The following is a 57671-nucleotide window of genomic DNA, read 5'->3' on the forward strand; positions in this document are numbered from 1 at the left end:
GCTCGTGTTCGGCGGCGCCCTGGCCGTCGTGGCGCTGACCGCGCTGGCCGCCGCCGCTCGGGCCGGCCGGTTGCGCAGCGTCGACGCGCTGGCCGTCGGGCGCACCCCGCGCCCGGGCCGCGGTCGCTGGGCGACCCGGTTGACCAGCCGGCTGCCGCTCCCGCGGCCGGTGACGCTCGGCCTGGCCCACCCCTTCGCCCGTCCGGTCCGCGCGGTCAGCATCATCGCCGCCATCGCGTTCGGCGCCGCCGCGGTCACGTTCGCGATCGGGCTCGGCACGTCGCTGAACCGGGTGCAGGAGGTCGAGGACATCGCCGACGTCCAGGTCAACGCGCTGCACGAGAGGGGACCGGGCGAGGCGGGACCGGGCGGACCGGGACCGAACGGACCGGGGCCGGGCGGCCCGCGCGAGCCGGAGCCGTTCAACGACCCGGCCGCGATCGAGAAGGTGATCGCCGCCCAGGCCGGCACGGCCGGGTACATGGGCGTGGCCCGCGGCGAGATCACGGCGGCCGGGATCACCGGCGAGCTCGAGTCGGTCGCCGTCACCGGGCCCGATTCGGCGCGGTACTACCGGATGGTGTCGGGCCAGTGGCTGACCGGCCCGGGGCAGATCATCGTGTCGACCCCCTTCCTGACCGCGGCCGGCAAGCAGGTCGGCGACAGCATCGCGCTGACGAGCAACGGCGTCAGGCTCACGGCCACGATCGTCGGCGAGGTGTTCAACACCGACAACGACGGCCTGCAGGTGGTCACCGACATGGCGACGCTGCGCGCGGCCGAGCCCGAGCTGGCGCCGTCGATGTACTACGTCTCCGTCCGATCCGGCACCGACGTCGAGGGATACACCCAGGCCCTGAAGACGGCCCTGGAACCGGCCGGCGCGGCAGCCGACAGCCTCAGCCGAGAACCCGACGAGATGGTCGTCGTCGTCAACGTGCTGACCGGTCTGCTCAGCCTCATGCTGATCGTCGTCGCCGGCCTGGGCGTGATGAACACGGTCGTGCTCGAGACCCGCGAACGCGTCCACGACCTGGGCGTGCACAAGGCGCTCGGGATGACCCCGCGGCAGACCACGGCCATGGTGATCGCCTCGGTCGTGGTCACCGGCCTGATCGGCGGCGCGGCCGGCACGGCGTTCGGGGTACTGCTGCAACGCACGGTCATCACGGAGATGGCGGGCAGCGTGGGCTTCCGCCTGCCGAGTTCGGTCCTCGACGCGTACGGCTCGGGGGAACTGCTGTTGCTCGGCCTGGCCGGCCTGGTCATCGCGGTGGCGGGTGCGCTGCTGCCGGCCGGTTGGGCAGCCAAGACCCGGGTGGCGGTGGCGCTGCGCACCGAGTGACGGCGGCCGGGACCCGGGTGCCGGTGGCGCTGTCGCACGGAGTGACGGCGGCCGGGACCCGGGTGCCGGTGGCGCTGTCGGATCGAGTGACGGCGGCTGTGACCCGGGTCGCGGTGAGGGGCTGTGGGCCGTGCGGTGGCACTAGAGTCGCGTTCGACCGTGTGCCGGCGCCTTCGGGGGAGCGGATGATTGACTGGGCCGGATTCCTCGCCGCGGCCGTGCTCGTGTCTCTCATACCGGGCGCCAACCAGTTGCTCGGGTTGAGCAACGCGGTCCGGTACGGCCCGGCGCGGGCGCTGGCCGGCGTGGCGGGGCGGCTGGCCGCGTTCGTCGTGCTGATCGCACTGGTGGTGGCCGGTCTGGGCGCGGTGCTGGCCGCCTCCGCCACCGCCCTCGAGGTGATCAAATGGGTCGGCGTGCTGTATCTCGTCTGGCTGGGAGTCACCAGCCTGCGCAGCGCCGCCCGCGGTCCCGGCCCGTCCCACGTCGAAGGGGCGGGCGGCGGCGTCCGCTCGATCGTCGTCCGCGAGTTCGTGGTCGCGATCAGCAACCCCAAGGCCCTGCTGCTGTTCGCCGCGCTGCTTCCGCAGTTCGCCACCGAGGGCGCCCAGATCGCCGCGCTCGGCCTCGCGTACCTGGTGGTGGAGCTGCTGATCGGCCTGCTCTACATCGCCGCGGGCGCTCGGCTCGGCGCCACCGGCATCCCGGGCCGCACCCAGCGCCGGGTCGACCTCGGCGCCGGCATCGTCTTCCTCGGTCTGGCCGGGCTGCTCGCCGCCGACGACCTGAGGTAGTTCATTCGCGAGCCTGTTCGACGTTGCGGGTGTCGCTGCCCTCAGCGTCGAAGACGGAGGAGGACGGCCAGCAGGGCCAGTGCGGCTGCGGCGGCGTACATGGGGGCGGTCAGGCCGTAGGCGCTGGCCAGCACTCCACCGGCCAGAGCGGCCAGTGCGGTTACGCCGGTGCCGGCTATGCGGAAGACGCTGGTGACCCGGCCCATCAGTTCGTCGGGGGTGGCTTCCTGGCGGGCCGACATGAGCGCGACGGCGCCGATGCCGCTGGCTGCTCCGAAGAGGGCGAGCATGGCTGCGGTGATCCACACGTTGCCGGCGAGGGCGATGCCGGCCCAGGCGGCGGCCTGGCCCGCGCAGGACAGGGCGAGCGCGTGCCAGTGGGTGAGGCGCCGGGTGAGTGGTTCCACCCACCACTCGGCGGCCAGGGCGCCGGCCGCGCTGGCTGCGATGAGGATGCCGTACCAGGCCGCGGGCACGGCGAGGACGTCGGTCGCGTAGAGGACGAAGGTGGCGAACGCGCAGACGAAGGCGCTGTTGTTGATGCAGGCGGCGACGATCAGCAGCCGTACGTCGCGGTGGCCGGTGACGAAGTGGAGGCCCTCGCGGATGTCGGCCGCGATGCTGGTGCGGGGACGCTGCACGTGGAGTTCGGGGAGCTTGCGTACGAAAAACGCGGAAGCCAGGAAGGTGATCGCGTCGGCCGCGAAGGGCAGGCTGCGGCCGAGGGCGAAACCGACGGAGCCGAGGGCGGGGCCGGCGAAGCTGCGGCCGATGGTGTCGTAGGCGGCGAACCGGCCGTTGACATGGGTCAGGACGGACTTGTCGCGGCCCACCAGAGCGGGGATGGCGCCCTGCGCGGCCGCGTCGAACAGGCAGGTGCCGATGCCGATGGCCAGCACGGCGACGACCAGCGTTCCGATGGTGGCGTGGCCGGTGAGCAGAAGCACGACCAGGGCGAACAGGATCGCGGCGCGGGCCACGTCGGCGACGATCATGGTGCGGCGGCGGGACCAACGGTCGGCCAGCGCACCGGCCGGCAGGCCGAACAGCAGCCACGGCAGCAGCACCGTCGCCGACACGACCGAGAGGGTGAACGGGTCATTGGTCAGGGACGCGGCCAGCAGCGGCACGGCGACGATGAGAGCGCCGTCGCCCGTGACCGAGACGGCCTTGGCGGCCAGCAGGGGAGCGGCACGCCGGAGGCCGGCGTGCCGCTCGGACACCTGATCGGTGCTCACGCGTACAAACGCTGTCAGGCGACGGGGCGCTGGATCTCGCCGTCCTTCACGCCGGCGGCGAAAGCGTCCCACTCGGCCTCGGTGAACGACAGGATCGGGCCGTCCGCGTTCTTGGAGTCGCGGACACCGACACCGCCGGGCACGAACGCGACCTCGACGCAGTTCTCGTCCCAGCTGCGTACGCTCTTGATCCAGGTGGCGTCGGTGAAGTCGAGACCCTTGTCCATGGAGTTCCTCCCGTGATCGATGCGCCTCCCGGTGGAGGGCACTGAAAGGCAACCTAGGGCGGATTCCGTCGGGCATCTACGACGCAGGCGCGTGCGAGTTCGGGTCAGGCGCGCGGTTGGACCAGGCCGTTGTCGTACGCGAAAATCACTGCCTGGATCCGGTCGCGGGCGCCGATTTTGGCCAGCACCCGGCCGACGTGTTTCTTGACGGTTGACTCGGTGAGGGTGAAGCGTTCGGCGATCTCGGTGTTGGTGGCGCCCTGGCCGATCGCCTCGAGGACCTCGCGCTCGCGTTCGCTCAGCGTGGCCAGCAGGGGGTCCACGTGTGCGGCCGGGGCGGAATCCTGCAGGTAGGCGTTCATCAGCTTGCGGGTCAGGCTGGGCGCCACCACCGAGTCCCCGCTGGCGACGGCCCGGATGCCGGCGATCAGCTCCTCCGGGCGGGCGTCCTTGAGCAGGAAGCCGCTGGCCCCGGCGCGCAGGCCGGTGTACACGTACTCGTCCAGGTCGAACGTGGTCAGGATCAGCACGTGGGTGCGGGAGCCGGCCGCGGTGATCCGGCGGGTGGCCTCGATGCCGTCCATGCCGGGCATGCGTACGTCCATCAGCACCACGTCGGGGCGGGCCTGCTCGACCATCCGGACCGCCTCGGCGCCGGCCGAGGCCTCGCCGACCACGGTCATGCCGGGCGTGCCGTCGAGCAGCATCTTGAAACCCAGGCGCTGCAACGGCTGGTCGTCGGCGATCAGCACGGTTGTCATGAGGGCTCCTTGAGGACGACGTCGACCAGCCAGCCTCGCTCGGCCGGCCCGGCCGTGACCACACCGCCGTACATGGCGGCTCTTTCCCGCATGCCGACCAGGCCGTGGCTGGGGGCGGCGGGGGCGCCGCGGCCGTTGTCGCGGACGCGGACCCGTACCTCTCCGTCGGAGGCGGCGAGGGTGACCTGCGCGGTCGCGCCGGGCCCCGCGTGTTTGAGGGTGTTGGTCAGCGCTTCCTGGACTATGCGATAGACCGCGAGTTGCACGCCGCGGCCGAGGGTCTGCAGCTCGCCCGAGGTCGAGTAGCTGACCGGCAACCCGGCCGCCCGCACGCTCGGCAGCAGCCGGTCGAGGTCGTCGATGCCGGGCTGCGGGCTCAGCTGCGGATCGGAGTCCTGGTCGCGCAGCACGCCCAGCACCCGCCGCAGCTCGGCCAGCGCCTGCCGGCCGGTGGTCCCGATCAGCTGCAGCGGTTCGGCGGTCTTCTCGGCCCGCGAGGTCGCCAGCGCGGCGGCGCCGTCGGCCAGGCCCACGATCACCGACACGTGGTGGCCGACGATGTCGTGCATCTCGCGGGCCACCCGGGCCCTCTCCTCGGCCACGGCCAGGCGGGCCCGCGTGTCCCGTTCGACTTCCAGGCGGTCGGCGCGGTCCTCCAGAGCGATGAGGTACGCCCGCCGGGTGCGCACCGCGACGCCGGACGCGACCGCGCCCATCGTCGTGCCGAGCAGCAGGAACAGCGTGACGGTGCGGTTCTGGGGGACCGGATTCAGCCAGTAGATCTCGCTGATCGACAGCACCACCGTGATTCCGGAGGCCCAGGCCATGGCCCGCCACGAACCGCGGGAGGCCACCCCGAACAGCATCACGAGCAGGATCACCCCGGCCCCGACGGCGACGTCCAGCGAGGCCTGGGCCAGCTCGATGGCCGCGGTGACCAGGAACGCCGGGAACGGGTGCCGCCGCCGCCAGTACAGCGGCGGCAGCAGCACCAGGGTCGCGATGGTGGCCGACAGCGGCTTCTCGATCAGGTTGGGAATGCTGAAGAGCACGATCGGGACGGCCACCAGCGTGTCCATGACCCACGGGTGGCGCCGGTCGAAGGCGCGCAGCCGCGCCTGCCGGTCCACCAGCCATCCCTGCGCGCTCATCAGCCGATTCTCCTCGTACGAGCCGTCAGGCGTCGGTCTTCTTGAGCCGGTACGCCGCCGCGACCAGGGTCACGATGACATAGCCGGCGAAGACCGCGAGACCGGTCCACGGGGCCAGGGCGCCCTCGGACTGGGTCAGGGCCATCACGGCGCTGCCCGCGTTGCTCGGCAGGTAGGGGGTGATCGCCTCGGAGACAGCGTTCGGCAGCAGCGCGGCCAGGCCGGGCACGATCAGCAGCAGGCCGGCCAGGATAGCGATGGCCCCGGCGCTGGAGCGTACGAGCATGCCCAGGGCGACGCCGAGCACCGCGACCAGGCCCAGGTAGATCCCGGCCCCGAACAGGGCCCGCAGCACGCCGTCGTCGCCCAGAGCCAGGCTGCCGACCTTGTCGTTGAGCACCGCCGAGCCCACCGCGAAGGCGGCGAAGGCGCCCGCGGTCATCACGACGACGGCGACGAGACCGGCCACGAGGCTCTTCGACCACAGCACCGGCAGCCGGCGCGGCACCGCGGCCAGGGTGGCCCGGATCATCCCGGTGGTGTACTCGCTCGCCCCCAGCAGGGCCCCGAGCACACCGACCGCGAGGGCGGCCAGGGTGCTGCCGGACAGGGCCAGGTCGACGGCCGACAGGTTGTCGCCCGCGAAGGAGGCCGAGGCGATCGCGCCGAACGCGATCAGCAGGACGACCGAGATGCCGGTGGTGACCCAGGTCGAGCGCAGGGAGGAGAACTTGGTCCATTCGGCGGCGACGACGCCACCAGCGGTGATCTTCATCGGGCGGCCTCGTATTCGACAGCGTCGTGGGTCAGGTTCATGAACGCCTCTTCCAGCGAGGTGTTCTGCGGGGTCAGTTCGAACAGCGGGATTCCCCGGGTGGCGGCGGCCAGCCCGATCTCGCGGGCGGTGATGCCGGTGACGAACAGCTCTTCGGCGCCGGTCGAGGTGACCGTGACGCCGGCGGCGGCGATCACCGCACGCAACGCGTCGGGGGCGGCGGTGACGACCCGTACGCCCTCCGAGGTCACGAAGTCGGCCACGGACGTGTCGGCCAGCAGCTTGCCCCGGCCGACGATGACCAGGTGGTCGGCGATGAGCGCGACCTCGGTCATCAGGTGCGACGACAGCATCACGGTGCGGCCCTCGGCGGCCAGGCCGGCCAGCAGGTTGCGGACCCAGAGCACGCCCTCGGGGTCGAGGCCGTTGACCGGCTCGTCGAGCATCACCACGGCCGGGTCGCCGAGCAGGGCGGCGGCGATGCCGAGCCGCTGGCCCATGCCGAGGGAGAAGGCGCCGACCCGCTTGTGGGCCACGGCGGAGAGCCCGGCCAGGCCGAGGACCTCGTCGACGCGGGAGCGCGGGATGCCATGCGTACGGGCCATGGCGAGCAGGTGGCTGACCGCGGTGCGGCCCGGGTGCACGGCCTTGGCCTCGAGCAGCACGCCGATCTCCCGCAGCGGCGCCGGCGACGACGCGTACGGCTTCCCGTTGACCAGCACGTCGCCCGAGCTCGGCGCGTCGAGGCCGACGACCATCCGCATGGTCGTCGACTTGCCGGCGCCGTTGGGCCCCAGGAAGCCGGTGACCTGCCCGGGCTGCGCGGTGAACGACAGGTGGTCGACGACCGTCTTCGCGCCGTACCGCTTGGTTACCTCACGTACCTGAATCATGGTCACAACGCTAGGTTCGCGCGGAGCCAAGATCGTGGTACCAGGGGCGGCACTTCCGGACCGCCGATGGTACCCAGGTGCTATGTCAGGCCCGCCGGAGCGTAGACGTTGACGTCGTAGAGGGAGTAGCCCCACTGTGTGGCGCGCTGGGTGCCCAGCACGCGGACGAAGCGGCCGGTGGCGGCCACGGGAACGTCGTCGATGCCGCCGTTGCCGGTGGTGGTGGAGTAGACGGTGGTCCAGGTGCGGCCGGTGGGGGAGGTCTGGATCTGGTAGGCCCGGGCGTACGCGGTCTCCCAGGTCAGCTTGACCCGGTTGACGGTGCGGACCCGGCCCAGGTCGAGCCGGATCCACTGCGGGTCGCTGTGGGCGCTGCCCCAGCGGGTGCCCGCGTCGCCGTCGGTGGCGTTGGCTGCCAGGTGCAGGCTGCCGGGCTCCACACTGGACGCCACGCCGCGTACGCCGCGGGCCAGATCGACGCCCGGCGGCTGGGACGGGCCGTCGGTCTTGATGCGGATGTTGCGGTAGCTGATGTCCAGGCCGGCGCCGTCGTTCTGGACGCCGATGTAGCCGTTGGCGATGTCGCGGTTGCTCAGGTAGTCGTTGACCTTCACGCCGTTCAGCCAGATCTCGACCCGTTGGCCGTGCACCGCGATCTCGTAGGTGTTCCAGGATCCCGGCGGATTCAGTGCGGCGTCGCGCACCGCGGGGTCGGGCGCGGCGAAGCTGTAGACGCTGCCGGTGGTGCGCGACGGGTCGCCGTCGGTGGCGTCGATCTGGATCTCGTGGCCCTGGTCGACCGGCTTCCACGGGTCGCCCTGCGGATCCGGGAAGCCGATGAAGACGCCGCCGTTGTCGTCGCCGGGCATCATCCAGTCGAGCTTCAGCGAGTAGTTCGCGAAGGTACGCACGGGATACCACAGCAGGCCCATGCCGCCCTGCGAGCTGATGGTGCCGTCGGTCAGCGTGAAGCCGCCCGGTCCGGCCTGCCGCCACTGGTCGAGGCTGGCCCGGGTGCCGTCGAACAGGGGGGTGTAGCCGCTCTCGGCCCGGCAGTCGGCCGGGCGGTGGCCCGCCGCGAGCTGGATGCCCCCGAGGATCTGGCGCAGGAAGTTCTGTTCCGCGTACGACTCGTCGGTGTGCCCGAGCCCGGTGTACCAGGCCCGGCCCGCGCCCACCGTTTTGCACCAGGTGATGGGATGGTCGGCGCCCATGTTGCCGCCGGAGTAGGAGCTCTCGTCCAGGGTCGCCAGCACCTTCGCGCCGCCGTCACGCGGGTTGGTGCGGTAGTTGTACCACTCGTCGTAGCGTGACCAGGAGTGCGGCAGATGCGCGGTGGAGGCGTTGCCGCGGTCCTCGACGCGGACGGTCGCGGTCTGGTTGGCCGGGTGCGAGTGGAAGTACGCGCCGACCAGATTCGCGTACCAGGGCCAGTCGTACTCGGTGTCGGCCGCGGCGTGGATGCCGGCAAAACCGCCGCCGTTGTTCACGTACGCCTCGAAAGCGGTCTGCTGGGCCGGATCGAGCACGTCGCCGGTGGTGGAGAGGAAGACCACCGCCTGGTATCGGGCGAGGTTGGCCGGGGTGAACTGGGCGGCGTCCTCGGTCGCGGTGACGCTGAAGCCGTTCTGTGTGCCCAGTTGCTGGATGGCGGCGATGCCCCGGGGGATTGATCCGTGGCGGAAACCGGCGGTCTTGGAGAACACGAGGACTTCGGTCAGCGGGCCCGCCGCGGCGGCAGGGGCGGCCGGTACGGCGAGCGTGGCGCCTGCGAGCAGAAGGGCGGCGGCGGCTCTCGACCAGTGCATGGGGATGCTCCAACCAGCTGCTCGGGGAAGGCGGCGGTGACCACCAGTAAACATGGGATGACTGTTGGGGTCAATCACGTCGGTCAATGCCCGGACGAAGGTGCGAACCGCGTGAAACGCTGGGCCACCGGGCGACATGTCGAGGTGTGACAGAGATGCGAGAACGGCTGGACCGGCAACGGTACGAGGCGGTGTACGCGCACGCCTACGCCGACCTCGTCCGGTTCGTGGTCCGGCGCGGCCACCCGGTCGAGCAGGCCGAGGACGTGGTGGCCGAGGCCTTCGTCGTGGCCTGGCAGCGCCTCCCGGACCTGCCCGGCGACCTCGGCGAGGCCCGCGCCTGGCTCTTCGGCATCACCCGGCGGCTGCTGCTGGCCAAGCATCGGGCCGACACCAGAGGACAGGCTCTGGCTGTCCGGATCGCCGGCCCGGCAACGGTGGAAGGGCACGACGACCTGGTCGCCACCTCGGTCGATCTGGCCCACGCCTGGGCCCGGCTCAGCGCGATGCACCAGGAGACGCTGAGCCTTTCGGTGTGGGAGGGGCTCTCCGCCGCTCAGGCCGCCCAGGTGCTCGGCATTTCGCCGGTGGCGTTCCGGATCCGGCTCAGCCGCGCCCGGCGCCTGCTGAAGCAGAGCCTCGGCCATGTGAACTCCCCGGTGCCCGCCGGCAGCGAAAAAGGATACGCGTGATGACGATCGACGATCTGCTCCGAAGCCACGACCCGGCCCGCGACGTCCCGGACGACCTGGCCCGCTCGCGGCACGCGGCGGCCACGCTGGCCCGGGTGACGGCGACCGAACCCGGAACCGGCGCCGAGGCCCGCCCGGCCCACCGCCGCCGAGTGGCCCGGTTCGCGCTGGCCGGTGTGGTCGCGCTGGCCGGCGTCGTGGCCGCCGCGCCGATCCTGGGCACCGACCACGCGGCCGTCGCGACCTGGGACGCCAAGCCACGCCCGGCCACGGCCGCGGAGGCGGCGGAGAACGCCCGCTACTGCGCGGAACTTACCCGCATCGGCTCGGGCCGCGCCCCACACATGGTGGAGGTCCGCGGCTCTTGGGTGATGACCTACCTGACGTCGGCCGACGGCGAGTCGCAGTGCCTGCGGTCGACGGTGGCGACGGCCGTCTTTCCCGACGGTGAGGGTGAGGCGCTGTCCGGTCCGCTCCTGCCCGAGCCGGCCGCGGACGACCTGGCCACCTTCGGTGTGCACCGGACGTCCGGCGGCGTCTCCTCGGGCACGCAGTTCATGGTCGCGGGCCGGGTGGGCGCGCGGGTCAAGGGCGTCGTCTTCGAGACCCAGGACATGCGGGTGCGCGCCACGGTGCAGAACGGCCGTTTCGCGGCCTGGTGGCCCCAGCGCAAGCCGTCCAGCATCGTCGGCCGGGTGCTCGACAACACCGGCTACAACGGCTCGCCCAACCCCGAGGTCACCATCACGCTCGACAACGGCAAGACCTTCACCACGCACATCAAGGACTACGACGTGAACAAGTGAGCGTCCGGCTCCCAGAGGAGGAGCTGGCGGTGGTGGGTGAAGCCGTTGCGGACGTAGAAGTCGACGGCGCGGCGACCGGAGTGGACGGTCACGTGCTCCAGGGCTCGGGTGCGGGCCTCGGTCAGGATCGCGGCGATCAGGGCAGTGCCGATGCCCCGGTTGCGGTGGGCCTCGCGGACCATGACCGACTGGATGTCGCCGAAGTGGCGGGTCGTCGCGCCGGCGCCGGGTACGCGTTCGGCGATCAGCAGCCAGGCCGAGCCGACCACGTGGCCGTCGACCTCGGCCACGAACGGCACGTGGGACTCGGTGTGGGTGGCCATCCAGTCGGCGAAGGGGCCGGGGTCGGTGATGTCGCGCAGTTCGGCCAGCGCGGCCACGTCGGCCGGGCCGGCCTTGCGCACGATCACGGGGCGGCCTGGTTGATCAGAGGTTGGAGCAGGGTGGACATGGTGGCCGCGGCCCGGTCGGGGTCGCGGTCGACGATGGCCGTCACCAGGTCGGTGTGCAGTTGCGCCAGGTCGTCGGTCTCGCCGGCCACGTCGTGCAGCTGGACCTCTTCGAAGACGCCCAGCAAACCCTCGTAGACGTCCTCCAGCAACGGGTTGTGGGTGGCGGACACCACCGCGCGGTGCAGGGCGGAGTCGGCTCGTACCCGCTCGTGCAGGTCGTTGGTGGTCCAGGCGGCTTCCCGTTCGGCCAGCAGGGATCGGAGGCGCTCGGCGTCGGCGGCGGTGCGGCGCTGGGCAGCTATGCGGGCTGAGGCGGCGTCGAGGGCCAGGCGCAGCTCGAGGCTGTCGCGGCGCGAGGTGGCCGCCACCCGGCGCGAGACCGACGAGCGCAGGTCGGACGCCGAGACCACGAACGTGCCGCGGCCCTGCTCGCGGCGCAGGATGCCCGCGGTGACCAGGGCGCCGATCGCCTCACGGACCGTGTTGCGGCCGGCGCCGCTCCACTCGACCAGCTCGGGCTCGGTCGGGATCTTGCTGCCCACCGGCCAGCGGCCGTCGGTGACCTGGGAGCGGAAGAGTTCGGTCACGCGGGTGCCGAGTCCGGCGCGGTCAAGGGGCACGGGGTGCAGCCTAACCGGCGGCCGGCGCGACCGGGCGGCACGCGGCCCGGCCGGCGACCAGGGTGACCAGCAGGGTGGCCGCGAGCAGCGCGTACGTCAGGTTCCAGCCGCCGGTGGCCTGGTGGATCGCGCCCAGCGCCAGCGGCCCGGCGCAGCCGATGCCGTAGCCGACGCCCTGGACCAGACCGGACAGCCGGGACGCGCTCTGCGAGTTCGCCGCGCGGGCGCCGATCAGGGTCAGGCACAGCGGGAAGGTGCTCACCCCCAGCCCGAAGGCAGTCGCCCAGACGAAGGCGCCGGCCGCCGGTGCGGCGAGCATGCCGGCGTAGCCGACGCCCATCAGCGCCACACACACCACGACGATCGGGAACGGGTTGGCCAGGCGGGTGGTCAGCGGGGGCACGACGAACGCCGCGATCAGCCCGAGGCCGGCGAACCAGGACAGCAGCAGCGCGCTCGCGGTCGGGCTCAGCCCGGCGTCGGCGAGCATGGCCGGGAACCACGTCACCAGCGTGTAGACGTGCAGTGTGGTCATGGCCATCAGGCCGATCAGGCCCAGAACCAACGGCGTACGCCAGGAGACGCTCACCGGCGCCGGCGGGGCCGCCTCGGCCCGGGCGCCCGGCCGCGGCATCGTGACGAACCACAGCACCGCTGCCGCCGCGGTCACCACGGCCCAGCCGCCGGCGGCCGTGCGCCAGCCGTACGCGCTGGCCAGCGGCAACGCGAGCAGCGGGGCCGCCAGCTGGCCGACCTGCAGCAACACCATGTACATCGTGCTGACCGCGTGCAGCCGCTGCGGGAAGTGCTGCTTGACGATCGGGATCAGGATGACGTTGCACGCGCCGACCCCGGCGAACGCGATGACCGTCGCGACGATCATGACGGTGGGCGACCACGCGGCGGCCCGCAGCAGGATGCCGGCGGTCGTGGCGGTCACCGCGAGCGCGGCGGTGCGCTCCAGGCCCAAGCGGCGGGCCAGCGGGGGAGCGGCGAACGCGGCCACCGCGAAGCAGGCCGTCACGATCGTGCCGATGGCGCCCGCGACCACCGGGCCGAAGTGCAGGGCGTCGCCGGCTTCGCCGGTCAGCACGCTGAATCCGGTCACCGCGGTGCGCAGGTTGAGGGCGGTCAGCGCGACGGCGAGCAGGATGCCGCGGTGCAACCGGGCCGGGGCGGGGGCGAGGACAGTCGTGGACACCGCGACAGTCAATCATGGGATGATGGGATGAATCTAGGATGAGTATCACGACTCACGCGGTCCCGGGCGGGGTCGTCGCAGGATGAGCGCCATGGACATCGAAGCCCCGCCCAAGGTCACCTCCGCCTATTACGTCCAGGCCGCCGCTTCGTTCGGCATCGCCCTGCTCGGCCTGGCCGCCGGGATCTTCTACCTTCCGGTCGGCGGGTGGATGCGGGCTTTTCTCGGGCTGGGACTGGCGTACGTGGTGACATCCGCGTTCACGCTGGCCAAGACCATCCGCGACGCGCAGGAGGTCGGCACTGTCGTCCGGCGGGTCGACCAGGCCCGGCTCGACAAGTTCCTCAGCGAGCACGACCCGTTCAGGACAACGTCCCCGAGCTGACGCCGACCGGACCCGCATATCGACTGTCGCCCATGTAAGGTCGCCTCCGGCGAGCCACCGGCCGCCGTCGTACGACAACAACGGGGACAAGTTGACTCACCTTCGGGGCCTGCGGCCCAAACCCATGCTTCTCATCGGCCTGACGGGGGCTGTGCTGGCCGGACTCGCGTCCGCGACGCCGGCCGTCGCTGTCGGCGGCGAACCCGTCACGGACGCCGCCTACAACTTCGTCGCCAGTGTGCACACCGGCACGGGCGAGAACGACCTCGGCTGCACCGGCGCTCTGGTGGCGCCGCAGTGGATCGCCACCGCCAAGGAGTGCTTCGGCCAGGTGGCTCTGGGCGCTCCCGCCCGGCCCGCCACCGTCACCGTCGGCCGCACGGACCTGACAGCGGCCGGCGGCCACACCGCCCCGGTCGTCCTGCTCGTGCCCCACCCCGACCGCAACCTCGTCCTGGCCAAGCTGGCCACCCCGGCCGCCGGCGTCACGCCGGTGCCGGTCTCCTCGGTCGCCCCGGTGGCCGGCGAGCGCCTGACCGCGGCCGGCTTCGGCCGCACCCGCACACAGTGGGTGCCCGACCGCCTGCACGGCGGCGCCTTCGACGTGACCGAGGTCGGCGCGTCGAGCCTGACCCTCACCGGCACCGCGGCCGACTCCGTGATCTGCAAAGGCGACGCGGGCGGCCCGGCCGTGCGGACCACCGGCTCCGGCCCGGAACTGGTCGCGCTGCACGACCGTTCGTGGCAGGGCGGCTGCCTGGGCGAGACCGAGACCCGGCGCGGGGCCGTCGAGACCCGGCTGGACGACCTGGGCGGCTGGATCCGGCAGAGCGTGGCCGACGTCAACATCTTCGGCGCCACGGCCGACGGCAAGCTCACCTGGACGGCCATCGCCTCGGCGAGCGGCGACCGGATCGGGGCCACGGTCACCTCGACCCAGTCGCTGGGCTTCACGCCCAAGGCAATGGCCACCCTCAACGTCAACACCGTGCTGGTCACCAACGGCTCCGGCGTGCTCTACCGTGTCGACGTCACGGGCACCACCCCGGCGCTCACCTTCGGTGCGCCCGTCGAGGTGGCCCGGGGCTACACGCACGACCGGCTCACCTTCGACGGTGACGGCTCGCTGTACGGCATCGCGGGCGACACTCTGCGCCGCTACACCGTCACCACGGCAAAGCCGGGTCCGGGGAACATCATCAACAACACGCTGGTCGGCTCGGGCTTCTCGCTGCAGTCGCTGACCGCGACCGGTCCCGACTGGATCCTCGGCGCTACCAGTGCCGGCGTCCTCCGGTCGTACCAGATCGATGCCTTCGGCAAGTGGACCGGCGCCTCCCTGGCCACCAGCGGCTGGGGCGGCTACACCCACCTGGTGTCGCCCGGCAACGGCATCTACTACGGGCGCACATCGGCCGGCCGCCTGGCCCGCTTCGTCGACGCGGCGCCGTTCGACGGCAAGGGCACCGACATCGCGACGTTCCCCAACGACCCGGTCGACGCCAGTGGGTGGGATCAGGCGCTGCTGTCGGCTCTGCCGTTCCGCGCCTTCCCGCAGAGCCCGGCCGACGTGTCGGTCTTCGGCGCCGACGCCGCGGGTCACCTGACCTACACCGCGATCGACTCGGCGACCGGCGACCGGGTGCCCGCCGTGACCTCGGCCGCCACCCTGGGCTTCGAGACCAAGGCGATGGCCACGCTGGACCACGACACGGTGCTGGTCACCTCGACCGCCGGCCGGCTCTACCGCGTCGACGTGCAGACCACGCTGCCGGCCCTGACGTTTGCGGCGCCGGTGAACCTGGCCGGTGGCTGGACCCACGACCGGCTCTCCTACGACGGGTACGGGTCGCTCTACGGCATCGCCGCGGGCGTACTGCACCGGTACGAGATCGGGGCGGCCAAGCCGGTCGCAGCCGACATCACCGGCCACGTCACCGTCGGCACGGGCTTCGGCCTGACCACGCTGACCGCCACCGGCCCGGACTGGATCCTCGGCACCACCAGCGCCGGCGTCCTGATCTCGTACAACGTCGACGAGACGGGCAAGTGGACCCGGTACGAACTGGCCGCGAGCGGCTGGACCGGGCTCACCCACCTCGTCTCGCCGGGTAACGGCTTCTACTACGCCCGCACCACCGCCGGCGGCCTGAACCGCTACAAGGACGCCCTGCCGTTCGACGGCAAGGGCACCGACATCCAGCGGTTCGACAACGACCCGGTCGACACGGCCGGCTGGACTCAGAGGCTGCTCTCCGCGCAGCCCTTCACCGCCTAGGTCCGGAACGACCGGAGCCGCACACCCCGAACGGGGTGTGCGGCTCTTGTCTTTCTCGCCGGCTGCGAGCGGGTCAGCCCTTGATGCCGTGCACCGGGGGAACGGTCAGCGTCCGCGCCTCCGGGGTGCCGCCCAGGATGATCTGGCGCAGCGCCGAGTTGTTGGTGGTGTCCAGCTCGGCCAGCTTGTTCTCCGGGTTGGCCAGCGTCTGGATGTAGTAGGTGCCGTTGGGCAGGTCGGTCACCTCGAACGACTGACCCGGCCGGTACTGGCTGTAGGTGTCGCCGTTGCCGATGTCGAGCACCTCACGCACCGCGATCACGGTGTTGGCGCCGCACGAGGTGGACAGGTCGGTGTTCTCCGGCCGCCACTTCGCGCCCGGGATGGTGAAGTCGACCGCGTCCGTGTTGGCCAGGCAGAAGGCTTCCTTGCCGCTGCGCACCGAGAGCTTCTGGGTCGAGTCGAGCAGGTTGTACTGCGCGAAGTCGGTGAAGTGCCAGTGCAGGTGGCCCTCCCGGTTGTCCCACTCCATCGTGCCGGCCGGTCGGCTGCCGACCTGGTTGCCCTTGGCGTCGAAGAAGTACTGGTACGCGTCCATCAGCTCGGTGCCGGTGCGGCGGAACCCGTCGACCAGCAGCGGCGACGTGCCGGCGTTCCACACGGTGGCGCCGAAGTTCACGTACCACTTGCCGTCCTCCTGCTCCAGCGCGATCTCCCACGCGGGCAGCGAGCGCAGGTCCGGCCGGGGGCCGCCGGTCGGCGTGGCCTTGAGCGGGGTCGGCCGCTTGGCCGGCGCGCGCAGCTCCGGCACGAACGCGGAGACCTGACGCTTGGCGTCGCCCTCGGCAGTGTGGATCGAGTGCTCGTCGGTCTTCTCGGTCCGGCCGGCGTCGGCGGCCTTGATGCGGGCCAGGCCGGCGCGGTCGGTCTCGCCGTCGACCACGGTCACGCCGACCTTCGCCGTGCCCTGCTCCGCGGGGATCCCGAAGAGCTGCTTGTAGACCGGGTTCACCGTCGCGGTGGCCGTGTACTGGCCGACCGGCAGGTCGAAGGGCTCAGCCTCGTCGTACTCGGGCTGGTCGTTGACCGTGGCGTCCCAACCGGCCTGCACACCCCAGACCGCGCCCAGCGTGAACGGGTTGTAGCCGCCGCAGCCCTGCGGGTACGGGTTGGCCGCGGGAGCGTCGGGCCGGGTCCGCCCGGACGAGTACGAGTTGCCGCAGAACGGGGTCGTGTACTCCTTGACCACCTTGCCCGCCGAGTCGGCGATCGAGATGGTCGTGAAGTCCTTGAGGCCGTTGAAGTCGGGGACCATCCCGGCCGGCAGCGCGACCTTCTTCTTCTTGCCGTTCTGCACCACGACCCGCTCGGCCTTGATCGGCTTGTCGTAGCCGGTGCGTTTGGCCCAGATCTCCAGCGGGTCCTTGCCCGCGATGACGTGCAGGCCCAGGTCCATGGAGAGGTAGATCTCGCCGTCGTAGTCGTAGCGCTCGGCGGTCACCTGCCCGGTGGCGGCGACGAACGACAGCGGAGGCGGGGTGGCGGCAGCCTGGGCCACCCCCACGCCGGCCGCGGTGAGGCCCAGCGCGGCGGCCACGGCGCCGTACGTCATCAGGCGGGAACGCCGGCGGCGCTTCTTCAGCGGATCGGTCATGGGGTCCTTCCGGTCGGGGGCCGCCCCGGGGGAGCGGCCGCTGCCGGACCATCCAAAGGAGAGCGCTGTGAGGTTCCTGTGAAATCGACGCCCGTTGGCACGAATCCGTGAGAAATATCCATCTATCGACATGCATGAGATCTCTGCGCATCGGCCGAAAGTCGGATACGCGTTTCCGGCTTGTTTCTTGACAACGTTGTCAGCGCGGGCGAGGCTGTCGATCTCCGTTCCGGGCGCGCACGACGCGTCCGCTCCCCCTGGAGTTACCCATGAAGTGGATCCTGGCCGCCGCCGGGGCTTTGCTCGTGCCGGTGGGACCTGTCGTCGCCGTGTCCCCGGCGCACGCCACAGTGAAACCCGGGAGCTTCAGCTCGTCCTTCGAAACCGCCGACCAGCAGCCCGCCACGAGCACAGTGGAGCTCGACGCCCGGGGCAAGCCGGTGCAGGGCAACCTGACCGGCAACCTCCGTGTCGCGCTGCCGGGCAGCATGCTCGAACTTCTCAGCGCGGTCACCGCCAGCGCCGAGAATCCGCCCGGTGAGACCGCGGTCAAGCTGACCGACGGCGACAGCTCGACCAAGTGGCTGGCCTTCAGCCGTACGGGCACCGTCACCTATCAGCTGGCGAAGCCCGTGGCCGTCGTGAAGTACTCGCTCACCTCGGCCGACGACGCCCCCGGGCGCGATCCCCGGGACTTCACCGTCCAGGGCTCGGCCGACGGTTCGGAGTGGACCGACCTCGACCGGCGGACGGGCCAGAGCTTCGGCGGCCGGCTCGCGACCAACACCTACAGCTTCACCAACCCCACCCCGTACGCGTTCTACCGGCTCAGCATCACTGCCAACTCCGGTGACTCGATCGTGCAGCTGGCCGACTGGGACATCAGCGACGGCTCCGACGTCCGGCCGCCGGCCACCCCGATGGTCAGTGAGGTCGGCTCCGGCCCGACGCGGGGCGCCAACATGCTGCCGCGGGCCGGTTTCACCGGAACTGCCTCGCTGCGGTACGCCGGTGGCGCCGTCGGCGACGGACGCGCGTACGGAACCAACAAGCTCTTCGACGTGAAGATCCCGGTCGGCCCGCGCACGCGGCTGAGCTACCGGATCTTCCCCGAGCTCACCGGTGGGAATCTGCAGTACCCGTCCACGTACGCGGCGGTCGACCTGCATTTCACCGACGGCACCTACCTCAGCCGGCGGTCCCCGATCGACCAGCACGGTTACGCGCTCACCGCAGCCGGGCAGGGCGCCTCCAAGGTGCTGTACGCCGACGAGTGGAACGCGGTCCAGTCCGAGCTGGGCGCGGTCGCCAACGGCAAGACGATCGACCGCATCCTGCTCGCCTACGACAACCCGGCAGCCACCGCGGCCACCCGCTTCCAGGGGTGGATCGACGACCTGACGATCGTGGGCGCGGCCACGCCGATCGACGACTCGCGGCTCACCAACTTCGTCGACACCCGCCGCGGCACCAACTCGTCGGGCGGCTTCTCGCGCGGCAACAACCTGCCGATCACCGCGGTGCCCAACGGCTTCAACTTCCTGACGCCGGTCACCGACGCCGGCTCGGACTCGTGGGAGTACGTCTACCAGCGCGACAACAACCCGGCCAACCTGCCGCTGCTGGCCGGCCTGGCGATCTCGCACCAGCCCAGCCCGTGGATGGGCGACCGCAATCAGATGTCGGTCATGCCGGTGCCGGACGGCGGCACGGCCGGGTCCCTTCCCTTCAGCCACAACGACGAGGTCGCCCGGCCCGACTTCTACAGCGTCAAGCTGCAGAACGGCCTGACCGCTCAGATTTCGCCGACCGACCACGGCGGCATCATGCAGTTCGGGTTCGCCGGGCAGAGCACCGGAACGCTGGCCTTCCGCAACGGCACCTTCGTCATCGGCACGGACGGCACGGTAACCGGCTGGGTCGACAACGGCAGCGGCCTGTCCGCCGGGCGCAGCCGCATGTTCTACGCGGGCACGTTCGACCGGGCGCCGGCCGGGACGTCGTCCACCTCGGCGACCTTCGACCTCGCGGCGGGCGCGCCGCTGACCCTGCGCTTCGCCACGTCATTCCTCTCGGTGGACCAGGCCCAGCGCAACCTCGGCCTCGAGGTGACCGGCCGCAGCTTCGAGCAGATCCGGGCTGCCGCCACCGCGGCCTGGAAGGACCGCCTGGGCCGGGTCGAGGTCCGCGGGGCCGGCGAGACGCAACTGGTCACGCTCTACTCGAACCTGTACCGGCTCAACCTCTATCCGAACTCGCAGTCGGAGAACACCGGCACGGCCGCGAAACCGCGCTGGCAGTATGCGAGCCCGGTGTCGCCCGCGACCGGCGCATCCACGCCGACACAGACCGGCGCGAAGATCGTCGACGGTCAGATCTATGTGAACAACGGTTTCTGGGACACCTACCGCACGGTGTGGCCAGCCTATTCGCTGCTCTACCCGGACATCGCTGCCAAGATCGCCGACGGGTTCGTGCAGCAGTACCGCGACGGGGGCTGGATCGCCCGCTGGTCGTCGCCCGGCTACGCCGACTTGATGACCGGCACCAGCGCGAACGTCGCGCTTGCCTCGGCCTACCTCAACGGTGTGAAGCTGCCCGACGCGCAGAGCGCCTACGACGCGTCGGTGAAGGACGCGACGGTCGCCTCGGGGCGGAGCGCCGTGGGCCGCAAGGGAATCGAGACGTCGCTGTTCCTGGGCTACACGCCGACCAGCACCGGCGAGTCGGTGTCGTGGGCCCTCGAGGGGTTCATCAACGACTACGGCATCGGCAACATGGCGGCCGGACTGGCCAAGGACCCGTCCACCCCGAAGGCCGAGCGGGACAGGCTGAAGGAGGAGTCGCAGTACTTCCTGCAGCGGGCCCGCAACTACGTCAACCTGTTCGACCCGAAGACCAAGTTCTTCCAGGGACGCGACGCCGCCGGCACGTTCCTCAACGGTGACCCGCTCGACTGGGGCGGGGTCTACACCGAGACGAACGGCTGGAACTTCGCCTTCACCGCCCAGCAGGACGGTCAGGGCCTGGCCAACCTGTACGGCGGTCGCGCGGCGCTGAAGAAGAAGCTCGACCAGTTCTTCGCCACCCCGGAGAAGGCCGACCGCCCCGGCGGCTACAACGGCATCATCCACGAGATGCTGGAGGCCCGGGCCGTGCGGCTGGGCCAGCTCGGCATGAGCAACCAGCCCTCGCACCACATCCCGTACATGTACAACTACGTCGGCGCGCCGGCGAAGACGCAGGCGATCGTCCGCGAGATCCTGCAACGGCTCTACGTGGGCAGCGAGATCGGTCAGGGCTACCTGGGCGACGAGGACAACGGCGAGATATCGGCCTGGAACATCCTCAGCTCGCTCGGCCTCTACCCGCTGCAGGTCGGCTCGTCCGGCTGGGCCATCGGCTCGCCCCAGTTCAGTCAGATGACCGTGCACCGCAAGAGCGGCGACATCGTCGTCAAGGCGCCTGGCAACAGCACGAAGAACGTGTACGTGCAGGGCCTCAAGGTGAACGGCCGGACGCACAACAGCCTGTCGCTCGACTCGTCCGCGCTCGTCCGTGGCGGCACCCTCGAGTTCAAGATGGGGCCCGACCCGTCGTCGTGGGGCGCCGTTCCCGACTCGCTCACCAAGGGCAACGAGGTGCCCAAGCCGTTGCAGGACACCACCGGACCGGGTCTGGGCACCGCCTCGGCGGCCGCGTTGTTCGACGACTCGTCGTCCACCCAGGTGACGTTCCCCGACGGCACCCCGACCATCACGTGGGCCAACCGTGGGGGCAAGCAGGCGCCGACCTGGTACACGCTCACCTCGGGGGCGGCCGCGGGCGACCCGGCCGACTGGAAGCTGCAGGGCTCCCGCGACGGGATCACCTGGAGCACGCTCGACTCCCGCCGGAGTGAGACGTTCGCGTGGCGCAACCAGACCCGGCCCTTCAAGATCGACCGGCCCGGCCGCTTCACCCAGTTCCGGGTGGTCGTCAGCAGGACCGCCGGTGCGGCTCAGGCCAACCTGGCCGAGGTCGAGCTGCTGGCCGGCGGGGACGTGCAACTCGGAGGCGGCGCGGTCACGGTGACCGGCTCTGTTGTTCCGGGGCTTTCGGGCGTCCCTCTTTCGGGGCCGCTGGCCTCTGTCACCGGAGGCACGTCGACGGCGTACAAGGCGACCATCGACTGGGGTGACGGCACGCCGGTCAGCGAGGGCACGACGGCGCTGGGGTCGCGGGCGGTCTACAACGTGAGCGGCTCGCACACGTACGCCCAGCCCGGCTACTACCAGGCCGCCGTCACGGTGACCGACGGGACCAGCCAGGACTCGGCCACGGTCGGGGTCGATGTGGCCTACGCGCCGGCCGGTGGCCTGCTCGCTGCGTTCGACAACACGTGCATCGGTGACGACGGGGTGCGCGCGGCCAACTGCGACGCCAAGTCGTGGGCGTACTCGCGGGCCGCGCTGGCCACGGCCGGTGTTTCGCCGGGCGAGCCGGTGCCGGTGCCGGGGACTGCCCTGCGGTTCACGCTGCCGGTGGTGCCCGCCGGGCAGCCGGACAACGCGACCGGCAACGGGCAGACGATCGCGCTCGACCTGCCTTCGGACACCCGGAGCATCTCGCTCGTGGGCGCCGGCACACAGGGGAACCAGAGCACGACCGGCACGGCCCGGTTCAGCGACGGCAGCACAGCCCCGCTCCCGATTCAGCTGAGCGACTGGACCCTCGGGGGCAACCCCGACGGCACCCCGTCGTACGGGAACGTGATCGTCGCCAAGACCCCGTACCGCCTGCTCGGTACGAATCGCGACAACGCCCGGCCTTTCCTGTTCGCCACCGCGCCCTATCAGATCCCGGCGGGCAAGACGCTCGTCGCGGTGACCCTGCCGGCCCAGAGCGGCGACCCCGCCTCGGCCGGACGGATCCACGTGTTCGCAGTCGCCGACGACGGCACGCCCCGGCCGCCGCTGGAGTTGACGGCCGGACCCGCCCGGACCGGCACGGCCGGCCAGGAACTGCCGGCCCAGCTGGGGTCGGCGCCGGGCGCTGCCCACGCCCGGGTGCAGTGGGGTGACGGCACGGCGCCGCAGGACGCGACGGTCGACCCGGCCGGGCTGCTCTCCGGGAAGCACACGTACGCGCAGCCGGGCACCTACCGGGTGCACGTCACCGCGTGGGATGCGGTCTCCAGCCGCACGGCGACCTTCAGCGTGACGATCGCCCCGGCCTCGGCCGCGACGGCCGTGACGACCACCGTCGCCTCCGCCGAGCGTCCGGCCCAGCCGGTGTTCCACCCGCAGGTGAGCCTCTCGGTCACCGCCGGCCCCCGGGGCACCGCGATCACCGTGGACGGCGCCGGGTTCGCTCCGAACGAGACCGTCAGCGGCGTCCTGGGCGGCCAGGCCGTCCCCGCCTTGCAGGCGAACGCCGACGGCATCATCTCGGACGCGATCGTGAGTGTGCCGGGTCCGGTGTCGCCGGGAGCCACCGGCATCACCCTGACCGGCACCTCGTCGGCGGCCACGGCCGAGGCGCCGTTCACGGTCACCGACCGCAACTGAGGTCAGGCCCCCGCCGGTCCGCCAGCCGGCGGGGGTCCTGTTGCGCGGCCACCTCCGCCGGGCGTTGCCGCCCAGCGGAGGTGGCAGGTGTCGGCGAGAATCCCGGTATGAGCCAGCGCCGACGTCTGCCCTTCCTCCTCGCCGTCGCCACCCTCGCCGGCGGGCTCACCGCCGGCTGCACGATCCGGCAGGCGATCTGCCGCTCGGGGGAGTACCCGGTCGCCGCCGTCGACAGCACCACCGGTCGCGCGTGTGTTGCTGACGGTGAGCAGCCACCGACCGGCTTCGTCCGCTTCCCCGAGGGCAAGGAGCCGAAGCACGTCGACGACGAGTGGGACGTCTACTGGCGCGACCACAAACTCGACGAGCGCGGCGTCGAAATGCCGTGAGCTCGCGGGTGCAGCCGCCGATGCGCCGGGGTGGATCCCGTGTTCAACGCCGAAGACAGCGGTGGATTAATCTGGAGATCACCTATCGGGGAGAGATGCATGAACGTCACAAAAATGGTCCGGGTGGCGGCTGTCGCGACGCTGGCCATCGGCGCCGTCGCGGGCTGCGCCAAGGAAGACACCGGCGGCACCACCGAGGGTGGCGTGACACTGGTCAAGTCGGGCGCCCTGACCACCTGCACCCACCTGCCGTACGCCCCGTTCCAGTCGAAGGACGACAGCGGCAAGGTGGTCGGCTTCGACGTCGCGCTGATCGACCTGGTCGCCACTCGGCTCAAGGTCAAGCAGGAGATCGTGGACACGCCGTTCGAGGGCATCAAGTCCGGCGCCGACCTCAACTCCGGCAAGTGCGACGTGGCGGCGGCCGGCATGACCATCACCGACGAGCGCAAGAAGGTGCTCGACTTCTCCGACCCGTACTTCGACGCCACCCAGGCCCTGGCCACGCAGACCGGCAAGGAGGTCAAGACGCTGGAGGAGCTGGCGGGCAAGCGTCTCGGCGTGCAGGGCGGCACCACCGGCGAGGAATACATCAAGACCCAGGTCCAGGAGAAGAGCCTGAAGATCGAGGTCGTCTCGTACAAGGACCTGGCCGCGTTGCAGCAGGCGCTGGCGACCAACCAGGTCGTGGCGGCCGTCAACGACCTGCCGGTCTGGAACGAGTACATCAAGGCCAACCCGGGCAAGGTCGTCGTGGCGGCCGGCTTCGACACCGGCGAGCAGTACGGCTTCGCGGTCAAGAAGGGCAACGCCGAGCTGCTCAAGGAGGTCAACGCGGCCCTCACGGCGGCGCGCGGCGACGGCAGCTACGACAAGATCTACGCGGAGTGGATCGGCGAGAAGCCGGCCGCATGACACTGACTCCCCGCCGGCGGCGACGGATCATCCGCGTCGCCGGCTACGTCGTCTTCGGGCTGGCTCTGGTCGGCGCCATCGCGGCGGCCGACTGGGGTCGCCTGTCCGACGCCTTCTTCCGGTCGGACGTCGCCGGCAGCATGTTCCCCGAGGCGATCACCGTCGCCCTGCGCAACACGATCGTCTACACGTTGCTGGCGTTCGTCTTCGGGCTGACGCTCGGGCTGGTGCTCGCGCTGATGCGGCTGTCGTCGATCCTGCCCTACCGCTGGTTCGCCACGGCCTACATCGAGCTGTTCCGCGGTCTGCCGGCCCTGCTCGTGCTGTTCATGGTCGGCTACGGCGTCCCGCTGGCGTTTCCCGACCGCGAGATCCCGGGCGGCGTGTACGGCTCGGTCACCGTCGGCCTCGGGCTGACCGCCGCCGCGTACATGGCCGAGACCATCCGCGCCGGCATCCAGGCCGTCCCCAAGGGCCAACTCGAAGCGGCCCGGACGCTGGGCATGTCGCACGGCCGGGCGATGGTCTCGATCGTGCTGCCACAGGCGTTCCGCATCGTGATCCCCCCGCTGACCAACGAGATCATCCTGCTGACCAAGGACACGTCCCTGGTGTACGTCCTCGGCGTCACCTCGACCACGATCGAGCTCACCAAGTTCGCCGGGGACACGCTCAACACCAAGGTCAACCCGACCCCGCTGGTCGTGGCCGGACTGCTCTACCTGGTGATCACCCTGCCGCTGTCGCAACTGGTGCGCGGGCTGGAACGCCGGGCCGCGAGGGAGAGGTGACCGGGATGCCGGCGATCGAGATCACCGCGCTGCACAAGTCGTTCGGGAGCCTGGAGGTGCTGCGCGGCATCGACCTGACGGTGGCGGCGGGCGAGGTCGTCTGCGTCATCGGCCCGTCCGGATCGGGCAAGTCCACCCTGCTGCGCTGCGTCAACCTGCTGGAGGGGCCGACCAGTGGTTCGATCCGGGTCGCCGGGATCGAGGTCACCGACCCCGACTGCGACATCGACGCCGTACGCCGGGGTGTCGGCATGGTCTTTCAGCAATTCAACCTGTTCGGGCACCTGACCGTCCGGGAGAACGTCACCATCGCCCAGCGCCGCGTGCTCAAGCGCAGCCGGGCCGAGGCCGACCGGATCGCGGCTGAGAACCTGGATCGCGTGGGCCTGGCCGACAAGGCCTCGTCCTACCCCGCGCAGCTCTCCGGCGGTCAGCAGCAGCGCGTCGCCATCGCGCGCTCGCTGGCCATGGAACCGCAGCTGATGCTGTTCGACGAGCCGACCAGCGCGCTCGACCCGGAACTGGTGGGCGAGGTGCTCGCGGTCATGCGTGGCCTGGTCGCCGACGGCATGACCATGCTCGTGGTGACCCACGAGATGGCCTTCGCCCGCGAGGTGGCCTCGCGGGTCGTCTTCATGGACGACGGCGTGATCGTCGAACAGGGCCCGCCGGTCGAGGTCTTCGGGAAGCCCCGCGAGGAGCGCACCCGCGAGTTCCTGCACCGCGTGCTCGAACCGGCCCGGGTCAGCGAGTCCGAGATCGGAGCTCACCTCACGGACTGAACCGCTTGACCTTGACACCGTGACAAGGTCTTCACTGAGGTCATGCTTCTGAACGCGCTGAAGGCGAACGAGTCCTCGACCCGGCTCCAGGCGGCCCTGGCGGCCGGGACGCGAGCCGACCCCGAGCTGCTCGAGGCGCTGGTCGAGCGGTGCGCGGTCGAGCCCGACTTCTTCGTGCGGGACATGCTCACCTGGGCCCTGACCCGCCTGCCGCCCGCGCTCACGGTGCCGCGGCTGGTGGCCGAGTTGGGATCCCCGATCGCGCAGGCCCGCAGCCAGGCGTTGCATACGCTGTCGAAGGTGGGTGACCAGGACGCCTGGCCGGCAATCACGCGTTCGCTGCTGCGCGACGCCGACGACGAGGTCGCGCGGGCCGCCTGGCGGGCCGCGGTCGTGCTGGCGCCGGAGGGCGAAAGGGAGGGCCTGGCGGTGGAACTGGCCACACAACTGGGACGCGGCGACCGGAACGTGAAGCTGAGCCTGAGCCGGGCCATCGTCGCCCTCGGCTTCGAGGATGCTCTGCATGCGGGCCTGGCCGGCGTCGACCCGCAGGTGCAGGCCCACGCCCGTGCCACCGAGACGCTGATGCGCGATCCGGAGGCGGGCTTCGACGCCGCTGTCGCGGAGGCCACCCGGGTGGTCGCCCTGGGGCCCGACCGGTGCTGATCGGCGACGTGGCGCGCCGATCCGGGGTCAGCACCCGGATGCTGCGGCACTACGACCGGCTCGGGCTGGTGCGCCCGACCGGTCGTACCGTCGGCAACTATCGCGAGTACTCGCCCGACGACATCCGCCGGATCTTCCACGTGGAGAGCCTGCGGTCGCTCGGCCTGTCGCTGCGCCAGATCGCGTCCGCCCTGGAGGACCCCGGCTTCGCCCCGGCCGCGCTGGTCGGCGACCTCATCCGGTGGGCCGAGGAGCGGCTCGAGCGGGAACGGGAGTTGCTGCAACGGCTGCGAGCGGTCGACGCGACGGCGCCGTCCGACTGGCAGGACGTGCTGCGCATCGTCGAGCTGATGCACGGGCTCGACTCGCCCGACGCCGCCCGGCGCCAGCAGGCCGTCATGGCTCCGGCCGAGGACGTGCCGGTCCCGGTCGAGTTGCTGGCCGGGGCGGTGCTGACCGAGTCCGACCCGAACGTGGCCGGTGCCTTGCGGTGGGCGCTGGCCCGGGCCGGCAACGAAGGCCTGGCCGGCCTGGCCGCCGGCGTCCACTCCCCGGACGTCGAGATCCGGCGGCGGGCGGTCGTGGCGATCGCCGAGCTGCCCGGTGACGAGGCGACGGCTGTGCTCGCCGACGCCCTGGGGGACGAGGATCCGGTCGTACGGGGGAATGCCGCTCTCGCCCTGGGCCGGCGAGGCGTGACCTCGGCCGTGCCGGTGCTCGTCGACATGGTGGTCGCGGGTACGAAGGACGTGGACGCGGCCGAGGCGCTGGCGGCCCTGGAACCTTCCAGCGGGGAGCAGATCATCGCCGCTCTGGTCGACGCGCTGGCAGCCGGGGACACCGCGGTGCGGATCCGGCTGACCCAGGCGCTGGTCGAGTTGCCGGGCCCGGCCGCGGACGAGGTGCTGCAACGGCTGACCCACGACGAGGACCAGTCGGTCGCTCGCGTGGCCTCCGCATTCGTGAAGCTGAGAGCGTAGGGGCGGATTCTTCAGCGGCCGGTGGCGCCGTCCAGTTGCTCGCGGAGGATGTCGGCGTGACCCGCGTGGCGGGCGGTTTCCTCGATCATGTGGGTGAGGGTCCAGCGCATGGTGGGGGCGGGGGCTCGACCGCCGGGGCGGGGCGCGGGGCGGGACAAGTCGCCGTAGGAGTTGATGACCTCGTTGGCCTGGCGGATGGCTTCCCGGTAGTCGGCGAGAAGGTGGTCGAGCGTTTCGGTGCGGGTGGGCTTCAGGGTCCGGCGCAGGTTGGTGATCGGCCGGCCCAGGAAGTAGAAGCGCTCCACGTGGGTCAGGTGTTTGATCAAGCCGAGCAGGTTGGTGCCGGAGGGAACGCCGGGGGTGCGAACCTGAGGCTCGGGGACGCCGGCGGCCTTGGTGGCGATCGCCTCGCGTAGGTAGTCGAGGAAGCCGAGCAGGGTGGCCTTCTCGTCGGTGTCCGTCCACGGCGGGCCGGTGTCTCTCATGCGAGAGCTCGCCGGATCAGCAGGACGTTGTCGGTCACCGTGGCAGTTCGGCCGCCGGGGCCGGTGGCGCGGCGCTGGGGCCGGTCGGCTCGCACCACGGGCCACTGCCGGGGGTCCAGAGCCATCTCGGCGGCCACCTCGGCCGGGGTGGGGAAGTGGGTGCCGGGGTCCTGGTTCCACGACCAGGGGGCGATGGAACCGTGGTCGACGACCAGGAGCAGGCCGCCCGGGCGCAGCGCGTGGGCGGCTGTGCGCAGCACCTGGGCGCGGTCGAGCGGCAGCGGTGTCTGGAAGTACTGGGCGGAGATCAGATCGAAGGCGCCGGCGGGGAAGCTCACCGCGAGGTCGTGCTGCTCCGCCGTGATCGGCAGGCCGTGGGCCCGCACCTGCTCGACAGCGGTCGGGGAGACGTCCACGGCGGTGACCTGCCAGCCGTGCCGGGCCAGCCAGATCGCGTCGCCGCCGGCGCCGCAGCCCAGATCGAGGGCGGCGCCGGGGCTCAGCGGGGTGGCGACCTCGACCAGCAGCGGGTTGGCGCGGCCGCCCCAGGATCGGCGGGCGCGATAGTGCTTCTCCCAGAACAGTTCGGCTGTCATGTGGCCAGCGTGACTGCCGTCGTTCCAGTGTTGCAAGGAAAGTTGCGGATCCGCATGATGAGCGGATGGGCAAGGTGGAAGACGACGTGCTGGCCGCGGTGGGCTCGCGTCTGCACGAGCTCCGGCGGGCACGCGGCACGACGCTGGCGGAGCTGGCGGCCGAGACGGGCCTGACGGCCAGCACGCTGTCCCGGCTCGAGAACGGCAAGCTGCGGCCGACGCTGGAGCAGCTGCTGCCGTTGGCCCGGGCGCACGGGGTGCCCCTCGACGATCTGGTCGCGGCCCCGCCCACCGGCGACCCGCGCATCCATCTGCGGCCGATGCGCCGGTTCGGGCTGACGATCGTGCCGCTGACCCGGCGGGCGGGCGGGGTTCAGGCCTACAAGGTGGTCTATCCGCCGGCGGGTCGCGCCCGGACCAGGAAGCTGCAGAGCCACGACGGGTACGAGTGGTTCTACGTGCTGAACGGGCACGTCCGATTCCGGCTGGGCGAGCAGGAGTACGAGCTCGGCCCGGGCGAGGCCGCCGAGTTCGACACCCGTACGCCGCATTGGATCGGCAGCGCCGGCGCCCAGCCGGCCGAGCTGCTGACCCTCTTCGGGGCGCAGGGCGAGCGCGCCCACCTGTCCGCGCCCTCCTACTGATTCGGTGAGGAACGTCTGCACCGCCCATTCACCTGCCCAGCTGGCGGTGCAGCCACGCCGCGCGGGCAGCGATCGCGTCCCTGGAGATCGCGGCGGACGGTGCCACAACGTCGAACCCGTGGAAACCGCCGGGCCAGACGTGCAACTCACCGCGGCCGCCGGCCTGCCACAGGCGGCTCGCGAAGGCGACGTCCTCGTCCCGGAACGTCTCGGCTGAGCCGACGTCGATGAAGGTGGGTGGCAGGCCGGACAGGTCCTCGGCGCGGGCCGGCGCGGCGTACGGGGACACATCCGGCCCCCCGCGCACGCCCTCGCCGAGGAGCGCGTTCCAGCCGGTCTCGTTGGAGCGGTTGTCCCAGATGCCGATGCCGCGCATCTGGCGCGCCGAGGGCGAGTCGTTGCGGTCGTCGAGCATGGGGCTCAGGAGCAGCTGTCCCGCGATCGTCGGGCCCCACGGTCACGGGCCATGAGGGCGACACCCGCGGCCGGGAGGCAAACGAGTAGCGCGACGTCCGGGTCCCCGTCCGGACCGGGCACGGTCCTCTCGCGCACGAGGTAGGCGCCGTCGCCTCGTCGTCGGTGACTTATCGGGTTTTTCTACGGGTGGTCCGGACGGGGCGGCCACGATCCCCTCGAGGCCGCCCCGCCGTTGGCTCACACGGTCGGGACCGTGCCGCCGTCGATGACGTACTCGGCGCCCACGATGGCCGAGGCGCGGTCCGACACCAGGAATCCGACCAGGTCGGCGATCTCCTCGGGCTGGGCGAACCGCCCCAGAGGAACCCCGCCGAGGGAATCGTGGATCGTCTGCTTGGCGGCCTCGCGGGTGAGCCCGTTGCCCTCGGCGATCCGGTCCACGAACCGCTCGTAGGCCTCGGTCTCGATGCCGCCGGGGCTGATCGCGTTGACCCGCACGCCGCGGGGTGCCAGCTCGTTGGCGAGGCCCTTGCTGTACGTGCGCAGCGCCGCCTTCGCCGCCGCGTACGCCAGCGACGCGTCGTACTGCGGCAGTTCCCGCTGGATCGAGGTGAAGTGCAGCACCACACCCGACCCGGCCCCGGCCATCGCCGGCAGGAGGGCCCGGTCGAGCCGCACCGCACCCAGGAAGTTCAGGTTCAGTTCGATCAGCCACTGCTCTTCGGTGATGACCGCGAACCCACCGGACGGCGTCGAGGCGCCCCCGACGACGTGCACGAGGATGTCGAGCGCGCCGACGGCGTCGGCGATGCGGTCCGCCACGAGCTGCGCGCCCTCGACGGTCGACGTGTCCGCCTCGATGAACCGGTCGGGGCGGTCGTACCCGTCGGGCATCGTCCGGGCCGTGGTCCACACGTCGGCGCCCATCTCCCGCAGGCGGGTGACGACGGCCTTGCCCGAACCCTTCGACCCGCCCGTAACGAGCGCGTGGCGGCCGTCGAGGCGGTCACGTTCCTTGCTGACCATTTTTCTCTTCCTTCTGATGATTCGGTGGTGTGCGGTCGGGCTCAGGCCTCGTGGTTGGCGATGACGAGCTCGGCCACGAGGTTGCCGCGGAGGGTGAAGCGGTAGTCCAGGTCGGCGACGCCGCCCGGGAAGCTGCCCTCGAGGCGGAGGGTCACCACCCAGTGGTCGTCATCGACGCGCCGGGCGCCGATCTGCTCGGTGGTGTACTCGAACTCGGCGCCGGCGTCGCGCAGGAACGCGTGCACCTCCTCGCGGCCCCGGAAGGTCTCGTTCTGGTCGACGACCACGACGTCCTCGACGAGGAACGACGAGGCCGTGTCGGCGTCGTGCACGGTGCTGGCTGCGAGGAAGTCGCGGACGGTGGTCGGGAGGGCGTCGGAGCGCAGGTCGGTGTGTGTCATGTCGTCACCGTGCGGCCTCGCGGGGCCGGAGGGTCAAGTGCTGGACCCTCCCCCTGGGGGAGCCTTCACACTGAGGGGATGCTGACGATCGGGGAGTTCTCGCGTTTGACCCACCTGAGCGTGCGGACCCTGCGCCGCTACCACGAGGGAGAGCTGCTCGAGCCGGCCGTCGTGGACGAGGCGACCGGCTACCGCTACTACTCCGTCGAGCAGATCCCGACCGCGCAGGTCATCAACCGGCTCCGCGAGCTCGACGTCCCCTTGAGCGACGTGCAGCAGATCCTGCGGACGCCGGACCCCGGCGTCCGGTCGACCCTGGTCGCGGATCACCTGCGGCGCTTGGAGGCCGAGCTGGATCGCACCCGGGCCGCGGTCACCGCGCTGCGCCGCCTCCTGCAGCCCGATCCTGCGCCGATCGAGGTCGAGCTGCGCGCCGAGCCCGCCCGCGAGGTAGCGGCGGTTGAGGCCGTGATCGGCCACGCCGACGTCGAGGCGTGGTTCGCCGGCGCGATGGCCGAGCTGGAAGCGGCCGTGGGCGCAGGTGTGACCGGACCGCCGGGGGGTGCCTACGACAACTCCCTGTTCGAGGAGGGCCGCGGTCGGGTGCTGGTCTACCTGCCGACCTCCGCCCCACCGCGCACCGGACGGGTGCACGCCGTGACCCTTCCCGCCGCGGAGCTGGCCGTGACCACCCACGTCGGCGAGCACGAGGGCGTGGACGTCACCTACGGCGAGCTCGGTGCGTGGGTCGTGGAGAACGCGATGTCGGTGGCGGGGCCCGTGCGGGAGGTTTACCGCGTGGGGCCCCGGGATGTGAGCGATCCGGGCGCCTGGCGCACGGAGATCGGGTGGCCGGTGTTCCGCGTGACATGAAGACTCGTGGACAACGGACCGCCGTCTTGGCGGCTGAGATCAGCTGGTCGGGGGCGCGGTGGTGTAGACGGTTGGATCGCCCTGCTTCAGCCAGATCTGCGGGTTGTCGATCGGGGTGAAGGCGCGGTCACCGCCGGGCTCGCGAGTGGTGGGCACGACGTCGCCGTTGGGTCGATGCATGATGAAGTTGATCGGCTTCGTGTCGTCGACGAGCGGGATCTCGTACGAGGCCCAGCCGCCCTCGACGCGCGTCGGGGGCCACGGCTTGTCCCAGGCGATCTGGGCCAGCACCGCCGGATCGACGGCCTCGCCCCACAGGTGCAGGCCCCAATCCGTGTAGTCGCCGGCCGGGCGGAAGTAGTTGACCGTGGCCGTCGTCAGGGGTGGGCCGGCGTAGCGGACCGTGCGGATCGGGCTGACCACCGAGGGGTCGCGGAGCACGGCCCGGTAGCGGATCTGCGTGCCCGCGGCCAGGTTGAGCGGCGCCAGGTCGTCGAAGACCGTGTACGCGGGCGACGAGTCGTCCCGGCCGATCGTCGTCCAGGCGCCACCGGCGACGCTGCGCTCGAACCGCACCACGTGGCTCGCCCGTTCCGGGTCGGCCACCGCCCGCACCTCGACCCGGCCGCGCACGTTGGCCGCCTCGGCCGGGGCCTCGATGGTCAGCGAAGGCGCGGGCACCCGGGCCGAGCGCGACGAACTCGTGCGGGTGTGCCCGGCGTTGTCGAGCACTACCGCCCGGTATTCGACCTGCGTGCCGGTGGGCAGGCCGGACACGTCGTGGAACACCCGGTACGGCGCGTTGTCGTCGGTGCCGATCGGCGTCCAGCCGCCATGTCCCGTACGGGCATAGAAGCTGACCTCGGCGAACGACGAGCCGCTCAGCGAGGCGGAGACCTGCATGCGGCCACGCGATTCGGCGGACGGGGAGGGCGCCGCCAGAGACACCGCCGGAGCGGCCTTCGAGGCGGGGACCCGGCCGGTCGAGGCGTAGACGACCGTGGAGAGCGGCGGAACGGTCACTGTGAGCTTGCGGTCGGCGGCCGAGGTTGTCGTGGCCGGTCCGGCGCCGTACAGCCGCTGGAACTTTCCGCCCGCGATGTAGGTCGGGACGGCCGCGGTCTGGGCTGACGTGCTGTTGTTCAGCGCGACCACATACTCACGCTGCTGCGAGCGGTCGGTGCGGGAGAACGCGTAGATCCCGGGCCCCGAGGCGGCGTACCGGTGCTGGTGCGCACCGTCCCGCAACGTCGGGTACCGGGACGTCAGCGCGGCCAGGCCGGCGATCCCGGCGTACAGGGGATGGCCGGTCACGAAATTGTCCTGGGCGTGCGTGGCGGCCGTGCCGATCAGGTCGTCGTCGAGATACTCGGGCACGCGGCTCCCGAACATCGTCTGCCGCGCGTCCTGGTCGCCGCCGGGGCCGGTGAAGCCCTGCTCGTCGCCGTAGTAGATGACCGGGTTGCCGCGCGAGAAGTACATGAGCTCGTGGGCGAGCCGGTCGCGGGCCAGCCAGGCGGCGTCGCCCGCGCCCGGGTTGTCGGCCTGCACGAAGCTGCCGATGCGTCCCATGTCGTGGTTACCCAGGAACGTGGGCAGTTGATAGACGTTGGAGTCGGCGTCGGTGTACCAGTCGTCGCCGGCGAAGAACTGTTCCAGCGCGGCCGCGGACTGCCCGCGCGAGGCGTAGTTGCGGGCCGCGTCCTGGAACGGGAAGTCGAGCACCGCCTGCATCCGGTCCTTCGTGGTGAACTGCGAGGTGAAGCTCTTCGAGGTGTCGAAGACCTCGCCGAACATGAAGAACTCGGGCTTGCCGTGCCGGCGGGCGAACGCGAGCACCTCGGGCCCGAACTTCTGCCAGAACTCGTCGTTGACGTGCTTCATGGTGTCGATCCGGAAGCCGTCGATGCCGAAGTCGGCGATCCACCGTTCGTAGATGTCGATCATGCCGTTGACGACGCGCGGGTGCTCGGTGAACAGGTCGTCGAGGCCGAAGAAGTCGCCGTAGAGCGAGTTCTCGCCGACGAAGGTCGTGTCGCCCCGGTTGTGATAGAGCGTGGTGTCGTTGAGCCAGGCCGGAACCTTGAGGTTCTTCTCGGCCTCGTCGAGCACCGGCTTGTACGGGAACGACGTCGCCGGGTCGAGCGCCGGGAAGCTGGACCGGCCGGCGTGGTCACGATCGTCGAACGGGCGTCCGGTTGCGGTCCGGTAGGGCGAGACGTCCTTCGACACGTACGGCTGGCGCGCGCCCGACTCGTAGCCGATCACGTCGGCCGTGTGGTTGGTGATGATGTCGAAGTAGACCTTCATGCCCCGCTGATGGGCCGCGTCGATCAGCGACTTCAGCTCGGCGTTGGTGCCCAGGTGGGGATCGATCTGGGTGAAGTCGGTGATCCAGTAGCCGTGGTAGCCGGCCGACGGCCCGTCCTCGAGTTGCACAGCCTTGTTCTTGAAGCTGGGCGTCAGCCAGATCGACGTGGTGCCCAGGCCCTTGATGTAGTCGATGCGGCGCAGCAGCCCGGCCAGGTCACCGCCGTTGTAGAAGCCCTTCTTCGTCGGGTCGAAGCCCGACACCAGCGGGTCGGCGCCCAGCCCGCCCTGGTCGTTGGCCGTGCTGCCGTTGTCGAACCGGTCGGCCATGACGAAGTAGAAGTTCTCGTCGGTGACCGGCGAGCGCAGCGAGTGGCGCCCCTGGAGGCCATTCCCACCGGACGCGTGGGCCGGGGCGCTGATCACCCCGCCCGCCAGCACCGCGGACAGAAGGACGGCAAGTTTGCGGCGTATGTGCATCAGAACTCCTGAGGAAGCAGGATCTCGCCGATGGCGGTGAACAGGCCGCGGTCCACGTCGTTGCCGACGGAGATCCGTAACGTGGCCGTAGCAGGCACGTCATGGACTGTAATGGATGTTCGAGTTTCGCCACGGCGAATGTCGGCCGGGACTGGCAGGTCGTCCACGGTTGCGACCGGATCGACGCCGGTGAGTGCCGGAACGGTGGTTGTCCCGGTGTCCGGGCCTGGTCAGAGGCCGGTGGCTGACGGGGCTGAGGCCTGGGCGCGGACCAGCCAGCAGGCGGCGGTGAAGCGTACGTCGGAGCCCTTGACATAGGGGGCGAAGGCGGGGCGGACGGCGTCCACGACCTTCGTGCGGATCGGGTCGCCGGCGTCGGGGAGGGCCAGGCCGACCGGGCCCAGGCGGGTGAAGTAGCCGACCAGGTCGGATTCGGGAAAGGTGCACTCGATGTCGACGGGGTCGATCGTGATGCCGGCCCAGCCGGCGGCGTCGAGGATGGTGCGGACCTTGGTGGCGTCGGCGAACGCGAACTGGCCGGGGCCCTCGACGCGGCGGGGCGGCAGGTTCGGCAGGAGCGGGGCGGCGGCCCGTTCGGCGACTGTCATGAACGGGTTCTCCTCGATGGCACGCCACGCCACGAAGGTCAGGTCGGCGTCGGGGGTCGCGGCCCGGCGCAGGTTGCTGAACGCGCGTACGGGGTCGTCGAAGAACATGACGCCGAAGCGGGAGATGACGGTGTCGAACGAGTCCGCCGCCCACTGGTGTTCCTGCACGTCGGCGCAGAGGAATTCGGCGCCGGCGCCGGCGCCGCGGGCCTCGGCGGCGGCGATCATCGAGGCCGAGATGTCGACGCCCACGCAGCGGCGGCCGGGAGCGAGCCGCTCGGCCACGGCGACAGTGGTGACGCCGGTGCCGCAGCCGACGTCCAGGACGCTGCGACGACCCGGGTCCACGGTGCCGACGAGCAGCTCCTCCAGCGGGCGGTACATCCCGTCCATCAGTGACTGGAGTTGCACCCAGGCCTGGCCGGACGGCCCGTTCCAGCGGGCGGCGCCTCCGTAGCCGGTCGTGCTGCTCATGCCGTGCCTCCCCGTTCCGGTGGTGTCGGGCAAACGGTAACGCGGACAGGCCCGGCCTCAGTGCGTGACCGGCTCCAGGCAGCCGAACTCGCCGTTCGCTCCGGTGACCTCGACCAGCACCCGTTCCGGGCGGACGTCGCCGAGCACGCAGCCGGCCTCCGGGAACCGCACCTCGAAGACCGCGCCCGGCGGTTGCCGCATCTCGCTGACGCCCACGTCGTCGGGGTGCAGGCCCAGGTCGAGCAGGGCCTTGCGGGTGGACGCCGGGTCGAAGTCGCCGGCCTTCCGCAGGGCGGTCAGCTTCGGGCGGATCCGTGCCGCGAGGGCGTCCCCGGTGCGCTGCTCGCCGGGGGTGAGGTCGTGCCGCTGCTTCCACCCGTTGTTCTCGGCCTGGTGCGGCGCCCCGTCGCCCGGCGGTGCCGACCCGGCTGCGATGTCCGGCGGCGCCGAAGCGGCGGCGGACGGCGACGGAAGCGGCGCCGCGTCCCCGTCACCCGCTCCGGGTCGCGCACACCCGAGCACGAGCAAACCGAGCACAGCCGCCGTCACCCACCGATATCGCATCATCAACTCCCGTCGCGGATCGTACGGGGAGTTGTCCAGGCGCCGGGGCTGATCGATCAGGCGAGCAGCTCCCACTCGGCCAGCTGGGTCGCGGCGCCGCCGTGGTTGGCGGTGATCTGCAGGCGGTAGCGCGAGTAGGCCGTCGCGGTGGGGACGACGAAGGCGCGGGTCTGGCGCCGGTCGGCGAAGTCCAGGTTCGAGCGGGTGTCCACCGTCGTCCACGTGGCGCCGTCGTTGGAGCCCTGCAGCGTCCAGCTTCGGGGGTCGCGTTCGGGGGCGTCCTCGGCCGAGGTGAGCGTGTACTGCTTCACGGCCGCGGCGGCGGGCAGGCGGTACTCGAGCGTGCCGGTGCCGGTGAACGTCAGCCACTTGGTGAGCGAGGTGTCGTCGACCAGCTTGGCGGCGGTCTCGTTGGGGGCGTTCTCGCCGCTGGCGCTCACCGTGCCGCCGGTGGCCTTGTCGGACAGGGGGCGCGGGGCCGCGGCGCCCGTGGTCAGCGAGGGCGGTACGTCGTTGGCGCCGGTGCCCCACGAGGACGGGTTGGGACCCATCACGAAGCTGAGCGTTCCGCCCGCCTGCAGGTCGGCGTGCGTGAGGTAGTTCTTCGTGTAGGCGGCCCCGTTGAGCGTCGCACTCTGGATGTATCTGTTCGTGTCGCTCACGCCCGGCGCCGATACCGTGAACGTGCGGCCGTTCTCGAGCGAAACTGTCGCCGAGGGGTGCAGGGGCGCGCCGATCGTGTAGTCGGTGCTGCCCATGCGGGCGGGATAGAAGCCCAGCGCGCTGAACACGTACCAGGCCGACATCTGGCCGTTGTCCTCGTCGCCGAGGTAACCGCCGCCGTTGCCCGCGCCCGATCCGTACAGCTTGGTCAGCACGTCGCGGACCCGGTTCTGCGTCTTGGCGGGAGTGCCGGCGTAGTTGTACATGTAGAGCATGTGATGGATCGGCTCGTTCGGGTGGGCGTACTGGCCCATGTTGGTGTCGTAGGCCTCCCGCATCTCGTGGATGACACCGCCGTACGAGCCGGGCAGGTAGTCGCGGGACGCCGCGAACACCGAGTCGATCTTCGCCGACAGCTGCGCCCGGCCGCCGTACAAATTGGCCATGCCCTGCGGATCCTGCGGCGCGGGCGTCGCATAGTGCCAGGGCGCGCCCTCGGTGAACTCGTAGCCCCATTCGTTGGGGCGGAAGGACGAATCGGCCGTACGCCAGGAGCCGTTGGACTGCTTGCCGCGGAAGAACCCGGTCGACGGCGACCACAGGTTCGCGTAATCGAGGGCCCGGTTCTCGAAATAGGCGGCGTCCTCGTCGAATCCGAGCGCCCGTCCCAGTTGCGCGATGCCGAAGTTGTTGTTGGCGTCCTCGAGCGTCCACGACGCCGCCTCGCCGCGGACGTCGGTCGGAACGTACCGCTTGAACGTCGACACCTCGATTCCCTTGCGGCCCCGCGAACCCGATGACGAATACACCGCCGCGTTCTTCACCATCGACGCGTACGCGGCCCGGAAGTCGAAGTTCCGCACGCCCTTCACGTACGCGTCGGCGAAGGCCAGATCCTGGTTCGTGCCGACCATGATGTCGATGTAGCCGGGTCCCGACCAGCGCGGTGTCCAGCCGCCGTTCTTGTAGGCGTTGACAAAACCGTCGAGCATTTCCCCCGTACGCGTGGGAGTGAGCAATGTGTACAGCGGCCACACCGCCCGCGCCGTGTCCCAGAAGCCGTTGTTCACATACATCTGCCCGTCGTGCACGGCGTTGTCGTACGGGCTGAAGTACTTGCGGACGCCCCCCACCGTCTCGGACATGTTGTTCGGGTACATGAACGCGCGATACAGGTTGGAGTAGAACGTGACCTGGCGGTCGGTCGAGGCGCCGTCGAGCCGCACCTTGCCCAGCGTCGTGTCCCACAGGGCGGCGGCCTGTTCGCGTACGGTGTCGAAGGTCTTCGACCCGACCTCCTGCGAGAGGTTGGCGGTGGCCTGCGCGACGCTGATGTACGAGGTGGCCATCTTGAGCGTCACCTGCTCGCCGGCCGTGGTGGCGAACCGGATCCAGCTCGTGACGCCCTGCCCGCTCACGCTTCCGGTGGCGGCGATGGCCTTGTCGACGGTCGCCGAGAAATAGAGCCGGGGGCCCTTGTGGTCGAGGTGCCCGGTGATCGTACGGGCGCCGGTGTTGACGGTGATGGAGCCGCCCACCTTGTCGATGGTGTCGAACACGATGACCGACTCGGCCGCGGCCGGATACTTGAAGCGCAGGACGCCGGCGTGATCGGTCGGCGTCATCTCGGCCGTGATGCCGTACGTGTCGAGCTGGGTCTTGTAGTAGTGCGCCTGGGCGATCTCGTTGCTGTGGCTGAAGGTCGATTTCCGCGCGTCCGGCGTCGTCTTGATCGAGCCGGTCATCGGCATCACCTGGAGTTGCCCGTAGTCGCCGATCCACGGGCTCGGCTCGTGGCTGACGCCGAAGCCCTGCACGGTGCTCGAGTTGTACTGATAGAGCCAGCCGTCGCTGTTGCCGTTGGTGATCGGCGTCCAGAAGTTGAAGCCGTTGGGCACCGTCGAACCCGGGAACGTGTTGCCCCGTGAGTAGCTCACGTCGGAGTTCGAGCCGCGACGGGTGTCGACCAGATCGGACAGGCGGGCGGCCGGAGCGGCGGCCGTGACGGCGAGGTCGTCGAGATAGCCGCGGAACGTGCCGGTGTTGGCCGGCTGGTCGTAGCCGATGAGGATCCGGTCGACCGTCTTTCCGGCGACCCACTGGCCGATCGACGATGTGACGAAGTTCCACCGGTCGAATCCGAGGACGGAACCGTTGCCCTGGAACGACGGGTGCACCCGGATGCCGTTCTGATCGACCGCGCCCGAGTCGCGCAGCCGGCTGCCGTCGGTGAAGACCAGGTCGACCGCGACGTCGAGGTGGCCGCCGGACTGGGGAAAGACCCAGTACGAGAGCGTGGTCGCCGCGGTCACCGGTAGATCCACGTCGAAGATCCGGTTGTACGAGTACGACGCGGCGGTGCTCGTGTCGTTGCCGGAGTACATCAGGGCGGACGCGCCCGCGTGGGCCGTCTCGGTGCGGAGCGCGCTCTCCATGCCGGTCAGCGCGCAGCAGTAGCCGCCGACGCCCGAGCTGCTCTCGACGCTGTTCTGCCAGGTGGGCTGGGGGTCGCCGGCCTCGAAGCCGGTCACGAAGTCGCCGGGGGCGGCGGCCGCGGGGGTGGCGACCGCGACGCCCAGGCCGGCGGTCAGCAGGAGGGTGGCGAGCCAGGAAGTCGTGCTTCTGCGCATGGCGTGACCTGCCGTTCGGGGCCGGGCGGGTGACAACGATGTCAACGTTTCGGGATCGTAAACTTTTCAATAGAAACTCGTCAATGGAAGCTTCGGTACTATGCGCGGGTGCTCACGTACACCGCCGGATTTCTGCTGTTTCTGCTCGGCATCTGCCTCTCGCTCGCGTGGCACGAGGCCGGGCACATGCTCGCCGCGCGCGCGTTCGGCATGAAGGTGCGGCGCTTCTTCGTCGGTCGCGGGCCTACGGTGTTCTCGTTCCGCCGCGGCGAGACCGAGTACGGGCTGAAGGCGCTGCCGATCGGCGGCTTCTGCGACATCGCCGGGCTCACCAGCCTCGACGAGCTGAGCCCCGACGAGCAGCGGCGCGCGATGTGGCGCTACCCGGCCTGGAAGCGCACCACGGTGATGCTGGCCGGCCCGGTCATGCACGTAGTGCTCGCGGTCGCGATCCTGTACGCCATGGCGGTCAGCCTCGGCCTGCCGAACCTCAAGCCGGTGACCGAGCCCGTGGTCGCGGCCACCTCATGCGTCGGCGCGGTGTGTCCCGCCGCCGAGGCCGGTCTGCGCCCCGGCGACCGGATCGAGGCCGTCGCCGGAGCGCCCACCCCGCTGTGGCGCGACGTCATCGCGGCCGTGCAGGCCGCCGAGGGCCCCACCACGCTGACCGTCCGGCGCGACGGGTCGGCCCTGACGCTCACCGTCGACGTGGCCCGCGTGCCGCAGGCCGGCGGCGAGGTCGGCATGATGGGCGCGACCCCCGTGCCGCCGCCCGCCTATTTCCGGTACGACGCCATCGCCGCAACCAGCGCCACGGCGGCGTTCACCGGCGACCTGATCTCGGGCACGATCACCCAGCTGGCCGCGTTCCCCGAACGGATTCCCGCGGTGGTCGAGGCGATCGGCGGCGAGCGCGACCCCGACACCCCGATCAGCATGGTCGGCGCCGGCCGCCTCGGCGGCGAGGCAGTCGAGCGCGGCCTGTGGGGCACGTTCCTGCTGCTGCTGGTCAGCCTCAACCTGTTCATGGCGGTGTTCAACCTGCTGCCACTGCTGCCGCTCGACGGCGCCCACATCGCGGTGGTGTGGTTCGAGCGGATCCGCGACGCCGTCCGCCGCCTGCGCGGCCGCCCCGCCGGCGGTCCGGTCGACTTCACCCGGCTGCTCCCGGTCACGATGGTCTTCATCGCGATCGGCGGCTTGATCATGGCTCTGACCATCACCGCCGACATCGTCAACCCGATCCGCCTGTCCTGACGCCCGGGCCCCGGGGTACGGCGCCGGTCAGGCGGCGGGCACGGTCACCGGAACGGCGATGACGCTGCCCTCGTTGGCGGCGCGGCGGGCGTGTTCGAAGAAGTCGGGGGCGGCGCAGGCGAACAGGGTCGTGTCGCTCAGCGCGCAGGCGTAGACGTTCGTGCCGGGCCGCACCTCGTCGGTGATGCTGCCGCCCTCGACCACCCGGATCAGGCGTCCGCCGACGGCGTCGGCCACCCACAGGGCGCCCTCGGCGTCGAGGCAGGAGCCGTCGGGCGCCACCGTGAGCTGGGCGATCGCCCCGGTCACGGTGAGGTCGGTGGGCAGGGGGCCGAACTCGGCCCAGATCCGGCGGTTGACCAGAGTGCCGTCCGGCGCGAGGTCGAAGGCGGTGATCCGGTTGCCGAAGGTCTCGTTGACCAGCACTGTGCCGCCGGGGGTGAGGGCGATGGCGTTGGGGAACCAGAGGCCGGTCGCCAGTTCGGTCACCGTGCCGTCGGGGTCGGCGCGGTGCAGCGCGGCCGGTTCGATCGGGTCGCCGGCCATCAGGTCGAAGCCGAAGTTGCCGACGTACGCGCGGCCCTCGGCGTCGACCGCCATGTCGTTGAGGTGGCCGGTGGCGTGCCCGCTCAGGTCGGCGTGGGTGACCAGGGCGCCGTCGGGTTCGCGGCGCAGGATGCGACGGTCGCGCATCGAGACGATGAGCAGCCGGCCGTCGGGCAGCCAGCCGAGCCCGGACGGCTGCTGCTCCACGGTCGCCTCGAGGCGCAGATCGGCGCCGTCCGCGCGGACCGACATGACCCGGGACGAGTAGAAGTCGGAGAACCAGAGCCGCCCCTCGTGCCAGCGCGGCGCCTCGGTGAAGGTGAAGCCCTCGACCACGGTGGTGACCTTGTCCGTCATCGCCCGATGATGTGCCCGCACCCGGGTCACACGCAAGGACTTCGGACCTCGCCGCTCCGGCCTGAGACAGGCCCGTCCGTGTGGTGGTGGACACGTATTGGTCATTCACTCGTCATCGTTCATCTTCTGCCCGTAACTTTGATCGCTGCCCCCGGGCGGCTCGCTGCCGTGCGCCTGGCGACGGTGACGATGTGGTGGAGATGGAGTACGCCCGGTGACGGTGACGACCGACCTGCAACTGATCGACCTGCCCCCGTTCGGTGTCGCACCGGAGGCTCCGGCCCTGTTCCGGTCACGGTCGGCGCCGCTGCGGCGCACCCTGGTCGACATCTTCGACGCCACCGTGCAGGCTCACGCGGGCAGCCGGGCCATCGACGCCGGCGGCGCCACTCTCACCTACCGTGAGCTGGCCGACGAGGTCGAGAAGCTGCGGGCGACCCTGAGCGGGCACGGGATCGGCGCCGGCGACCGGGTCGGGATCCGGGTCTCGTCCGGCACGGCCGAGCTCTACCTCGCCATCCTGGGTGTGCTCGCGGCCGGCGCGGCCTACGTGCCGGTCGACGCCGACGACCCCGAGGAGCGCGCGGAGCTGGTCTTCGGCGAGGCGGGCGTGGCCGCGGTGCTCGGCGACGGGCTGAGCGTCTCGATGCGCCGTACGCCCGGCGGAAGGACCGGACGGCCCGGACCCGGCGACGACGCCTGGATCATCTTCACCTCCGGCTCGACCGGCACCCCGAAGGGCGTGGCCGTCACGCACGCCGCGGCCGCCGCCTTCGTCGACGCCGAGGCCCAGCTGTTCCTGGCCGACGACGACGCCGAGTCGATCGGGCCGCGCGACCGGGTGCTGGCCGGGCTGTCCGTGGCCTTCGACGCCTCGTGCGAAGAGATGTGGCTCGCCTGGCGTCACGGCGCCTGCCTGGTGCCGGCCGCGCGCTCGCTCGTGCGCAGCGGCGTCGACCTCGGCCCGTGGCTGGCCGAGCAGCGGATCACCGTCGTCTCGACCGTGCCCACCCTGGCCGCGCTGTGGCCGGTAGAGGCGCTCGACGACGTCCGGCTGCTGATCTTCGGGGGCGAGGCCTGCCCGCCCGAGCTCGCGGAACGGCTCGCCGTCGAGGGGCGCGAGGTCTGGAACACGTACGGCCCGACCGAGGCCACCGTGGTGGCCTGCGCGGCCCGGCTGACCGGCGAGGGCCCGGTGCGCATCGGCCTGCCGCTCGCGGGCTGGGAGCTGGCCGTGGTCGGCCCGGCCGGCGAGCCGGTGGCGATGGGCGGGACGGGCGAGCTGGTGATCGGTGGCGTCGGCCTGGCCCGCTACCTCGACGCCGCCAAGGACGCCGAGAAGTTCGCGCCCCTGCCCTCGCTGGGCTGGGAGAGGGCGTACCGCAGCGGCGACATCGTGCGCGCCGAGCCCGCGGGGCTGCTGTTCCTGGGCCGCGGCGACGAGCAGGTCAAGCTGGGCGGGCGCCGGATCGAGCTGGGCGAGGTCGACGCCGCGCTGCAGGCGCTGCCGGGCGTGGCCGGCGCGGCCGCCGCGATCAAGCGCACCGCCGCCGGCAACCAGCTGCTCGTGGGCTACGTCGTGGCGCGCGAAGGCTTCGACGCTGCCGCTGCGGCTCTACGCATCCGGGAACAGCTGCCGGCCGCTCTCGTGCCGCTGCTGGCCGAGGTGGACGACCTGCCGACCCGGACGTCCGGGAAGGTCGACCGGGCGGCGCTGCCGTGGCCGTTGACCACCGGCTCGGGCACGGCCGAGGCCGAGCTGACAGCGACCCAGGCCTGGCTGGCCGACGGCTGGGAGCAGATTCTCGGCGTACGCCCCGGTGCGGCCGACGCCGACTTCTTCAGCAACGGCGGCAGCAGCCTCAACGCGGCGCAGCTGGTGGCCTGGATCCGCCGGGCGCACCCGCAGGTGGCGGTGGCCGACGTCTATCAGTACCCCCGGCTCGCGCAGATGGCCACGGCGCTCGACGCGCTTGTCGCCACCGAGACCGTGCGCCGCGAGGTGCGGCCGACGCCGCGCTCGACCGGGCTCGTCCAGGGCCTGCTCATGCTGCCGATGATCGCGCTCGTCGGGCTGCGCTGGCTCACCGTCCTGGCCGCGCTGGCCAACCTGGTGAGCTGGGCGCCGCACGTCTCCTGGTGGTGGATCGCGGCGAGCTGGCTGGCGCTGTTCAGCCCGCCCGGCCGGATCGCCGTCGCGGCCGGCGGCATCCGGTTGCTGCTGCGCGGCGTCGGCAAGGGCGACTATCCCCGCGGCGGCCGGGTGCACCTGCGGCTGTGGGCGGCCGAGCGGCTGGCCGAGCTGACCGGCGCCACCAGCGTCACGGGGGCCAGCTGGATGATCACCTACGCCAAGGCGCTCGGCGCGCAGATCGGCTCGGACGTCGACCTGCACTCCGCACCGCCGGTCACCGGCCTGCTCAAGCTGGGCCGCGGCGCGGCCGTCGAGCCCGAGGTCGACCTGTCCGGCTACTGGGTCGACGGCGACATCGTGCGGGTCGGCAAGGTGCGGATCGGCGCCGGGGCCCGGGTCGGCGGCCGGAGCACGATCATGCCCGGCGCCCGAATCGGCAAGAACGCGCACATCAGCGCGGGCTCCACCGTGACCGGCGCGGTCGCGGCCGGCAAACGGTGGCCCGGCAAGTCGGACGGGGTGACCTGGCCGTCCCAGCGACCCCCGCGCCGGTCGCGGCTCTGGGTGGTCGCTTACAGCCTCACAGCTCAGCTGCTCGGGCTGCTGCCGGTGGTGGCCGCGCTGCCCGCCCTCGCGCTGCTCGGATGGATGCTCGCCGAGGGGCCCGACCTGGGCGCCGCGCTGCTGATGGCGCCGGCGGCGGCGGTCGCCTGGTTCCTGTCGTACGCGCTGCTCGTGCTCGTGGCGGTCCGGGCGCTCGGCATCGGGCTGCGCGCGGGCTGTCACCCCGTACGGGGACGGATCGCCTGGCAGGTCTGGACGACCGAGCGGCTGATGGGGATGGCCCGGATCGCGTTGTTCCCGATCTACGCCAGCCTGTTCACGCCGGTGTGGCTGCGGCTGCTCGGCGCCCGGATCGGGCGTAACGCGGAGCTGTCCACGGTGCTGGCGGTGCCGTCGATGACGACCGTCGAGGACGGCGCGTTCCTGGCCGACGACACGATGGTGGCCACGTACGAGCTGAACAACGGCTGGCTGCGGGTCGCCCCGGCCCGGATCGGCAAGCAGGCGTTCCTCGGCAACTCCGGCATCGCCGCCCCCGGCCGTACGGTGCCCAAGCGCGGCCTGGTCGGCGTGCTCTCGTCGGCGCCGCGCAAGGCGAAGAAGGGCTCGTCGTGGCTGGGCGCCCCGCCGATGCCGCTGCGCCGCACGGTCGAGGCGGGCGACGCCGGCCGTACCTACGAGCCGCCGCTGCGGCTCAAGCTGGCCCGCGGCGCGATCGAACTGTGCCGGATCATCCCGGTGATGCTCGCCGTCGCCCTGGCCGTCCTGGTCGTGGCCGCGGTCGAGCAGGTCTGGAGCGCCTTCGGTCTGTGGGCGGCTGCGCTGGCCGCCGGACCGGCGCTGTTCGCCGCCACGATCGCCGGCGCGCTGATCGCCACCGTCGCCAAGTGGCTGCTGGTCGGCAAGTTCCGGGTCACCGAGCACGCGCTGTGGACCTCGTTCGTCTGGCGCAACGAGCTCGCCGACACGTTCGTCGAGGTGCTCGTCGCGCCCTGGCTGTTCCGCTTCGCGACCGGCACGCCCCTGCTGAACCTGTGGCTGCGCACGGTCGGCGCCAAGATCGGGCGGGGCGCGTGGCTGGAGACCTTCTGGCTTCCCGAGTACGACCTCGTGCGGCTCGGGCCGGGAGCCACGGTCAACCGGGGGTGCGTGGTGCAGACCCACCTGTTCCATGATCGGATCATGGCCATGGACGAGGTGACTCTGGGCGCGGGCGCGACGCTCGGCCCGCACGGGATCGTGCTGCCCGGCGCCAGCATCGGGGCGCGCACCACGGTAGGACCCGGCTCGCTGGTGACCCGCGGCGACGCGGTGCCGGCCGACAGCCGGTGGCTGGGGAACCCGATCGCGAACTGGTTATGACCCCTCCGGGCGTCGACCACTCGTCCGACTCGTACCTTCCCGGGCACGGCAACGGCGGGTACCGCGTGCTGCGGTACGACCTCGACCTCGACTACCGCGTCGTCTCCAACCGGCTCGCCGGGAAGGCGACGATCACTGCGCAGACGGTGCAGGGCCTCTCCCGGTTCAGCCTCGACCTGGGCCAGTTCCGGATCCAGGACGTCCGGGTCGACGGGCGGCGCGCGACGTTCACGCACCGGGCCGGCAAGCTGCGCGTCAAACCGGAGAAGCCGATCGGTTACGGCGCGACGTTCAAGGTCGAGGTCCGGTACGCCGGCACGCCCGTGCCGATCTCGGGCCGCTGGGGCGACATCGGCTGGGACGAACTGACCGACGGCGTGCTCGTGGCGAGCCAGCCGATCGGGGCGCCGTCCTGGTTCCCGTGCAACGACCGGCCCGACGACAAGGCCACGTTCCTGGTGACCCTCACCGCGGCCACGCCGTACACGGTGGTGGTGACCGGCGACCTCGTCTCCACGCGGCGCGGGGCGGGCACCACCACGTGGGTCTACGAGCGCAACGAGCCCACCGCGCCCTACCTGATGAGCGTCCAGATCGGCCGGTACGAGCTGGTCGACCTGGCCCCCGAAGGCGGCGTGCGACAGCGGGCGGCGATCCCGTCCCGCCTGCGCCCGGTCTTCCGGCACGACTTCGGCCGGCACGGCGAGATCATGTCGGCGTGCGAGCGCCTGTTCGGGCCGTACCCCTTCCGCGAGTACGTCGTGGTGGTGGCCGACGACGACCTCGACGACCCGGTCGAGGCGCAGGGCATGGCCGTCTTCGGCCGCAACCACCTCGACGGGCGGCGCACCCACGAGCGGCTGGTCGCCCACGAGCTGGCCCACCAGTGGTTCGGCAACAGCCTCACGGTGGCCGACTGGCGCCACATCTGGCTGAACGAGGGCTTCGCGACGTACGCCGAGTGGCTGTGGTCGAGCGTCTCGGGTGGCCCGTCGGCCGACATCCACGCCGCCCGCTGGCACATCTGGCTGCTGGCCCACCCGGCCACCGTCAGCATCGCCGACCCCGGCGTCGACCGGATGTTCGACCCGCTGGTCTACAAGCGCGGCGCCCTGACGTTGCACGCCCTGCGCACGACGATCGGCGACGCCGCGTTCTTCGCCCTGCTGCGCTCGTGGGTGGCCGAGAACCAGCACCGCACGGTGACCACCGACCAGTTCCGCCGCCACGCCCAGCGCTTCTCCGCCGCACCGCTGGACGACCTGTTCACCGCCTGGCTGGACCGCCCGGCCCTGCCGCCGCTGCCGCGCCTCCCGGCCTGACCGGCCACCGGTCAGGCGGCAGCCCAGACGCCCAGGGCCAGACCGAGGGTGATGCCGATCAGCAAGGCGAGCGCGATCGTGGGGTGGGCCAGGCCGGCCAGCCGTTGGAACAGGGACTCCCGCTGGTCGACGCCGGGGTAGCTGTGGCGCCGCAGGTAGCGCAGCTCGAGCCAGGGCAGCAGCGGGCTCCAGACCCGGTGGACGGACGAGTAGTCGCAGACGAGCGTGACCACATCGTCCGGCATCGACACGTCGAGCAGCGACCGCCATTCGCGCCGGCCCAGCCGGTCCGGGGCGGGCCCGAGCGCCGTGAACACGAGCGAGCGCAGCACCCGCTGCACCTCCAGCCGCTTCAGGTGGCGCCGGAGCCGGACGACGTGGAACCGACGTTCGGCGAGCGCCAGGCAGAACTCGGCGCGGGTCGGGTCGTCCAGCTCTCCGATGACCAGTTCCAGATCAGCGAGATTCGCCAGGAGGATCCGCGGGTCGCCGTCCACGAGCGCGAGGGCTTCGGCCAGCCCGGGGCCGGACGGGCTCGCCGGCCGGTCGGCCGGCGGCGCCTCGGCTGCCCGCGGCGGCGGCACCGACTGCTGTTGTTGCTGCGGCGGGCGTGCCGTCGCCGCCACGCGGATCGGGGCCGGTCTTTGCCGCGCCGGCGCGGACAGGCATTCGAGGCGTTCGCGCAGTGTGGCCCGGTCGGGGGCGCCGCGGCTGCGCAGAAACTGCCGCAGCCCTTCGGCGTGGCCGGCGAAGTACTCGTTGACCAGCGCGCTCGCGACCGGATCGGCTACCCCCTCGGCCCGGTAGGGCCGGGTGACGGTGCGGGCCAGCTCGAACGACCCGCTCGCCCCGACCGCGGGCGCGCACACCAGGTCGAGGTCCGCGTAGCCGGCCGAGACCAGACCGGGCGCGTACGTGCTGAACGTGTCGAACGGTCGTGCGTCGTCGCCGAGGCCGGACGTCAGTTCGGTCAGGATCCGCTGGACCGCCCACAGATTGCTGACCGTCTCGGCCGGGGTGATGTGCTCCGGAACCAGAACGCCGTGCCGGGTCGCCGGATCGGCGAGGAACGCGGACAGGGTCATCGCCACGGAGGCGGGCTGCAGGGCGGCGCGCCGGTCGAGGTCGGCGACGGTCGCACCGAACTGCTCGAGCAGATCACGCGCGCTCAACGTGGGCAGGGCGCTGCGGTCCGCGTGATCGGTGCGCCAGCCCGGCCAGTCGGCCAGACCCAGCGCCGGCGCCGCGGTGAAGACCTCGGGCCCGCCGATCAACGCGTGGCCGACGTCGTGGCGGTCGAACGAGTCGTTGCGGAACCGGTGCAGCACCGCGGACCATTCCGGCCGCCGCACCAGGCAGACGCTCCACGGCGGCCGCGTGGCGCTCTGACTGTCGGCGGCCCGCATGAACGGGGCGAGACGCTGATCGATCAGCCGGAGGTCGTCGTCGTCGAGCGAGGTGTCGATGGGCCCGTAGCCGCGGCCGCCGAGCAGGTTCGTCTCGGCCCACGAGTAGACGACGTGGAAGATCTTGCCGTCCGGCGCCGGATCGGACATCAGTTGCCCACCTCCCGGGCGGCTGCGGCGCCGAAGACGCCGGACATCGCCAGCAGCGCGACCAGCGGTTCCAGCACCCGCATCGGCCGTACGCCGTGCGGATAGCCGTCGTCGCGGGCGGGCCCCCCGGTGGCCGATGCGAAGTGCAGCGTGCACCGGCGGCAGTACCGGTAGGGCTGGAGCAGGGCCGTGGCGCCCGCGCGGTGCAGATAGGCGTACGCGTCGCGGCTCTCCGCGAGGATGGCCGCGGGCTGCAGGTGATCCGCCTGTGGCCGGTGGATCCATTCGTCCACCGGCGACGCGAACTGCACCAGGTCGGCCTTGTTGATCACGACGACCGCGGGCACGTCCAGGTAGCCGCTTCCGGGGTGGAGCATGCCCAGCACCGACCGGTAGGTGTCGTCCCGGGCGTCAGCGGACGCGCCGACCGTGGCCGAGTCGACGACGAACATCAGCGCGTTCAGTCCGCTCAGGAAGCGGGTGTTCTCGCGCAGGCCGCTCAGGTCCTCCCCGCCGACGTCGAAGAAGGCGACCGGCCAGGTGGCCTCGCTCGAACTGATCAGGAGCGCGTCCGCGAAGTCGGCGACCCCCTCCACCGTGCCGGGCAGGCGCCGGGACCGTTCCATCAGCGGCTGCGTGTACTGCTGGATGAAGTTGCGGTGCCGGACCGGGTCGAGGGCGTCGGCCTTCAGGCCGTACGGGGCGAGTTTGTCCCGCTCGATCTCGCCCATGATGGCGGCGAGCAGGTGGGTCTTGCCGGACAGTGAGGCGCCGACCATCCCGATCACGATCGGCGGCCGGTACGCCGTGTACAGCAGCGGCAGGAAGTGCGGCGGCCGATCGCCGGACGGGTTGGGGCAGCGGATGTGCGCGAGCCGGCGGACGCCCTCCCGTTTCTGGGGCGAGCTGCCGGGCGGGATGGTCAACGGGACGTAGCTGGAGTCCTCGGAGAAACGGTAGAGATCCTCGTCGGTCCGGTCCCACGAGAAGACGTCGAGACAGATCGGGCAGCGGACGGTGGCGGACCCGGCGCGGCCGGAGGTCACGGTCATGAGAAAAACACCTTCCATCCGGCGAGCACCAGACCGGCGACGGCCACCACCGCGACGAGCGTCAGCCAGCCGAGAAACCGGCCGGCCGCAGCCGTCGGTGGTGGTGGTGACGCGGAGCCGGTCTGCCGCGGAATCGTGTTCTCGTTCTTCCGCCCGCGTTCCGTGTCGAAGGCGGCCCGGCCCGCGTCGAGGGCGGCGTCGCGACCCGGATCGGTGTCGACGGGCAGCGGATCGCCCAGCCGGCGCAGGATCTGGGCGGCGCCGGGCCGGCTACCGGGCTCGTCGGCGAACACCCCGTCCAGCAGGCTCGCCAGGGAGCTGCTCTCGGCCGTCGCGCCGTTGGCGACGAGTTTCCCGGCCGGGAGCCCGGTGACCACGTGCGAGGCGATCAGGCCGGCCGCCCACACGTCGTCGCGGGGGTCGGCGATCACGTGGCGTGTGGCCCGGGGCGGCATCCACGGCGACGAGACCTCCTGGCGGTACGGCTCACCGGCGGCGCCGGCCCGGCCGAAGCCGGTCAGGCACACCTCGCGGCCGTCCCACCGCACCACCCCCGGATGCAGTCCACCGTGCACCACGCCGGCCTCGGTCAGGAATGTCAGCGCCCGGAACAGCGAGGTCTGGAATCCGTGCCTCTGGTTGAGCAGCAGGCGTCCGGCGAGGTCGGCCACGGGCTGCCCGAAGGCGGGGCGGCGCAGCAGGTAGGGCCGGTCGGCGTTCAGGTCGTAGCCGACCAGGTGGGGGAGACCGGCGGGATAGGACGAACCGTACCGGCGGACGAGCCGGAGCGCGGCCCGGATCTCGTTGTGCAGCTGGTCGAGCGCTTCGCGGTCCGGGCGGTCCGGGTCCGGGACGACCGCCCACTGCTCCATGAGCTCCGCCCCGTCGGCACTGTGCAGCGCGCGCACGGTCAGGCCGGGTGCGGCCGCCGTCCAGCGCCCACCGGTGGCGTTCACCGTGGTCCGGTCGCCCAGCGGCGTCAGGCAGGCCAGGCGTACGGCGTCGGCGTGCGAGGCCGGTTCAGGCATCCCGCTCCTCCTCGGTGATCCGGCCCAGACCCGGGCCCGTCTGGTTCCAGGTCATCTCCACCACCCCGCTGCGGGGCGTGACCAGGCGCAGCAGGCCCGCCAGGGAGCCCGAGCGGGCCCAGCACAGCTCGGACAGCAGCGGGCTGCGGCCGCGCTGGGCCAGTTCGTCGGTGACGTCGTCGCGCATGGACGCCGGCGCGAACCGCACGGCCCGGATCCGGCTCAGCGACAGCAGGTTCGTGTGCTTGGTGCGGCACAGCTGGACGAGCGGACCGTCGGCCGGCGTGTCCAGCAGGTCGGCCAGCTGGCGGGTCGGGCCCCAGTTCCCGTACGCCCGGGCCTGTGTCCGCCCGGCGCGGGCGAACGGCGGCGGCTCGTTGAGGTCGTGCAGGGCGAGGTGCCGCTCGTAGTCCTCGAGGCATTCGGTCATCCGGGCCGCGGCCATCTCCCACGCGCCGGCCGGGAAACCGGTCCGGACCTGGTCCCACACGCCGGCCAGGGAAGCCTCCACGGCGTCGCGCAGATCGCCCTCGAGCAGCGCGTCGAGGCTCGGGTCGGCGCCCGTGTCGAGGGTGCCCTGATCCGGTCGCTGGGCCGCCGCCAATGCGGATCCCTGCTCTTTGAGGACCGCCGCGATCCGGTCCAGCGACAGCGCGACGGCGACCGCGCTGTCCGCGAGATGGGCCTTGGCCGACGCGAGCCGCCACTCGTCGGTGATCACGCGGTGGAGCAGGCGGTCGAGGGTCTGAACGACCCGCTGGGGCCCGCCGGTGTCGATGAGCTCGAGCCACCGGCGTGCCGCCGTGTGCCACCAGCCGAGCAGCGCCGCCACCGACACGAGGGTGGCCGCCACCACGATGCCGGCCCGCACACCGGGCGAGGTGGGCACGCCGAGCCGTTCGGCCGGCAGGATCCCGGCGATCAGCCCGGCCGCCACCACCGGGAGGTGGGCGCCGGCCACGACCGGGGCCGAACGGGCCGGACCCTCCGTGGCGGCCGCGGTCGGGCGCCGGGACAGCACCAGCAGAACACCGAGCAGGGCGAGCACCCCGGCTGCAATCCCCGCCGGGCCGGCCAGTCCGGCGCCGAACGACGCCACGGCGAGCAGCGCGAGGAGCCAGGCGGGCGCCGGGCGCAGCGGGAAGGCCGGTAGCGGCGGGAAGTCGGTGCCTGCCGTGGCGAGTTCCCGCAGATAGTTACCGCTTCCCCGTGGGGTCGCGGCGTCCGCGAGAAGCCGAAGCCACAACTGGGTGGACTCGATCGAGGACGAGCGCAGATGCCGTTCCGTGGCCGCGCTGAGCTCCGTGACGAATACGTCGGCGGACGCCGGGGCGAGGGCCTCGGGCGCCACCCCCTGCGCGCGGATCTGGTCGCGGGTCGAGTCGTCGAGGCCCTCGCCGGGGTGATGACCGGCGTTGAGGACCCGTCCGACCGCGCGGTGGAACTGCCCGGCCAGCGACCGGGCGTGAGCAACCCGGAGGCCCGGGTGCCAGGCCGGCCCGCCCGGACCGAGCATCCCGATCGCGGCCGTGGCCGAGACCTGCCCGGCGTCGGCGGCGGCCTCGCGCGCGGCCCGCCTGGTCCGGGCCAGCTCCAGGCCGGGTGTGAGCAGGGCGTCGAGATCGGCGGGCGAGGTGAGCGGGGCGCCGCGCGGAAGGACGCCCTCGAACCCCGGATCGGTCCGGGCGGAGCTGCCTTCGCCGGTGATCGCGCGCAGCGCCCGCAGCCGGGCCGCGAGCAGATCGTCGGCCGCCAGCCGGCCCCCGAACGCGAGGAGCCCCGGACTGGCCACGTGGTTGGGCATGTCCTCGAGCTCGCTCAGCACGCCGTCGAAGACGTCGGGGATCTGCAGGCAGTCGTCCAGCAGGTCGAGCGCCGACCGGTCGGACTGACGCAGCAACGCCTCGGCCGACGTGATCGGCCGGGCCGAGTCGATCCACCACCCACAGCCCCGGCCCTGCACGTCGCTGACCCAGAGCGTCCCCACACCGGACGCCCCCAGCACCCCGGGCAGGTCGAGGGCCGGATGCGTGACGCCGTCCGGTGGTTCACCGACCACGATGCACAGAACCGCCATCCGTCGGGCCGCCGCGATGTCGAACAACGTCTCGCGCATGTCCTCCAGGTCGCCGCGATGAACGATGACCAGCGCCCGATTGCCGGGCTGGTCCCAGGAGTGGTCGTCGACGAACATGCGCATCGCGTCCGGCGGGCGCAGATCGTGGCGGACCACGTGGTCGACGTCCCACAGCCCGGCGGACTGGCGCGGGATACCGGTCATTCGGCCGCCTCCTCGAGCTCTCCGAGGGTGGAGCGGACGGGGTTGGAGACCGCCTCGAACGTCATGTCCAGCGCGGCCGGGAGGATCTCGGCCCAGAACTCGCGGCGCATCTCGAGGCTCCGGTTGCCCCGCGGGATGCGGACGCTGATCCCGTCGAGGATCTTGAGCTCGTCCTCGGCCATCGCGCGGAAGACGCGGTACAGCGGGCTCGGCGCGCGCGGCGACGTCTCCAGCCCGAACGGCCGGGTCATCATCAGTTGCACGCTGAAGTCCTGCCGGATCACGTCGTCGTCGGCGATCGTCCATTCCTCGTACGACCGCAGCAGGCTGCCCCACGACGAGGCCGACTCGAACCTGTTCAGCTCGAGCGTCATCGAGATCGACTGCTGATGGCCCAGGCCGACCCGGACCAGGCCGGGCGAGACGTCCTCCCCCTCGAGGACGGTGATCTGCCCGTTCCACAGGGCGCACAGGAACCGGTGCAGGATGCGGATCCGGTGCTCGCGGGTGGTCATCAGGTACCCGGGGTCCTCGCCGAGCCGCTGGCGCCAGCGCAGAAAGTCCTGCGGCTCCTCGTGGTGGACCGCGTCCGACCACTGCCGGAGCGTGTTGCGCAGCTCGGGCACCTCGGTGACGCTCATCGACGTCCGCACCAGGACAACCACCACCGACTCGGCGTCGACGGCGCGGAAGTCGTACACCGCGCCCGACTCGCGGGGCAGGTTGAGGCGGTTCGCGAGGAAGTTCTCGACCTCGGCGTCGCGGCCGCTCCCGGCGTACGCGATGAGGATCTTGAGCTGGCCGTTGCCCTGAGGGGAGAACCCGCCCGGGACCAGACCGGCGATCTTGTGGCGGAACTGGCTCAGGTCCTCCTCGGCGACGGGCTCCCCGGGTTTCTCGGCGGCGGCGCTCAAGAGGTCGTTGAGCGCCGGCAGCAGCGGCTGCTCGTCGACCGTCTGATAGCGGAACAGCCGCTTCACGGACTGCTTGAGCCGGTCGCCGAGGTGGGCCACCGCGCTCTCCGCGCCGTGCTGGGTGCTCTTGATCATCATTTGCCGCCAGCCCTCGGCCCCGATGACCTCGCGCAGGACGTCCCCCGGGGTGGCCGTCGGCAGCAGCCGGCCCTGGGCGACGTAGTAGCTGACGAACCGCCGCATGGTCGCCTGGTAGAACGGCTCCATGTCGCCACCTTGCGGCGGCAGCAGGTAAGAGACGCCGGTGCGGGTGCGGTAAAGGTCCTTGGCCCGCTGGGTGAAACTGATGATGTCGTTGCGCTGCGCGTACTCGTTCAACCGCTGGACCAGCTGGTTCAGCTCGCGGCGCAGGCCGATCAGCTGCCGCTCCCAGACCGGGGTCTGCTCGGCCCACGCAGCGTGCCAGGCCCGCCGCGACCGCCACCGGTACCAGAGGTCCTGCCGTTCCAGCGAGTGCTGCACCTCGGGATCGGTCCACCGCATCCGGCGGAGCATCCGGGACTCGACCGCCGGCAGCGGCGGCTTCACGTCGATACCGTCCGGCGGGGTGGGTTCGCCGCGCCGGCTCTCCAGCAGGCCGGCGAAGCCGAGCTGATCGGCGCGGTCGCTGAGCGACGCGTCCCCGGCGAAGACCCGCTGCAGCCGGAAGATGTCCATCTCGCCGATGAGCTGCTGGGCCGCCCGGCGCGGGTCGAAGCGCTGGGCCAGCGCCGGCATCTGCATGCTGAGCTGCTGGTCGAGGGCGTCCAGGCCGCTGGTCATGGTGCGCACCCGGGTCCGCAGGGCACTCATGATCGCGTCGTGCCCGCGCTCCGGGCGGACCTCGGTGAACTCCAGCGGCGCGCACACCCGCAGCGGATCCAGGTTCGACATCGCGAAGAACTGCTCGATGTACGACCGGTTGTTCTCGGTCCGGCCGGGCGGCGGCGTGGCCAGTTCGTGCACGGCCTCCGACAGGAGCCGGGAGGCGACGATGTCGGCGAGCTCGTCGACCGGCACGGTCATCGAGGCGACCAGGGCGGTCGAGACGCCGCGGTTGCCGACCCCGGAGGCCGCGATCACCTCGCGTTCGACTCCCTTGTTGATGAATTCGTCGGCGAACGACTGGTAGAGCCGCCCGGCGCCCCCGGGGTGCTCGTCGGTCTCGTCCTGGTCGGTGGCGACCAGCGACATCACCAGCGACACGACCGAGCGATGCAGGTCGTCCGGCTCCACGCCGGGCGGCCGGCTGAACAGGAACGCGGTCTGCACTGTGGACGGACGCAGCCGCACGTCGCCGAGGGTCGGGTACCGCACGCCGAGCGATCCGGTGGTGCCGAAGTCGTCGAGCTGGGTGCCGGCCGCCTGGCCGTTCTGGTCGTCCACGAGGCGGAACAGGTCGAGCAGGGCGCGGCCGGAGTTGAGCATGGCCCGCCGGCCGCCGCCCAGGCCCTCCTCGAAGGCGGACGGCATGAGAACGAGCGGGTAGATCTGGGGTCGGAAGCCGCTCTGGTGCAGCGTGTGCCCGATCAGGTGGAGGAAGTCGTAGAAAATTCCGCAGCCGGTCCCACCGGCGACCGAGAACGACACGAACACGTCGCACGTGTTGCTGATCGCGCCGTTGAGCTGGCTTATCTGCGAGCCCGACTTGCTGATCCGTCCGATCGCCTCCCGCAGCGGTTCGGCGACCGGGCCTACGCCGTGCCGCAGGGTCTCGAACAACGACGCGCGCCCGACCGTCGGCAGCTGACCGGCGCCCCGGGGGAGCGGGCCGATCCGCGGCTCGCCGGCCGCGGCCGGTAGCCAGCCCTCGACGTACGGGAAAGCGTTGGTCCGCAGGCTCCGCGCCACCTCCGGGTAGGTGGGGTGGGACGGAACGAGGTCGCGGATGCGCTGCTGGGTGCGGTCGACGATGCCGCGGTACTCCTCGCTCGGGACGACCTGCCGCGGGATGCGGGCGAGCTCGGCGTCGTTCAGGTCGCCGTAGACGAACTGGAGGCAGGCCGGGAGCTGGTACGGCTGGAAGTTCTCGCCGGTCATGACGTCCTGCAGCTCGGTGCCGTCCGGCCCGCACAACTCGTCGCGCAGACGCCGCTCGAGCTCAGCGCCGATGAGGCAACCGCTGCCGCCCAGCCCCACGTACAGCATCGGCTGATAGATCTTCACTGGTCTGCTCCTGTCATCGGCATGTCGTCACCACACGAGGGAGTCGTCGTCGTTGGAGCCGCCGAGGTCGTTCGGCTCGGCGGCGGATCTCGGCCGCGGCGCCGGTCGGCCCGGGGCCGGCCGGCGGCCCTCGTCGTTGATCCCGATCTGGTCGGCTCCGCCCGGCAGGTCGAAACGCTGCCCGGCGACCAGTTCCACCGCCGGCAGGTCGGGCGGCCGGAGCAGGTAGATCCCGCTGCGGCGTTCGAGCGAGTAGGCGTACTCGCCCGGGGCGGCCAGGTCGAGCCGGTGCAGGCCGCTCTCGTCGCGGACCGCGAAGCGGAACTGGCGCGCGCGGCGGTCCGGCGCGTCCAGCACCTGCGCCTGGCGGCCGTCGCGGTACAGCACGATCGCCAGCGGGCGGACGTTGCGTTCGGCCGCCCACCGGCGGAGGAAGACGACGAACCAGACCAGCAGGGCGAAGACCGCCACGGCGCCCGCGCTCACGCCGACCCAGAACCAGGTCCGGGGCGGCGGCTCGACCGTGTACGCCACGGCCGCGTTCCCGTACACGATCTTGTCGTCCCCGGCGTCGACGACGCGCAGGGTGACCTGAGCAGGCCCACGCCGGCTGTCGCCGGCGAAGGTCATCGTGAACTTCTGCTGCGAGGTGCCGTTGCCGACCGACACCCGCATGGTCGCCGGCTGGATCGTGACGAGCGTGCCGTCGTCCAGGTTGGCCGGGACGAGCCGCACGTCGACGGCCCGGCCGAGCGTGTTGGCGAAGGCGACGACGCCCTCGACGGATCCGCCCGGACTCACCCGCTCACCGGACGGCGCCTGCACCGAGGCGTACAGGCTCGCACCGGAACTCTGCACCGAGGTGGTCGCCGGTCGCTTGTCGGTGACGATGCCGTCGCCGCTCACCACGCCGGTGAACGACAACGACCCCGAGGCGGAGGCGGGAACGGTCACCCGGCCGGTGAACTGCCCGTCGCCGGCCTCCCGGTCGCCGTCCCGGCCGTCGTCGCGTACCGGCACCGTGGCCGGCTTGATCCCCTCACCGGACATCTCGACGCTGACGGTGAGCCCGGCCAGGGAGGCCGCGTCGATCGCGCCGGTCGGCGTCATGATGTCGACCGAGGCGGTCACCTGCTGGCCGCTCGTGGGCTGCGGCGGGTCGACCACCACGGAGGCCTGCACCACGCCCTGCCACAGCACCCGCGCGCTGACCCGCTGGTCCGGTGTGCGGGGCGACGACCGCAGCCCTATCTTCCAGGTCCCGGGCGCCGGATTCTTGATCCGCAGCACCTCGACCGCCGACCGCTCGCCGCTGGCCTCGAAGGTGCTGGCGCCGGCCGTCCCGTTCTTGGGAACCGTCGCGCCCTGCGGATCGTGGTAGTCGACCTCGACGGTGGGGTCGCCCTTGAGCACGGTCAGCGAGCCGTAGGTGGCGATGGCCGGCACGTCCACCTCGAGCTCGGTGGTCTCACCGGTCGGCAGCTCGGCCTTCGACTCGCCGGACAGGGCGGCGCACCGGGCCGCGGCGAAGGCGGCCTGCAGCGCGGCCACCACGTCCGCGGGGGCGGAGACGACCGTCGCCTCGGGGCGTCGAGCCCCCGTGTTGCACAGCTGCTGCCCGCCGGCCGCGGCGAAGGCGGCCAGCTTGGCCCGGTCGACCTGGGCGCCGAAGCCCAGCGGCCAGACCTGCACCTTCTCGGTCCGGGCCCGGGCCAGCAGGGTGTCCAGCTCGGCCTGGGCGGCCCGGTTGCGCAGATCGGCCACCCCGCC

At 71.7% G+C, this 57671-nt stretch carries 45 protein-coding genes (2 of these 45 only partly in view); 18 read left to right on the forward strand and 27 right to left on the reverse strand.

The features are described 5' to 3' along the window. A protein-coding gene (locus KXC43_RS34210) for an ABC transporter permease (RefSeq protein WP_221380343.1) crosses the window boundary here: on the forward strand, nt 1-1345 show its 3' portion. Its footprint begins 1031 nt before the window's first position; only the last 1345 of its 2376 coding nucleotides appear in the window; the start codon falls outside the window, past its left edge; its stop codon occupies nt 1343-1345. Nucleotides 1346-1530: 185 nt separating this feature from the next. Further along, nucleotides 1531-2139: a LysE family translocator gene (locus tag KXC43_RS34215; protein ID WP_221380344.1), complete on the forward strand. Its 609-nt coding sequence runs from the start codon at nt 1531-1533 to the stop codon at nt 2137-2139. Between the two features lie 41 nt (nt 2140-2180). Here KXC43_RS34215 and KXC43_RS34220 read toward each other — a convergent pair whose 3' ends face one another. From KXC43_RS34220 to KXC43_RS34250, 7 genes are all read right to left on the reverse strand, one after another. Beyond that, entirely contained in the window at nt 2181-3377 is a 1197-nt protein-coding gene (locus KXC43_RS34220; RefSeq protein WP_221380345.1) for an MFS transporter, read from the reverse strand. A 14-nt stretch (nt 3378-3391) separates the two neighbouring features. Continuing rightward, a complete protein-coding gene (locus tag KXC43_RS34225; RefSeq protein ID WP_221380346.1) occupies nt 3392-3604 on the reverse strand; it encodes a DUF397 domain-containing protein in 213 nt (70 codons plus the stop codon). A gap of 104 nt (nt 3605-3708) precedes the next feature. Beyond that, complete coding sequence (locus KXC43_RS34230) at nt 3709-4365, reverse strand: response regulator (protein ID WP_221380347.1); 657 nt, start codon at nt 4363-4365, stop codon at nt 3709-3711. Continuing rightward, nucleotides 4362-5516 carry a histidine kinase gene (locus KXC43_RS34235; RefSeq protein WP_221380348.1) on the reverse strand — a complete coding sequence of 385 codons (1155 nt, stop codon included), beginning with the start codon at nt 5514-5516 and terminating at the stop codon, nt 4362-4364. The genes KXC43_RS34230 and KXC43_RS34235 overlap by 4 nt, the downstream gene beginning before the upstream one ends. A 25-nt stretch (nt 5517-5541) precedes the next feature. Beyond that, complete coding sequence (locus tag KXC43_RS34240) at nt 5542-6291, reverse strand: ABC transporter permease (RefSeq protein WP_221380349.1); 750 nt, start codon at nt 6289-6291, stop codon at nt 5542-5544. Next, on the reverse strand, nt 6288-7184 hold the full coding sequence (locus tag KXC43_RS34245; RefSeq protein WP_221380350.1) for an ABC transporter ATP-binding protein: 897 nt from the start codon (nt 7182-7184) through the stop codon (nt 6288-6290). The genes KXC43_RS34240 and KXC43_RS34245 overlap by 4 nt, the downstream gene beginning before the upstream one ends. A gap of 80 nt (nt 7185-7264) precedes the next feature. Next, on the reverse strand, nt 7265-8992 hold the full coding sequence (locus KXC43_RS34250) for a ThuA domain-containing protein (protein WP_255645314.1): 1728 nt from the start codon (nt 8990-8992) through the stop codon (nt 7265-7267). Between the two features lie 155 nt (nt 8993-9147). On the opposite strand from KXC43_RS34250, the gene KXC43_RS34255 reads away from it, so the two are divergent. Together KXC43_RS34255 and KXC43_RS34260 are read left to right on the forward strand one after the other, a co-directional pair. Next, the gene (locus KXC43_RS34255; RefSeq protein ID WP_221380351.1) at nt 9148-9684 is read left to right on the forward strand and encodes an RNA polymerase sigma factor; all 537 of its coding nucleotides are present in this window, start codon (nt 9148-9150) and stop codon (nt 9682-9684) included. Continuing rightward, the gene (locus KXC43_RS34260; RefSeq protein WP_221380352.1) at nt 9684-10490 is read left to right on the forward strand and encodes a hypothetical protein; all 807 of its coding nucleotides are present in this window, start codon (nt 9684-9686) and stop codon (nt 10488-10490) included. The genes KXC43_RS34255 and KXC43_RS34260 overlap by 1 nt, the downstream gene beginning before the upstream one ends. On the opposite strand, the gene KXC43_RS34265 is transcribed toward KXC43_RS34260, so the two are convergent. From KXC43_RS34265 to KXC43_RS34275, 3 genes are read right to left on the reverse strand one after another with little or no spacing between them, the layout of a single operon-like run. After that, a complete protein-coding gene (locus KXC43_RS34265; RefSeq protein ID WP_308129389.1) occupies nt 10472-10900 on the reverse strand; it encodes a GNAT family N-acetyltransferase in 429 nt (142 codons plus the stop codon). The two genes, KXC43_RS34260 and KXC43_RS34265, sit on opposite strands and share 19 nt — an antisense overlap. Beyond that, on the reverse strand, nt 10897-11562 hold the full coding sequence (locus KXC43_RS34270; protein WP_221380353.1) for a FadR/GntR family transcriptional regulator: 666 nt from the start codon (nt 11560-11562) through the stop codon (nt 10897-10899). Before KXC43_RS34270 ends, KXC43_RS34265 begins: the two co-directional genes overlap by 4 nt. Nucleotides 11563-11572: 10 nt before the next feature. Continuing rightward, nucleotides 11573-12763 carry an MFS transporter gene (locus KXC43_RS34275; RefSeq protein WP_221380354.1) on the reverse strand — a complete coding sequence of 397 codons (1191 nt, stop codon included), beginning with the start codon at nt 12761-12763 and terminating at the stop codon, nt 11573-11575. A 91-nt stretch (nt 12764-12854) separates the two neighbouring features. Between KXC43_RS34275 and KXC43_RS34280 the strand changes: the two genes are divergently transcribed. Both KXC43_RS34280 and KXC43_RS34285 read left to right on the forward strand, forming a co-directional pair. Further along, complete coding sequence (locus KXC43_RS34280; protein WP_221380355.1) at nt 12855-13148, forward strand: YiaA/YiaB family inner membrane protein; 294 nt, start codon at nt 12855-12857, stop codon at nt 13146-13148. Between the two features lie 124 nt (nt 13149-13272). Continuing rightward, nucleotides 13273-15426: a trypsin-like serine protease gene (locus tag KXC43_RS34285; protein WP_221380356.1), complete on the forward strand. Its 2154-nt coding sequence runs from the start codon at nt 13273-13275 to the stop codon at nt 15424-15426. Nucleotides 15427-15499: 73 nt separating this feature from the next. On the opposite strand, the gene KXC43_RS34290 is transcribed toward KXC43_RS34285, so the two are convergent. Next, the gene (locus KXC43_RS34290) at nt 15500-17080 is read right to left on the reverse strand and encodes a lysyl oxidase family protein (protein ID WP_221380357.1); all 1581 of its coding nucleotides are present in this window, start codon (nt 17078-17080) and stop codon (nt 15500-15502) included. A 269-nt stretch (nt 17081-17349) separates the two neighbouring features. Here KXC43_RS34290 and KXC43_RS34295 point away from each other — a divergent pair, with 269 nt between their 5' ends. From KXC43_RS34295 to KXC43_RS34325, 7 genes are all read left to right on the forward strand, one after another. Beyond that, nucleotides 17350-22629 (forward strand): GH92 family glycosyl hydrolase, encoded by a 5280-nt coding sequence (locus KXC43_RS34295; RefSeq protein ID WP_221380358.1) that lies wholly within the window; start codon nt 17350-17352, stop codon nt 22627-22629. A gap of 107 nt (nt 22630-22736) precedes the next feature. Then, the gene (locus tag KXC43_RS34300; protein WP_221380359.1) at nt 22737-23018 is read left to right on the forward strand and encodes an SCO0607 family lipoprotein; all 282 of its coding nucleotides are present in this window, start codon (nt 22737-22739) and stop codon (nt 23016-23018) included. A 99-nt stretch (nt 23019-23117) separates the two neighbouring features. Then, entirely contained in the window at nt 23118-23933 is an 816-nt protein-coding gene (locus KXC43_RS34305) for a transporter substrate-binding domain-containing protein (RefSeq protein WP_221380360.1), read from the forward strand. Beyond that, nucleotides 23930-24724, forward strand: a complete 795-nt coding sequence (locus tag KXC43_RS34310; protein WP_221380361.1) for an amino acid ABC transporter permease — start codon at nt 23930-23932, stop codon at nt 24722-24724. The genes KXC43_RS34305 and KXC43_RS34310 overlap by 4 nt, the downstream gene beginning before the upstream one ends. Before the next feature lie 5 nt (nt 24725-24729). Further along, entirely contained in the window at nt 24730-25506 is a 777-nt protein-coding gene (locus KXC43_RS34315) for an amino acid ABC transporter ATP-binding protein (RefSeq protein WP_221380362.1), read from the forward strand. Between the two features lie 42 nt (nt 25507-25548). Beyond that, nucleotides 25549-26172: a HEAT repeat domain-containing protein gene (locus tag KXC43_RS34320; RefSeq protein WP_221380363.1), complete on the forward strand. Its 624-nt coding sequence runs from the start codon at nt 25549-25551 to the stop codon at nt 26170-26172. Further along, complete coding sequence (locus KXC43_RS34325; RefSeq protein WP_221380364.1) at nt 26166-27152, forward strand: HEAT repeat domain-containing protein; 987 nt, start codon at nt 26166-26168, stop codon at nt 27150-27152. Before KXC43_RS34320 ends, KXC43_RS34325 begins: the two co-directional genes overlap by 7 nt. 11 nt (nt 27153-27163) lie before the next feature. Here KXC43_RS34325 and KXC43_RS34330 read toward each other — a convergent pair whose 3' ends face one another. Next, nucleotides 27164-27637, reverse strand: coding sequence for a DinB family protein (locus tag KXC43_RS34330; protein WP_221380365.1), 474 nt, complete (start codon nt 27635-27637; stop codon nt 27164-27166). Continuing rightward, entirely contained in the window at nt 27634-28233 is a 600-nt protein-coding gene (locus tag KXC43_RS34335; protein ID WP_221380366.1) for a class I SAM-dependent methyltransferase, read from the reverse strand. Before KXC43_RS34335 ends, KXC43_RS34330 begins: the two co-directional genes overlap by 4 nt. Nucleotides 28234-28298: 65 nt before the next feature. Here KXC43_RS34335 and KXC43_RS34340 point away from each other — a divergent pair, with 65 nt between their 5' ends. After that, nucleotides 28299-28877: a helix-turn-helix domain-containing protein gene (locus KXC43_RS34340; RefSeq protein ID WP_221380367.1), complete on the forward strand. Its 579-nt coding sequence runs from the start codon at nt 28299-28301 to the stop codon at nt 28875-28877. Nucleotides 28878-28905: 28 nt separating this feature from the next. Here KXC43_RS34340 and KXC43_RS34345 read toward each other — a convergent pair whose 3' ends face one another. The 3 genes from KXC43_RS34345 to KXC43_RS34355 form a co-directional block, all read right to left on the reverse strand. Next, nucleotides 28906-29292: an alpha/beta hydrolase gene (locus KXC43_RS34345; RefSeq protein WP_221380368.1), complete on the reverse strand. Its 387-nt coding sequence runs from the start codon at nt 29290-29292 to the stop codon at nt 28906-28908. Between the two features lie 239 nt (nt 29293-29531). After that, nucleotides 29532-30320 (reverse strand): SDR family oxidoreductase, encoded by a 789-nt coding sequence (locus KXC43_RS34350; RefSeq protein WP_221380369.1) that lies wholly within the window; start codon nt 30318-30320, stop codon nt 29532-29534. Nucleotides 30321-30361: 41 nt separating this feature from the next. Next, nucleotides 30362-30721 (reverse strand): nuclear transport factor 2 family protein, encoded by a 360-nt coding sequence (locus KXC43_RS34355; protein WP_221380370.1) that lies wholly within the window; start codon nt 30719-30721, stop codon nt 30362-30364. A 78-nt stretch (nt 30722-30799) separates the two neighbouring features. Here KXC43_RS34355 and KXC43_RS34360 point away from each other — a divergent pair, with 78 nt between their 5' ends. Next, entirely contained in the window at nt 30800-31594 is a 795-nt protein-coding gene (locus tag KXC43_RS34360; RefSeq protein ID WP_221380371.1) for a MerR family transcriptional regulator, read from the forward strand. 39 nt (nt 31595-31633) lie between these two features. Here the strand turns inward: KXC43_RS34360 and KXC43_RS34365 are convergent, their stop codons facing one another. The 4 genes from KXC43_RS34365 to KXC43_RS34380 form a co-directional block, all read right to left on the reverse strand. Next, entirely contained in the window at nt 31634-34384 is a 2751-nt protein-coding gene (locus tag KXC43_RS34365) for an alpha-amylase family glycosyl hydrolase (RefSeq protein WP_221380372.1), read from the reverse strand. Nucleotides 34385-34614: 230 nt separating this feature from the next. Then, a complete protein-coding gene (locus tag KXC43_RS34370) occupies nt 34615-35466 on the reverse strand; it encodes a class I SAM-dependent methyltransferase (RefSeq protein WP_221380373.1) in 852 nt (283 codons plus the stop codon). Nucleotides 35467-35523: 57 nt separating this feature from the next. Next, the gene (locus KXC43_RS34375; RefSeq protein WP_255645316.1) at nt 35524-36033 is read right to left on the reverse strand and encodes a hypothetical protein; all 510 of its coding nucleotides are present in this window, start codon (nt 36031-36033) and stop codon (nt 35524-35526) included. Nucleotides 36034-36086: 53 nt separating this feature from the next. After that, nucleotides 36087-39323 carry a GH92 family glycosyl hydrolase gene (locus KXC43_RS34380; protein ID WP_221380374.1) on the reverse strand — a complete coding sequence of 1079 codons (3237 nt, stop codon included), beginning with the start codon at nt 39321-39323 and terminating at the stop codon, nt 36087-36089. Nucleotides 39324-39431: 108 nt separating this feature from the next. Between KXC43_RS34380 and KXC43_RS34385 the strand changes: the two genes are divergently transcribed. Beyond that, nucleotides 39432-40580 carry a M50 family metallopeptidase gene (locus tag KXC43_RS34385; protein WP_221380375.1) on the forward strand — a complete coding sequence of 383 codons (1149 nt, stop codon included), beginning with the start codon at nt 39432-39434 and terminating at the stop codon, nt 40578-40580. Nucleotides 40581-40607: 27 nt separating this feature from the next. Here the strand turns inward: KXC43_RS34385 and KXC43_RS34390 are convergent, their stop codons facing one another. Continuing rightward, entirely contained in the window at nt 40608-41483 is an 876-nt protein-coding gene (locus tag KXC43_RS34390; RefSeq protein ID WP_221380376.1) for an SMP-30/gluconolactonase/LRE family protein, read from the reverse strand. 214 nt (nt 41484-41697) lie between these two features. On the opposite strand from KXC43_RS34390, the gene KXC43_RS34395 reads away from it, so the two are divergent. Together KXC43_RS34395 and KXC43_RS34400 are read left to right on the forward strand one after the other, a co-directional pair. Then, nucleotides 41698-45543 (forward strand): Pls/PosA family non-ribosomal peptide synthetase, encoded by a 3846-nt coding sequence (locus KXC43_RS34395; RefSeq protein WP_221380377.1) that lies wholly within the window; start codon nt 41698-41700, stop codon nt 45541-45543. Continuing rightward, nucleotides 45540-46865: a M1 family metallopeptidase gene (locus tag KXC43_RS34400; protein WP_221380378.1), complete on the forward strand. Its 1326-nt coding sequence runs from the start codon at nt 45540-45542 to the stop codon at nt 46863-46865. Before KXC43_RS34395 ends, KXC43_RS34400 begins: the two co-directional genes overlap by 4 nt. An 11-nt stretch (nt 46866-46876) precedes the next feature. Here KXC43_RS34400 and KXC43_RS34405 read toward each other — a convergent pair whose 3' ends face one another. The 6 genes in view from KXC43_RS34405 to KXC43_RS34430 are tightly spaced (at most 27 nt apart) and all read right to left on the reverse strand, a layout consistent with a single transcriptional unit that may run on beyond the window. Further along, nucleotides 46877-48421: a hypothetical protein gene (locus KXC43_RS34405; RefSeq protein ID WP_221380379.1), complete on the reverse strand. Its 1545-nt coding sequence runs from the start codon at nt 48419-48421 to the stop codon at nt 46877-46879. Next, complete coding sequence (locus KXC43_RS34410) at nt 48421-49473, reverse strand: Rab family GTPase (protein WP_221380380.1); 1053 nt, start codon at nt 49471-49473, stop codon at nt 48421-48423. Before KXC43_RS34410 ends, KXC43_RS34405 begins: the two co-directional genes overlap by 1 nt. After that, a complete protein-coding gene (locus tag KXC43_RS34415; protein ID WP_221380381.1) occupies nt 49470-50501 on the reverse strand; it encodes a protein kinase family protein in 1032 nt (343 codons plus the stop codon). Before KXC43_RS34415 ends, KXC43_RS34410 begins: the two co-directional genes overlap by 4 nt. Continuing rightward, on the reverse strand, nt 50494-52782 hold the full coding sequence (locus tag KXC43_RS34420; RefSeq protein ID WP_221380382.1) for a hypothetical protein: 2289 nt from the start codon (nt 52780-52782) through the stop codon (nt 50494-50496). Before KXC43_RS34420 ends, KXC43_RS34415 begins: the two co-directional genes overlap by 8 nt. Then, nucleotides 52779-55901 carry a tubulin-like doman-containing protein gene (locus tag KXC43_RS34425; protein ID WP_221380383.1) on the reverse strand — a complete coding sequence of 1041 codons (3123 nt, stop codon included), beginning with the start codon at nt 55899-55901 and terminating at the stop codon, nt 52779-52781. Before KXC43_RS34425 ends, KXC43_RS34420 begins: the two co-directional genes overlap by 4 nt. Nucleotides 55902-55928: 27 nt before the next feature. Then, nucleotides 55929-57671 carry the 3' portion of a vWA domain-containing protein gene (locus KXC43_RS34430; RefSeq protein ID WP_221380384.1) on the reverse strand. 507 nt of this gene lie beyond the right edge of the window, so 1743 of the gene's 2250 nt are visible here — the last part of the coding sequence; its start codon lies off the right edge, out of view; its stop codon occupies nt 55929-55931.

It is taken from the genome of Paractinoplanes polyasparticus, from assembly GCF_019710575.1.
GTDB lineage: Bacteria > Actinomycetota > Actinomycetes > Mycobacteriales > Micromonosporaceae > Actinoplanes > Actinoplanes polyasparticus.

Bases quoted from the DNA above. Each gene is read 5' to 3' on its own strand.
- KXC43_RS34215 (WP_221380344.1), top strand. From the start codon at position 1,531: ATGATTGACTGGGCCGGATTCCTCGCCGCGGCCGTGCTCGTGTCTCTC.
- KXC43_RS34225 (WP_221380346.1), bottom strand. From the start codon at position 3,604: ATGGACAAGGGTCTCGACTTCACCGACGCCACCTGGATCAAGAGCGTA.
- KXC43_RS34230 (WP_221380347.1), bottom strand. From the start codon at position 4,365: ATGACAACCGTGCTGATCGCCGACGACCAGCCGTTGCAGCGCCTGGGT.
- KXC43_RS34235 (WP_221380348.1), bottom strand. From the start codon at position 5,516: ATGAGCGCGCAGGGATGGCTGGTGGACCGGCAGGCGCGGCTGCGCGCC.
- KXC43_RS34240 (WP_221380349.1), bottom strand. From the start codon at position 6,291: ATGAAGATCACCGCTGGTGGCGTCGTCGCCGCCGAATGGACCAAGTTC.
- KXC43_RS34245 (WP_221380350.1), bottom strand. From the start codon at position 7,184: ATGATTCAGGTACGTGAGGTAACCAAGCGGTACGGCGCGAAGACGGTC.
- KXC43_RS34250 (WP_255645314.1), bottom strand. From the start codon at position 8,992: ATGCACTGGTCGAGAGCCGCCGCCGCCCTTCTGCTCGCAGGCGCCACG.
- KXC43_RS34255 (WP_221380351.1), top strand. From the start codon at position 9,148: ATGCGAGAACGGCTGGACCGGCAACGGTACGAGGCGGTGTACGCGCAC.
- KXC43_RS34260 (WP_221380352.1), top strand. From the start codon at position 9,684: ATGACGATCGACGATCTGCTCCGAAGCCACGACCCGGCCCGCGACGTC.
- KXC43_RS34280 (WP_221380355.1), top strand. From the start codon at position 12,855: ATGGACATCGAAGCCCCGCCCAAGGTCACCTCCGCCTATTACGTCCAG.
- KXC43_RS34285 (WP_221380356.1), top strand. From the start codon at position 13,273: ATGCTTCTCATCGGCCTGACGGGGGCTGTGCTGGCCGGACTCGCGTCC.
- KXC43_RS34290 (WP_221380357.1), bottom strand. From the start codon at position 17,080: ATGACCGATCCGCTGAAGAAGCGCCGCCGGCGTTCCCGCCTGATGACG.
- KXC43_RS34295 (WP_221380358.1), top strand. From the start codon at position 17,350: ATGAAGTGGATCCTGGCCGCCGCCGGGGCTTTGCTCGTGCCGGTGGGA.
- KXC43_RS34300 (WP_221380359.1), top strand. From the start codon at position 22,737: ATGAGCCAGCGCCGACGTCTGCCCTTCCTCCTCGCCGTCGCCACCCTC.
- KXC43_RS34305 (WP_221380360.1), top strand. From the start codon at position 23,118: ATGAACGTCACAAAAATGGTCCGGGTGGCGGCTGTCGCGACGCTGGCC.
- KXC43_RS34310 (WP_221380361.1), top strand. From the start codon at position 23,930: ATGACACTGACTCCCCGCCGGCGGCGACGGATCATCCGCGTCGCCGGC.
- KXC43_RS34315 (WP_221380362.1), top strand. From the start codon at position 24,730: ATGCCGGCGATCGAGATCACCGCGCTGCACAAGTCGTTCGGGAGCCTG.
- KXC43_RS34320 (WP_221380363.1), top strand. From the start codon at position 25,549: ATGCTTCTGAACGCGCTGAAGGCGAACGAGTCCTCGACCCGGCTCCAG.
- KXC43_RS34330 (WP_221380365.1), bottom strand. From the start codon at position 27,637: ATGAGAGACACCGGCCCGCCGTGGACGGACACCGACGAGAAGGCCACC.
- KXC43_RS34335 (WP_221380366.1), bottom strand. From the start codon at position 28,233: ATGACAGCCGAACTGTTCTGGGAGAAGCACTATCGCGCCCGCCGATCC.
- KXC43_RS34340 (WP_221380367.1), top strand. From the start codon at position 28,299: ATGGGCAAGGTGGAAGACGACGTGCTGGCCGCGGTGGGCTCGCGTCTG.
- KXC43_RS34345 (WP_221380368.1), bottom strand. From the start codon at position 29,292: ATGCTCGACGACCGCAACGACTCGCCCTCGGCGCGCCAGATGCGCGGC.
- KXC43_RS34350 (WP_221380369.1), bottom strand. From the start codon at position 30,320: ATGGTCAGCAAGGAACGTGACCGCCTCGACGGCCGCCACGCGCTCGTT.
- KXC43_RS34355 (WP_221380370.1), bottom strand. From the start codon at position 30,721: ATGACACACACCGACCTGCGCTCCGACGCCCTCCCGACCACCGTCCGC.
- KXC43_RS34360 (WP_221380371.1), top strand. From the start codon at position 30,800: ATGCTGACGATCGGGGAGTTCTCGCGTTTGACCCACCTGAGCGTGCGG.
- KXC43_RS34365 (WP_221380372.1), bottom strand. From the start codon at position 34,384: ATGCACATACGCCGCAAACTTGCCGTCCTTCTGTCCGCGGTGCTGGCG.
- KXC43_RS34370 (WP_221380373.1), bottom strand. From the start codon at position 35,466: ATGAGCAGCACGACCGGCTACGGAGGCGCCGCCCGCTGGAACGGGCCG.
- KXC43_RS34375 (WP_255645316.1), bottom strand. From the start codon at position 36,033: ATGATGCGATATCGGTGGGTGACGGCGGCTGTGCTCGGTTTGCTCGTG.
- KXC43_RS34380 (WP_221380374.1), bottom strand. From the start codon at position 39,323: ATGCGCAGAAGCACGACTTCCTGGCTCGCCACCCTCCTGCTGACCGCC.
- KXC43_RS34390 (WP_221380376.1), bottom strand. From the start codon at position 41,483: ATGACGGACAAGGTCACCACCGTGGTCGAGGGCTTCACCTTCACCGAG.
- KXC43_RS34400 (WP_221380378.1), top strand. From the start codon at position 45,540: ATGACCCCTCCGGGCGTCGACCACTCGTCCGACTCGTACCTTCCCGGG.
- KXC43_RS34405 (WP_221380379.1), bottom strand. From the start codon at position 48,421: ATGTCCGATCCGGCGCCGGACGGCAAGATCTTCCACGTCGTCTACTCG.
- KXC43_RS34410 (WP_221380380.1), bottom strand. From the start codon at position 49,473: ATGACCGTGACCTCCGGCCGCGCCGGGTCCGCCACCGTCCGCTGCCCG.
- KXC43_RS34415 (WP_221380381.1), bottom strand. From the start codon at position 50,501: ATGCCTGAACCGGCCTCGCACGCCGACGCCGTACGCCTGGCCTGCCTG.
- KXC43_RS34420 (WP_221380382.1), bottom strand. From the start codon at position 52,782: ATGACCGGTATCCCGCGCCAGTCCGCCGGGCTGTGGGACGTCGACCAC.